Source organism: Myxococcales bacterium, from assembly GCA_016720545.1.
GTDB lineage: Bacteria > Myxococcota_A > Polyangia > Polyangiales > Polyangiaceae > JAAFHV01.
In genome coordinates, this window is record JADKKK010000005.1 from 403,700 (window position 1) to 460,648 (window position 56,949).

Genomic DNA, 56,949 nt, shown 5'->3' on the forward strand with positions numbered 1-56,949 from the left:
TTCGTGTGGAACGCCAAGCCGAGGACGGCCGCGCCGGCCCAGTAGCCCGCGGGGTCGTCACGGCAGGCGTCCTCGGCGTCGCGGAGCCCGGGGCGGGGCCGCGCGAGCCCCACAAACGAAAAAAGGCCCCCGCCTGAACGCAGGGGCCCTTCCCGGGCGTGCCGTAGCGATGAGAGGACTCACGCCACGAGCAGACGACTCACTTCGCGGGCGCGGCAGGCGCGGCGCTCGGAGCGTCGCTCGGCATCCCGCTGGGGGCCGCGGGGGCCTCAGGCATGCCGGCCGAGGCCGAGCTGAGCGCCGAGGGATCCATCGGGGGCTTCGCGTCGCCACAAGCGATCGCCGCCGCCGCCACCGCCACCGTCACCGCAAACAAAAGCGCAATCTTCTTCATGAAAAGTCCTCCTCGGGATGAGCCTCTCGAAACGCTCTCGCTTTTTGCCAAGGTTCACCCCTCCCCGTCAATCTTCTGATGGCGAAATCGGCACCGGCCGGTGGGATGCTTGACCACACGCACCCGTGGGGGGCTGTGCCCCGCGCCGGCGCTGGCGCGAGGCTGCTACGCTCGCGAGCCGCATGCTCCGCCCCCTGTCCGTCGCCATCGCCACCTGCGCCACGCTCCCCGAGCCCGACCACGACGAGGCGCCGCTCCTCGGTGCGCTCGCGCGCGCCGGCCTCGTCGTCTCGCTGCTCCCCTGGGACGGCCCGCCCGTGTGGCGCGCCTGGCCAGACTCGGGGCGCGCCCCGGATCTCGTGGTCGTCCGGTCGACGTGGAGCTACGCCCAGGCGCTCGCCGAGTTCCTCGCGTGGCTCGCGGCCATCGAGGGGGCGACCACCGTCCTGAACCCGCCCGCCGTGCTGCGCGGAAACGTCGACAAGCGCTATTTGGGCGAGCTCGCCGCGCGCGGGGTGCCCATCGTCCCGACCGCGTTCGTCGACCGGGGCCGCGACACGTCCCTCGCCGAAGTGTGCAAGATGCACGGGTTCGACGACGACGTCGTCATCAAGCCCCGCGTGTCGGCGGGCTCGTGGAAGACGTCGCGCTTCACGGCGGCCGAGCGCGCCGCCGGCGACGCCGCGCTGCGGGTGCTCGCGGCCGAGCGCGACGTGATGGTGCAGCCGTACGTTCGCAGCGTCGAGGGGAGGGGAGAGCGCTCGGTCGTGGTGCTCGACGGCGTGGCCTCGCACGCCATCCGCAAGAGCCCGAGGTTCTCGGGGGACGCCGAGGCGGTCACGCGGGTGGAGCTCGCCGACGACGAGCGGGAGTTCGCGACGAAGGTGCTCGCTGCCGTGGACGAACTCCACCCCACGAGCGAGCCACTCCTCTACGCGCGGGTCGACACCGCGCGCGACGAGCAAGGCGCGCTCCTCCTGATGGAGCTCGAGCTGGTCGAGCCGTCGCTCTTCTTCACCGAGGCGCCTGAGGCGCTGCCCGGGTTCGTCGCCGCGATCGCTCGCGGGGCCGCTCGGGCGCGCGACGCGAGGGACCGCGCTACTTCTTCGCTGGAGGCTTCGCGGGGGCCTTCGGCGGCGCCTTGACCGGCTTCACCGGCTTGGCGGGCTTCTTCGGGTCCGGTGGTGGGGCAGCGGGCGCGGGCGCCGGAGGAGGCGGCGGCCCGACCTTGCCCGAGCGGGCGTCGAGGAGGCCGACCGTCCACACCGACTCGGCGGCGCGGGGCACATCGTCGCACGCCTCGGCGACCTTCGCGCCATTGAGGAACGTGCGTACGCAGATGTAGGGGCCCCCCTTGGCGCGCTCGTCGGTGTAGGCCGTCTCCAGCAGGAACTTGTCGCGCGCGCCCTTCAAGTGAAAGAGCACCGTCGGGACCTGCTCGCGCACGTCGCAGAAGTCGGGCTTACGCACGACGTCCTTCGCGCACACCCCGGGGGTGGGCTTGCCGTCCTCGGTGATGCGCAGGTTTACGCGAGGGAACGCCGTGAGGTCGTCGTTCGCCTCGAACTTGGTCCAGGCGATCTGCACGTAGGTGTCGCCGTCCTTCGGGGGCGCCACCTCCACCGTGGCCTGCGCGGTGCCACGCCGCCTCGCCTCGTCGACGACGTCGAAAGACAGGACGTAGCTGCCGAAGAGGTCGACAGGGAACGCGACGTGCGTGTTGTTCTTGGAGAACGCCATCTTCGACGCCGAGCCGTTTGGGACCTGGGCGAAGCGCCAGCTCTGCTCGACCAGCGCGAAAGATCCGGTCACGTGGGGGACGGCCTCGCACTCCACCGCGGCGCCGTTCGGTTGGGCCGAGATGGGGTTCGCCCACGCGCCGGCCCCCTGCCGGCAGGTGATCTGGGCGGTGGGCGCCGCGCCGCAGGAGGTGCCCCGCTCCACCTCGACGTGCACGAGCACGTTCTTGTCGAGGCGATCGGTGATGACGGCGTCGTAAGCGTTGCCCTCGTTCTCGTTCTTGCAGCCCTCGCCCTCGAGCGACTCCCGCACGAAGATGTGCAGCGTGCTGGCCGTGTCGAGCACCTTGGTGACCTTCACGTCGGTGGTCTTTCGGCCGTCGCCGACGGCCAGAATGATCATCTTCTTCGAGAAGTCGACCTCCGCCGGCGACGCGGCCACTTCGCCGCTCGGGAAGAGGCGCTTCCAGTCGTCGCTCGAGTGCACGACGTGGTAGCCCGACTTTGCCTGTCCGTAGCGCTCCTGCGAGGGGTGCTGGAGGCGCATCTGATCGCCCGACACCATGGGGAGGCGCTCGCCCGGCATGCCGCGCACGACGAAGTACGGCGGGGGCGAGGTGCACCCGATGGCGGCGGCGCCGAGCGAGAACAGGCCAAGCGAGAACAGGCCAAGCGAGAACAGGCCAAGCGAGAGACCGGTGGTGGACATCCGGCGGGGTGAGGCGGGGACCGTGGGGACCTTCATGGAAGGCCCCGACTATACCGCGAAGCGCCCCGGCGTGTCCTGTTTGGTGTAGGCTGCACGGGCGTGCTCGAAGACAAGTTCACCGCCAAGGTCCTCGGCGTCACCCTCATGGGGTTTCCGTGCCTCATCGTCGCTTCGACGCTGTACCTGACCAGCTCTTCCCATAGAAATCCTAGTCTTTACATCATCTTGTGCGTCATGGCGCTGCCGGTGATCGCGGCCGGCGCCGCCGTCTTCGCGCGGGCGAAGCACCTCAAGGAAGACGACGACGACTGACGCACGCTCGCCACGGGGGCGCGGGGCGAAGGAGCGAGCCCGAGGCGGCGCGAACCAAGCTCACCGGGGCGTGCCGCCCTCGGTCTTGCACCCGAGGACGACGTCGAGCTTCGACTCGGTGCCGGCCGTGGCCTTCACGTCGTCGCAGGCCGTCTGGCAGAGCGTGATCTTCGTCGGGGCCGTGGCGCTGTCGTAGCGCCAGCCCTTCGCGTTCGAGCAGTCGGCGCTGTAGGGGAGGGTCTGCGGGGTGCCGCCGGCGAGCGTGAACTGCACGTTCACCGCGTTGATGTCGAGCTTCTGCCCGGCAGGAGGCGCCGGCAAGGCGTACTCGCACGCGAGCGAAGCGCCGCGGATCTGGCTCAGCGCCGTCGTGAGGTCCATGCTCGCCTGCGTGGTGTTCGCGTTGCTGACGAGCAGGGCCTTGCTCGTGCCGCCCTTCACCGCCAGATCGTTCAGCGCCGTCAGGTTCGCCCCTACGCCGATGACGTAGCTCTTGATCGTGGAGGACACCACGCCGACCACGTTCCCCGCCGCCTGGATGCTGTTGTTGTTGCAGCCCTGGGGGAGCCCGTCGGTCGCGAACACGATCACCGTCTTGCCTCGGCCCGCGAGCGCGGCGTCGACGGTCTTCGCGTATTGCACGGCGCCGTCGGCGGCCGGCGTCGTGGGCGTCGAGCCGTTTGGCGACAGCCCGTTCATCTTCGCGACGAGCGCGTCGGCGCCGAGCGGGAGCTTCTGCCGCTCGATGGGCGTTCGGTATGTGGCGGCGTTGCACTCGTCGCCGTTCGGGAACGCGATGAGCGAGACCGTGATCTCCGCGGACTCGAAGCTGCGGAAGAAGGTCTCGAGGGCCTTGGTGACGATCTTCCATTTCGAGGCCGCGTTGCCGCAGTTTCGGGGCTCAGTGGCCGTCGTGTACTCGCACATGCTCCCGGACTTATCGAGCACCACGATCATCTCGAGCGGGAGCCGGTCGGCCTTGGCCTTCACGGAGGCGCACTCGGGGGTGACGTTGCCGGCGCCCCCGGAGCTGCCGCCGCCACCGCCAGGGCCGCCGAAAGGCCCCGAGCCGCCTTGGTTGGTGCCCGGGGCCGCTGGCCCCGTGGTCGCGCCGGGCGTTGCGGAGGGAAACGGCGAGGGATCGTCGACCGTCCCGCTGCAGGCCACCACCAGTGTGGTGGACAGTGCGGCGAGCGCGCCGGTGGCGAGTGCGCCGGTGATGGCGCCGAACCGAGACCGACGAGAGGCGAGGGGGGCGGGGAGGGGGCTCACGACATTCGTCAAGTGCAACCGACGTGCCTGGCGTGCGGCCTAGCGCGCAGAATCACCTACATCGGCTCTCTTCGAGGCATCGCGTGGTCTACCATGTGGGGCCCGCGCGACTGGATCGAGGCTGACTCACGGCTGGCCACGAATCGAACCAGGCGCGACCTACGCCGCGGGCGCCGCGGGCGCCGCTTGCTCTCGCGGCGCGAGCTCGACGCCGGCTTGGCGCGTGGCCTCGACGCATCCCAAGAGCAGCGCCTGCCGGTAGCTCGTGAACTCCGCCCACTGGGTCGTCGTGACGGCGCAGCTCGCTTCGATGTCGAGCGAACCGTCACCCACGGCGGAGAACCGCACCGCGATCGTCTCCGGATCGACCTTCTCGTGTGCGCGGAGCACGACTTCGAGGTCGGTCACGAGCGCGGCGAGCTGCGCCGTCGTCGTCGCCGTCGACAGTCGAAGCTTGGTCGCGAAGCGCGTTCGGTCGCGCGCGGTGAGGCACTCCGTGCGCATTTCGGCGAGCTTGCCGTTCGCGATCACCACCAGCGTGCGGTCGAGGGTTCGCACGCGGGTCGAGCGGAGGCCGATGTTCTCGACCGTGCCCTCCACACCGTCGACCCGGATGGCGTCGCCCACACGGAAGGGCTGATCGACGAGGATCGACACCGACCCAAAGAGGTTCTCGACCGTCTTCTGTGCGGCGAGCGCGATGGCGATGCCGCCGATGCCGAGGCCGGTCACGAGGCTGCCCACCGGGTAGCCGAGCTGGCTCAGCACGACGACGCCGCCGACGACCCACACGGTGATGCGGGCGACGCGGAGCGAGAACCACGAGAAATCGCGGAGCGAGGGCCGTACGACGCCCCACTCGCTCGTCAGCACCGTGCCGCCGAACGCCGCGAGCGCGCGGAGCGCGACCCAGAAGAACCCCGCCAGCACCGCGGCTCGGCACAGCCGCTCCACGAGCTCCTCCGCGCGCTGGTAGAGCGCGAGCTGGCTCGTGGCGAGGTAGAAGAGAGGCACGGCGGTGAGCAGGCGCGCCGGGCCCCGCACACCTCGCGCGACCTCGTCGTCCCAGGTGACCTGCGTCCGTCGCGCGAGGCGGGCCATCAGCGCGACGACCAGCCACGCGAGCGGTCGCCCCGCGAAGTGACACCCGAGCATCGCCAGTGGCAAGGCGATGAGCTGCCAATAGATGAAGGGTCCGGGAGCGTCTCGCAGGAGCGGCTCGGGCAGGTGCTCGCGGAACCAGCGCCCCTTGAGGCTCCCGTAGAGCGCGTCGATGCGCGCGACGGTGGCCAGGGAGAAGAGCCACCGGGACTCTTCGTCGGCGGAGCGGGCCTCGCGTCTCACGAGACGCACGGGCTCGGACTTGCCGTCGGTGCCGACGATGCGCCCTATTTCGTCGACCCCCGGTGGGAGCTGGTCGTCACGCTTGCCGGACGACTCGGGCGACAGCAGGTGGGGGTCGAGCCAGAGTCGGTGGTTCAGCACGTCGCTCAGCCTCCGCGCCAGCTCAGGCCCGCGACGCGCGTCCGCGCGGCCTAGCTCGAGGTACGTGGCCGCCTCGGCCCAGCGGCCGCCGTTCGTCGCCGCGACGAAGCGCGCCATGCTCGCGCGGGGCGAGTCGGGCGCGATCTCCTCTTCCACCTTCGCCTCCACGGGGCTCACCGTGGGCACGGCGGGCGCGACGCGCGCGAGCGCCGTCCGCGGGAACCCGACCGAGAGGCCGAGCAGGAGGCCGAGCGTGCCGAGCAACGCCCCAAGTGAAACCAGCAGAAGCCGCCCTCGGGCCGGTCGAAGCATGAACACGTCATACCGGCTCTGCCCGCGCTTCCCAAGGGGGGGGGGCTGGGCGATGCTCTGCCCGTGAGCATCGAGTTCGACGAGACCTTGTCGCCAGAAGACTGGTCGGAGCGCCTGCTCACGCTGCCGATCATGAAGGATCTCGGGGCGACCCTGGTCGAGCACCCGCGCTCGACCATCGAGCCCAAGCGCGACCGCGAGCGCGTCGCGAGCCCGGAGGCGATCGCCACGGCGGGGCTGCTGCACACGGCGCCCGGCGGTTCGCTGCCCGGCTTCGTCGTCCGCGAGACCCTCGGCGAGGGCGGCATGGGCGTCGTTCGCGTCGCCGAGCAGTCCACGTTGGGGCGCCAGGTCGCCATCAAGACCGTGCGAGCCGCGCTCGCGAACGACGCGGAGGCCTCCAACCGCCTGCTCCGCGAGGCCTGGCTCACGGGGCGCGTGGAGCACCCCAACGTCGTGCCGATCTACGATCTCGGCGTCGACGAGGCAGGCCGTCCCCACATCGTCATGCGCAAGGTCGAGGGGACGTCGTGGGACGCCCTCCTCCGCGATCCCGAGGCGGTGCGCCGGCGGCACGGCGCGACCGATCCGCTCGAGTGGCACCTCCGCGTGTTCGTCCAGGTCACGCAGGCGGTCAGCCGCGCGCACGCGAAGCGCATCGTGCACCGCGACATCAAGCCCGAGAACGTCATGATCGGCGAGTTCGGCGAGGTCTACCTGCTCGACTGGGGCATCGCCGTGAGCCTCGAGCCGGATCCGGAGCGCCGCCTGCCGCTCGCCTCCGACGCCACCGACGCGGCCGGCACGCCCTGCTACATGGCCCCGGAAATGTTGGGGTCGCCCACGCCGCGCATCGACGAGCGCACCGACATCTACCTGCTCGGGGCGACGCTGTACGAGATTGTGGTTGGTAGGCCTCCGCACGAGGGGAGCACGTTCGCCACGATGGTGAGCAGCATCCTGTACTCCAGCCCGCTGTTCCCGGAAGACTGCCCTCGCGAGCTCGCCGGGGTGTGCACGCGCGCCATGCGTCGGCTACACGCCGATCGCTACCCGTCGGTGGCCGAGCTCCGGGCGGCGGTCCTCGATTTTCTCACGCACCGCGGCTCGAGCGAGCTCGCCGAGGAGGCCGCGCACAAGCGCGCGCAGCTCACCCGCCTGCTCGCCGGTCCGGTCGACGCCGAGGGGCGCCAGCAGGCGTACAACCTCTTTGGCGCCGCGCGCTTCGGGTACCTGGAGGCCCTCCGCGCGTGGTCCGAGAACGACGAGGCGAGGGCGGGGCTCGAGCTCGTGTGCACGCAGATGATCGATTTCGAGCTCGCGGCCGGCTCCGCGGAGGCCGCGCACGCCGTCTTGGCGGAGATGACGTCGCCCGCCCCGGCGCTGCGGGCGCGTGTCGAAGAGGCGCTGAGGGCGCGCGAGGCCGAGAAGGCCCGACTCGCCAAGCTCGCTCACCTCGAGGCCGAGTACGACCCGAGCGTCGGGCGGCGCACGCGGCTGCTGCTCGCCGCGATCCTCGCCGTCGTCGGCGCGATCACGCCGTTCGTCATCTACGCGCACCGCGAAGCCTCGCCCCCGATGCACCCGCTGCTGCTGCGCACCCTCGTGGCCGTCGCGATCGCGGGCGGCCTCCTGTTCTGGGCGCGCGACTCGATCTCCAAGACGCGCCTGAACCGCAACCTCGCGTTCACCACGCTCTCGGGGCTCGTGATGCAGGTCGTGCTCGTCCCGGGGCTCGACCTCATGGGCGTGTCGCTGCGCCACCACCTCACGCTCAGCATGTTCCTCTGGGCGTTCCTCGCGACCTCGCTCGCCATCACGAGCGAGGTCCGGTTCGCCCTGCCGGCGGCGCTCTACCTCGCGGGCTTCCTGGCGTCGGCGGCCTCCGACTCGATCGTGCCGTTCGTGCTCTTCGCCGTAGGCAACGTCTCGAACTTGGTGGTGGTGATCGCCGCGTGGACGACGAAGGACGACCTGAAGCGACTCGGGGATCGCGCGAAGGTCGCGCTCGGGCGCTGAGGGCGACGGAGCCGCGCGCCGCGCCCTCGTCGCGGCGCGGCGCGGTTCAGCGCTCCGCGGCCTCGACCTCTGGCAGCAGCACGCGGGCGCGAGCGCGGGCCTCCTCACGCTCCGCGGCCGTCGCGCGCGCGACCTGGTCTCGGCACAGGTTGCGGAGCGCGTCGAGCTCGGCCTGGGTGAGCGCGACCCCCACGAGCCTGTCGGCGAGGCGCGCCGAGGCGTCGCGCTCCGTCGACACGAACGCGCGCGCGATCTCCGCGCCGAGGCCGGCGACGTCGGGGATCGGCCTCGCGCGGCGGTCGAGGAGCGGCCCTCGCGCCCACGTCGGGTAATGAATGTAGGCTGCATCGAGCTCGCCGCGCGGCGCGCGGTGTACCTCCAGGTCACCCTCGGCGCCGAGGCTCACGCGGAGGCTGCCGCCGGCCGGCATGACGACGTCGAGCGAGCGTGACCTCGGGTCGCCCGCGCCGCCCACGCCGCGGAGGCGCACGCGGTGCCGACCGCAAGGCACGCCGTAGAGCCCTCGCGCGGCGACCGTCGTAGCGCCGGTGAGCGGGTAGGGGAGCTCATCGATCTCGAGCCGGTCGAGCGGGAGCCCCTCGAGCACGAGCACGCCCCCGCGCGCGCCCTCCGCGCGGCGAGGCGGCTTGGAGCGCAGGGCCACGCGCGGCGCGAGCGCCGGGCTAGGCAGGTGAGTCCGCGGGATTGAGCCCGGGCGCGCGGCGGCGCGGCGCCTGCGGAGAGCGCGGAGAGCGCGAACGAGCCGCCAGCCCGCGGCGATAAGGACCACCAGCGCGGTCGCGAAGAGCAGCCCGTGCATGCCTCGATCGTACCGCACGAGCTGTCGCGCGCCAGGCGCGTCGCGCGTCGCGCGAGCGCCGTGCGGCTACTTGTTGCCTTCGGCGAGGAGCGACCAAGTCTGGCCGGCGGCGCACGTGCCGGACACGTGGAACACCTCGATGGTGACCGTGCGATGGTCGTCGTCGCCGTTCGCGACCGCGCCCTCGCCCCACTCGACCGACGCTACGTCGGGGCCGACGGTCGCGCTGGTCTGGCGGTCGGCGCCGGTGCACTTCTGCGAGCTGGCGTCGGTCGGCACGTACACTCGCATGTCGAAGTTGGCCGAGCTCGGCGACGTGAGGGTGAGCCGGAGCGTGACCTTCTTGCCGATGACCCCGCTGTCGTCCTCGGTCACGCGGATCTTCAGCCACTGCGACGTGGTGCCGGTCGTGCGGCTCGTGGGGGCGCCCGTGTCGCCGCTCACCGCGGTCATCGCGGTGGCGCCGCCGCACGCGTTGGGGCTCGCGCACGCGATGGGCGTGCCCGCGTCGCCCGCGCCGCCGTCGCCCGCGCCGCCGTCGCCCACGCCGCCGTCGCCCACGCCCGCGTCGCCCACGGCGTCGGTGCCTGCGTCCACCGGCGGCGGCGGAGCGGAGTCGAACTGGACGACCGGCGGCAAGGCCGAGTCACGGGTGGGCGTCGGCGCGCTCGCGTCGACCTCCTCCGGCAGGATCACGCCGCCGTCTTCCGTGTCGGCGATACCGCTCGTGCACGCGACCGCCGCGGCACAGCCCAAGGCGAACAAGACGGCGGCGATGTGACGACCCATGATCGCACCGTAGCGTGCCCTCCGCGCGGGGCCACGCATTTCCCGCGCGCGCCGCGGCCCGGAGGAGCGGCGCCTACTTGTTGCCTTCGGCGAGGAGCGACCAGGTCTGGCCGGCGGCGCAGGTGCCCGAGACGTGGAACACCTCGATCGTGACCCAGCGGTCGTCGTCGTCGCCGTTGGCGAGCGCGCCCTCGCCCCACTCGACCGAGGCCACGTCGGGGCCCACGGTTGAGCTGGTCTGGCGGTCGGCGCCGGTGCACTTCTGCGAGCTGCCGTCGTTTGGCACGTACACCCGCATGTCGAAGTTGGCCGAGCTGGGCGAGGTCAGTGTGAGCCGCACCTTGAGCTTGGCGCCGAACACGCCGCTGTCGTTCTCGCTCACCCGTATCTTGAGCCACTGCGACGTGGTGCCGGTCGTGCGGCTCGTGGGCGAGCCCGTGTCGCCGCTGATGGCGGTCATCGTGGTGCCGCCGAGGCAGGTGTTGGGGCTCGCGCACGCGGCGGGCGTGCCCGCGTCGCCGGTGCCGCTGTCGCCGGTGCCGCTGTCCACCACCACCGGGGAGTCGGTGCCCGCGTCCACGGGGGGCGGCGGCGCCGAGTCGACCTGCACGACCGGCGGCAGCGCAACGTCGCGCGGGGGTGTCGCCGAGTCACGGACGGGCGTGCCCGCGTCTTCCTCCTCCACGGGCTCGATCAAGCCGCCGTCGTCGAGGTCGGCGACGCCGTTCGCACACGCGACCGCGGCGGCACAGCCTAGAGCGAACACGACGGCGGTGATGCGACGACCCATGAACGCACCATAGCTTGCCCTTCGCCCGGGGCTACCCTTTTCGGGCGGGACGTGGGCGCGTGTAGGCGAGCGTGGGTGAGCGCTATTTGCGGCTCGCCTCTTGGATGGCCTCGCGGAGCGTGGGCGCGTCCTGGGCCCCTTCGAACCGTCGCTTGCCGACGTACGTGAGCGGGACGCCGCCCGAGCCGGCCTCCGCGTACACGGCGAGATCGCGCCGGAGGCGCTCGTCGGTCGTGGCCGCGTGCAGGCAGGCCTTGAACGCGTCGCGATCGGCGACACCGGCTTCGGCCGCGGCGTCCTCGCAGGCGCCCGCGTTGAGGCCCGCGGAGCCGGCGCTGAAGAGGACGTCGTCCATGCGGTCCATGCGGGCGCCGAGCGTCTCGGCGCAGATGGCCGCGCGCGCGGCGAGGTCGGCGTGAGGGTGGCTGGGGAGGGGCACGTGGTGCCGCACGATGCGCACCGGCGGGCCCCCGAGGATCGCCTTCGTCAGCTCGAGGTGTGTGGAGCGGCAGAAGGGGCACTCGTAGTCGGTGAACGCCACGATCGTGGTCGTGCCGGGGGGGCCACCGGCGAGCTCGGTCACCACCGTGGAGGGCGCCTTCGGGGAGCCGCACGCCGCGGCGGAGAGCGCGAGGCCCGCGCACGCGAGACGGGCGAGACCAGCGAGACCAGCGAGACCAGCGAGGCCAGCGGAGCGGGGAGAAAACCGTGAGCGCATCCGGCGAGCATACCGCAGCGCCGTCGCCCCCGCGCGCGTTCGAGCGTCTCGAGCGCGCGGGGGGCCGACGAGGCGATGTGGCTGGCAGCCGCGCCTACAGCGTGAGCGTGCCGGTTCGAATGAGGTACGCGAGCTTCTTGCGCTGGGCCTCGTCGAGCAGCCCGTGGATTCGCCCGAGCGCCTTGACGACGGCGTCCCGGAGCCTGTCGGCGCTGGACACGCGGAGCGCGCCCCCCTCGGCCGCGCGCGCGTCGTCGAAGGCCTCACGCTCGAGCGCGTCGGCGAACGCCGCGATCGTGCGCTGGTGATCGACCTCGGCCTGGGCGCGCTCGGTCTTGAGCTCGTTCATCACCTTGGCGAGCTCTTCGACCTGCTCCTCGCGGAGCTCGAGCTTCACCGCGAGGAACCTGAGGGGGCGCCGCACGCCGAACGGCCCGCCGCCGAACGGATCGTCTCCCCCGCCGCCGCCGCCCGGGCCCCCGTGGCCTGGGCCGCCGCCGCGCCCGAACCCTCGGCCGCCGAAGCCGCCGGGGCCGCACGCCCGAGGGCCGCACCCGTCCGCGCTCGCGGACTCTTCGCAGCGCGCGCGCTCGCCGCTGCGGACGTTCTTCCACCACCAATAGAATGCAGGATGCATGTTTCTGCTCTCCACTCGCCGGAGCGACAGCTTCCAGCGGGGCTCGTGACCGCGTGGGCGAAATTGCCTCACGCGTGCATGAAAGCGTTGCCCTGGCGCGGCGCTGGGTCAACGGCGCGGCACGTAAAGAATCCCGAAGGAGCCCGCGGTGGCGGCGCGGCGCTACTCGCGCGCGAGGGAGCGCGTCTCGCCGAGGTCGGTGATCCAGAGGCGCTCTTCCGGCAGCGCGCGCCGAGCCCACTCGGCCCGCAGCAGCTCGGGCGGCTCACCGGTGGGCTCGTCGGTGAGCCGGAACGTGCCCCAGTGCATGGCCACGAACGCGCGGGCGCCGAGCAGCGCGAAGGCCTCCACCGCGTCGGCCGGGCCGATGTGCTGCGGCTTCATGAACCACTCGGGGTCGTACGCGCCGATCGGGGTCATCGCCCAGTCGATGCCGGGCTCGCGCTCGCCGATCTCGCGGAACACCCGCTCCGAGAACGCGGTGTCCCCCGCGTGGTAGGCCTTGCCCTCGGGCCCTTCGTAAACGAAGCCGCCCCACAGCCGGGTGTTGCGGTCCCAGGGGGCGCGCATGCACCAGTGGTGTGCGGGCACGAGCCGCACGCGCAGATCGCCGAGCGTCACCTCTTCCCAGCGATCGAGCTCGATGACGTTCGGCAGACCCACGTCGCGGAGGAGCTTCCCGCAGCCGAGCGGGACGACGTACGTCGCGCGCGGGCCGATGCGCCTGAGCGACGGCAGGTCCATGTGGTCGAAATGATCGTGCGACACCGTGACCACGTCGACCTCTCCGAGGTCCGCGAGGGCGAGCCCCGGCGGCGACAGGCGCCGGACGAACCCCTGGATGCGATCGCCCAGCACCGGATCGGTGAGGACCAGCTTTCCGGCGAGGCGCATCGCGAAGGTCGCGTGGCCGACCCAGGTGAGGCTCGCCTCGGGCGCGCGCACCCTCGCGCCGTCGTTGGCGCGTCGTGGCGTCGCGAAGGGGGGGCCGTGCCGCCGGCGCCGCCCGAGCAGCCGATCGCCGACCTGCCACTTGAGGAGGTCGGCGGGGCCTTTGTCCGGCGTCGTGCCGTCGATATTTGTGTATCTTACAGGCATTTCGAGGGACCGCGCGACGGGCTCGCGGCGCCGGCTACGCGCCCGATTTGAGCGGGATGATCTGCACGCGGCGATCGGGGCCCTCGCCGTGGCTCTCCGTGCGGACGCCGGTCACGTCCTTGAGCGCGACGTGGACGATGCGCCGGTCGCGCGCGCTCATGGGGTCGAAGGTGATGACCTTGCCCTCGCTCGCGACGCGCTGCCCGAGCTTCTTCGCCATCTCGGCGAGCTGGTCCTCGTGGCGGGCCCGGTAGCCCTCCGCGTCGACCTGCACGTGCCGGCGCGCGTCGCCTGGGCGATGCACGATGCGGGTCGTCAGGTACTGGATGGCCTCGAGCACGGTGCCGCGCTTGCCGATCACCCGCCCGGCGTCGGGGCCCTCGATGTCGATGCGGATCTCGTCGGCGGAGCCCTCGCCGTCGTCCGGCGCGAGCACGGCCTCGGCCTCGATCTGCATCTTGTCGAGGAGCATGCGCACGAAGCCAACCGCGCGCTGGCTCTGCGCGTCCGCGCCGGAGTTCGTCGTCTCACCGTCAGTCATCTGTTCAGACCTTTCCCTTGCCAAGTTCCACCTTGGTCGCCGGCATTTCCTCGACCACGATCCCGCTCCCCGCGCTCCCCTTCTTGGGCCCGCCGCTCGGCGCGAAGCGCTCCACAGCGAGCTGCTGAACGATGCCGAGCACGCTGTTGGTCAGCATGTAGACGCCGAGCGCGGCGGGGAGAAAGAGCATCATGACGGTGAAGATCGCCGGCATGAGCCACATCATCATTTTCTGTTGCGCCGGGTCCATGCCCGGCTGCTGCGGCACGATGCGCTGCTGGAGGATCATGAAGCCCCCGAGCACGATCGGCAGCACGTAGAACGGATCGGGCGCCGAGAGGTCGCGAAACCACAGGAAGCGCTCGTGGTACATCTCCACGGCGGTCTGCAGCGTGGTGTACATCGCGAACCACACGGGCATCTGCACGAGCTGAGGCAAGCACCCGCCGAACGGGTTCACGCCGTTCTTCTTCCACAGCTCCATCATCGCCAGGTTCTTCGCCTGGGCGTCGTCGGCGAACTTCGAGTTGATGGCGTCGACCTCGGGCTTGAGCTTGCGCATGCCCACCGTCGCGCTGATCGACTTCCACGTGAGCGGGAAGAGCAAGAGGCGCACGCAGAGCGTCATCAAGATGATGGCGAGGCCCCAGTTGCCGAACGTGACCTTCGCGTGGAGGAACACGAGAAACGAGATGAGGACCTTCGCGACCGGCGAGAAGAACCCGAGGTTGATGAGGTCGTTCAGGCCCGGGTTCGTCACGGCCGCCGCGCCGCTGCCGCCGCGGGTGGCGCCGGCGAGCACGTCGCGCTCCTTCGGGCCGAGGAAGGCGAGCTGCGTGTACTTCGCCGTCTCGCCCTTGGCGAGCCTGCGCGGCGGGTAGCTGAGGCGCGCGTGGTAGACCGCGCCGGCCTTGTCGTCGTCTCGCTTCTGGCCATCGGCGACCCAGTCTTCCGCGAGGATCGAGCAGTCGGCGGAGCCACCCTCGACCGTGGGGACGAGCGCCTGGGCGAAGTAGTAGTTCGAGATCGCGGCGAACCGATCGGCGCCCTGCACGGTCTGCCAGCCGTCCTTGAAGTCGTCCTTGGTCTTGCGCGTGACGTCCTTCCCTTGGGCGCACACGAGCTCGCTCTGGAAGGGCGAGACCCGCCCGAGGTGCCCGGAGACCTCCTCGTTGCGGCGGAAGGCGTACATGCCCATCGCGAGCCTGTGGGACTTCGTGTCGTTGGCGAGGTTCTTCACCTCGGTGGTCACCTCGAGCTCGAAGGGGCGCTCCCCGACCCGCACGGTCTTCGTGAGGCTCACGAGCTCGTCGGCGTAGGTGAACGTGCAGGACTTCTTCGCGGCCGCGTCTGCGCCGCGCTCGAGCTTCCAGGGGAAGCGGTCGTACTTGAGCTGATCGTTGGCGCCCTCGGCGCGGAAGAGGGTGCGGAGGCTGCGCCAGCGCTCGTGGTCCGGCGTGGTGGACATGTCGAACGCGCCGCCGCCCGCGTACTGCTGGTCCTTCAGGTTGAAGTGGACGAGCGCCGCGCCACGGCTCGAGAGCTGCGCCTCGAAGCGGTTGCCGACCAGATCGCAGAGCTCACCCTCGGGAGGCGCCTCCGCGGGCTTGCCGTCGGCGCGAGGGTCGAGCAGGTCCGGCGCGAACGCGGGCGCGTTCACGTAGGCCTCCGCCGGCACGCTCTGGGGCTTGTCCTTCCCCTGGATGAGCGGCATCCCGAACTTCATGAACAGGAAGATCGCGGCCGCGATGACCACCCAGCGCACGACGGTATTTCGATCCATGAGTCTGCTTTCGAAGCTCGGTGGCGGTCCGGCGGGCGACCCCCAGCGACGCGGGGGTCATGCTCCGCTGACGCCGGGGCGCGGGAGACGGGGAGGGGGCGGGTCGTAGCCGCCGGGGTGGAAAGGGTGGCACTTACACACGCGCACGACCGAAAGCAAGCTGCCGCGGGCCGCGCCGTGCGCCTCGAGGCACGCGGCGGCGTACCGAGAGCACGACGGCTCGAAGCGGCAGTGGCCGCCGAGGAAGGGCCGCAGGAAGCGCTGGTAGGCGCGCACGAGGCCAAGGAGCAAGCGCAGGATCATCGAGCGCGGGGAACATGAGGCCCCGTGTCGGCTCGCGCCAGGGCCGCGCGCGCTTCTTCGCACCGGCGCGCCAGGAGGCGGGACACCGGCTCAAGCTCGGCGCGCGCCCGCGCGAGGTCGAGCCCCGCCGCGCCGCCCCGCGCGATCACCACGAGATCGAAGCCGGCGGGAACGAGCCCGGGCGCCGGCCACAGGCGAAAACACTCGCGAAAGACGCGCTTCACGCGGTTCCGCACCGGCGCTCCTCCGACCTTCTTGCCCACGGTGAGGCCGAGGCGCGCGGGCTCCCCTCGCACGTCGCCGGCATCGCGTTCGTCCCGAGGTCGGCAGGCGACGAGCAGCACGAAGGAGCGCGTGCTCACGCGGAACGTCGAGGCCTGGACGCGCAAAAAGTCGGCCCTCCGCACGAGACGCCGCTCCTTCCCGAAGGTACTCGGGGGAGCGGGCGTGGGGGCGGAGGCCGACATGTTGCTCGCGCGGGCGGGCCCGCGGTCTCGGGCCCGGGGCGCCTCGCGGCGCCGCGGCGCTTACTTCTTGAAGGTCGTGACGGCGAGGCGGAGGCGGGCCTTGCGGCGCCGGTTGGCGAGGACCTTGCGGCCTCCCGTGGTCGCCATGCGGGCGCGGAACCCGTGCGTGCGGACCCGGCGGAGGTTGTGAGGCTGGTACGTGCGCTTCATGACATTTCTCTCTTCGTGGCCGCGGGGGGCGACAGGCCTCTTCCCGGGGGCCGCGGAAGAAAGCACCGGCGCGGGCTCACGTCAAGGGATAGGTCGCACAATTCCCCCGGTGCGCGGGGGGAGGCCGTCGCGAGCGGGTGCGGGCTCTCCGCCGTTTCGTTCGTCCTCTCGCGGTCGAAGCGGTGTACGGTGCGGCCTCGGCTCGGGTCGTTTGCCCGGCTGAAAAACGGGCGGCCCCCGCTCGCGGGGGTTGGAGGCGATACGCGCATGAGGCGGAGCAGCATGAGGAAGGTCTCGGTTGGGCTCGGGTTGGCGACGTTCTTCGCCGTGGGCGCGCTGGCGAGCGGGGCGGCGGCGCAGCAGCGCACGTTCAAGCTGGACCGGCTCGAGGTGCCCGGCGCGCCCGACGACGGCGTCGCCGTCTTTCGCCCGGTCACGAACCAGCGCGCCATTCTCTACGGCCAGCTCGCGATCGGGTACTCGTACCGGCCGCTGCGCACCTCGACGATCACCACCGACAAGGCCACCAAGAATCGGTCGAGCTCGGGCGCGATCCACAACCAGTTCACCCTATACGGCAGCGTCGGGTTCCAGTTCCTCGACCGCTTCGCCCTCGGGGTGACCTTCCCCTTCACGCCCTTCCAGAACGGCGCGGTGCCCGAGTACGGCGGCGGCGCCATCACGGGCGCCGGCGGCTCCACCACCACCTACACGCCAGGCGGCCCCTCCGTCGGCGATCTGCGCGTCGATCTCCGCGCCGTCGGGCTCCGCTCCGAGAACCGCAAGCACGCCCTCGGGCTGAGCGCGAGCGTGTTCGCGCCTACGGGCACCACGACGAACTTCGGCGCGGACAACAAGCCGGCGGCGATGGTCCTCGTGCTGGCCGAGACCGCGGCGGGCCCCTTCATCTTCACCGGGAACACGGGCGTACACTTTCGCCCGGAGAGCAGCATCAACGACCCGGTCCGGGGCAACGGCCTCGGCGTGGGCACCGAGTGGCGCTGGGCGGTCGGCGGGTTCGTCCCGCTCCAGTCGGGCAAGTACAGGCTCGGCCTCAACGTCTTCGGTCAGACCGGCCTCACCGACACGGCGGTCACCGGGCCGACGACCTTCACCGCGAACAACTCGGTCATCGAGGCGAACTTCGAGGGTCGTATGCGCTTCGGCCCCGCCGACCACTACTGGGCGGGCCTCAGCGCGGGCCGCGGCATCGCGATGGGGTACGGCGCCACCGACCTGCGCGTCGTCGCGATGGTCGGCACGTACGTGCCCATCTTCGACTCGGTCGCTCCTGCGCCCACCCGCAAGGAGAAGTTCAAGGTCGATCCGAAGGCGCCCGATCGCGACAAAGACGGCATCCCCGACGAGATCGACGCGTGCCCGGACGAGCCCGAGGACCACCAGGGCGCCGATCCGAACGACGGCTGCCCCGTCCCGCCCGATCGCGACGGCGACGGCATCCCCGACTCCGCCGACAAGTGCCCCGACGCCCCCGAAGACAAGGACGGCTTCGAGGACGGCGACGGCTGCCCCGACCCCGACAACGACCACGACGGCATCGCCGACGCGACCGACGCGTGCCCCCGCGAGCCCGGCCAACCGAACACCGATCCCGCGAAGAACGGCTGCCCGTCGTTCATCAAGATGGACGGAGGCCAGATCCGCGTCCTCCAGCAGGTGCACTTCGCGACCGCCTCGGCGCGTATCCTCCCGGACAGCTTCCCCATGCTCCAGGAGATCGCCAACGTGCTCATCGCGAACCCGGGCATCACCCGCATGACCATCGACGGCCACACGGACGGCAAGGGCTCGGCCACGATGAACAAGAAGCTCTCGCAAGAGCGCGCCGAGTCCGTCATGAAGTGGCTCACCGAGCACTCGATCGCGGCGGGCCGCCTCGAGGCGCACGGCTACGGCATGGAGAAGCCCATCGACGACAACAACACCGAGCCGGGCCGGGCCGCGAACCGACGCGTCGAGTTCAAGATCGTGAGCGAGAGCAAGCCTTAAACACCTCGTCACCGCGCGGTGAGGTCGGCGCGTCGCGCGAAGCGGCGCGCCGTCTTGCCTTGTAAGTATACGGAAGAACCTGCCTATTTCTGGACGCCCGCGCGGTGAAGCGCGAGCAACATCGCCTTCGCGAGCTCGGTCGCCTTGGTCGAGCAGAGGTGTCCCTGGCCGTCGCCGTCGATGCCCTGGTCGTTGCTCGGGCACGCCGCCGTGGAGCGGTTCGCCTGGCAGATGTGCCACACGCCGCCCCTCTCGCAGCGGACCCCGCGGTCGAGGCTCTCGAGGTCTTGCAGGTCGAAGATCGTGTCGTCTTTGAAGCGCTCGAGCATGAAGGAGCGCATGCGCATCTTGGGCGCGTTCTCCGACACGTCGAACACGAGCGGTGGCGTGACGTGGACGAACCGCACGCCGGCGGCCTTCACCTCCGCGACGAGCTTCACGTACTCCGTCTCGACGGCCTCCAAGTCCTCGCTTCGCACGTCGGCGTAGCCGAACTTGAACGAGAGCACGCGGAGGCTCGCGCGGTGACGGGCGAGCACGCGCCGCACCACGGCCATCTTCTCCATCGGTTTGCCGTTGTCGACCGGGCCCACGTCGCCGAAGAGGCCGCCGTTCAGCCCGGCCTTCAGGTCGGCCTGGTTGGGCCCATAGTACTCGAACTTGAAGCCGACCCGCGCGGCGCCCCCTTGGAGGTCTTGGCCCACGGATTGGTGCAGATACAGCGTGCGGAAGGTGGTGACGTCCGCCTTGCTGCCCAGGGCGTCCCACTCCGCGATGCCGGCGGGCCCCACCACGTTCGGCCCCGCGATCCCGGGCGTTGGCGCGCCACCGGGCGTCGTCGTGGGGCTGGGGGGCCCGCCGCCGATGGGCTCGCTCGAGCAAGCACCAAGGACGAGCGCCGCGCTGAGGAGCGCCACGGGGAGAAGGCTGTGCGGCGGGGTGAGCGAGGCGGGCATGAGGGGTCGGTGCGGAGATTCAGAGGTGGAGGGTGCGGGCGACTCTGCGCGACGGGCCATCGAAGGGCTGCACACGCAGCGCGCGGAGCTTCTCCTCGATGCAGCGCGCGGTGGGCGTGCCGATCCACGGGCCGCCGTCGACGATGGCCGACTGGGCCTCGCCGCTCGCGGCGAACATGACCGTCACGTGCGCGTTCGCGGGGTCGGCCGCGCCGCGGCACGCGGCGAGATCTGCGCGCTCGACCGCCTGGGTCGGATCGGCGGGCGGCGTTGGGGTGCACGCCGCGAGCACGGCGAGCACGGCGAGCACGGCCAGCGCGGCGCCTGAGGAGCGCGTGGGCGCGGCCCGCGTGGCTGAGCGAGTCATCGGAGGCCCCCCGCGAACAGCTCGCAGCCCCACAGCGCGCCGCTCGGGTCGGCCACGACCGCGAACCCCGCGCGATCGAACGCGGGGTTGCGGAGGTTCGCGTGGTGCGAGGGGCTCTCCGCGAGCGCGCGGTGGAGCCCCGAGGTTTCCCGACCGGTCGCGGCGTTCTCACCCACGACGGTCGGCCGGAGCCCTGCGGCCTCGGCCCGCGCGCGCGGATCGCCCGCGCCTGTGTCGTGGGCCAGGCGCCGCCCGGCCACCATCGCGCGCGCGTGGGCGAGCGCGAGCGCGTCGAGGCGCGGATCGCGAGTCAACGGCCGGAGCCCTTCGTTCGCGCGGAGGCGGCCGACGAGCTCGAACAACGCGTCGGCTGGGGAAAGACCTCGGGACACATCTTCGCGTGGTTCGGGGACGTAGCGAGGCGCGACGTCGGCGAAGACGCGCGCCTCGAGCACCGGCCGTGGTCCTGCCTCGGTGGTGCCGACGACCTGCACGGTGAAGGCGCCGCGCGTGTCGGGGGCGAAGGTCGCGCGGACTTTACCTGTAGACTGCACGAAACCGCCGGGGAGGCGCCGTGGCGCGCCGACCGGGCCCCTCACCATCACGTAGGCGTCGCGGAAGTCGCCCTCGAGCGCGGCCTCGACCGTGAGCCACTCGCCGACGCGCGACCGCTCCTTCAGCGGCGCGAGCTCCCCCTGCGCGTCGACGACGACCGCGGCGGCGACCCGTTCGCCGGAAGGGAGCGTGAGCTCGGCCGCGCCGCACACCGCGCGCCCGCCGACCGTCACCCCCGCCCGAAACGCGCTGAAGCTCCGCCCGAGCGCGGCCCCGTCGGACGGCCCGCGTGCCGCCCACGAGCGTGGCCACACGTAGGCGATCCGCTCGGCGCGGAGCGCGAGCGCGAGGTCGGGGAGGTCGAGCGGGGCGTCTCCCTTCGCCTTTCGCTCGGCGAGCGTCGCGGCCACTCGGTCGAGCGCCGCGTTCGGCTGCCCGCACGTCTCACGCAGGCTCGCGGCGAGGGCTCCTTGGGCGGCCTCGCGGGGTTGCGCGCGCACCTCGCTCGGGACGAGCGCCGGGATGAGCGCGAGCGTCAAGCCGAGCGTCGGGGACGGAAGCGTGCGCGCGACTCGCGGCCAGCCAGGCATGGACCCAAGGCTACACCGGCCTCGCGGCAGCGCCACCCGCGTCACGGCCTTCGGCGGGTTACGGCTGCCGTGGACGAGCGCGCGGCGAGCGCGCGCTCCGCGCTCCGCCGCCCGAGGGTGAGCCCCACGCGCAGGCCAAGTAGGAAGCCGCAGGCGATGGCCAGGGCCGAAAAGAGGGAGGTCATGGGAGGTGGAGCCGCGCGGCGCGCTGCCGCGCTGGCTCAGAGCGAGAAGCTCTTGCCGACCTTGACCGGGCTGCCGCCGAACGCAGGGACGTGCGCGCCGCGGTACTTGCCAGCGATGCACCCGCCGACCGGGGTGCCGGGGAAGGGGCCGCCGTCGACGACGGCCGACGACACGGAGCCGTTGGGCGCGAAGGTGACCGTCACGTGCCCCGAGCCGCTGGGGCCGTCGGGCTTCTTGCACGAGGCCACGTTCACGCCGCCGAGAGCGGCCGCCGCCGCGCCGCGGTCGAACGCTGCGCCCGACGCGGCAGCCGGGGCCGCCGCGCCGCCCTTGGCGCAGGTGCCAGTGGCCTCGCACATCGCCTGCTCCATCGACTTCGGCTTGCCCGCGGCGGAAGCGGCGGGCGCGGGCTCGTGCGCGGGCGCTGGGGCGCCGCCGCCGCCGGCCGCGGGCTCGGACTTCTTGGGGGCTGCGCCACCTGCCACGGGCTTCGCCGCGCCGACGGCTCCCGCCCCGGGCTCCTTGGCGCTCGGCTCGGCCGCGGGCGCGTGGCTGGCCGCCGGGGCCGCCGTGGCCGGGTCCTTCGGGGGATCGTTCATGGCCTGCGCGCCGCTGCCGGTCGCGCCGGCGCCGCCCTTCACGGCCACGGGCTCCGTGGGCGTCGTGGGGCGGGTGAACACGATGGCCAGCACGACGGCCACCGTCAGGAAGGCGACGCCGCCGACGATCGCGAAGATGATGCCCTTGTTGCCCCCGCCTCCCGGCTGCGCCGAGGCGTCGGCCGCGGCCGCGATCGCCGGGTCCATCGCGGGTGGCGCCAGGATGGGGGCCGCCAGGGCAGCACCGAACGCGCCGCCGCCGCCGAGGTTCATGATGTCGTCCACCCCGCTCGACTTGGGCCGCTCTGCGCGCGCCGACGAGAGCGCGCGGATGTCGATGAGGCCCGAGGCGTCGCCCTGGGGGCTAGACTTGTTGGCGCCGCCGTTCCCCGACGACGCGCCGTTCTCCTCCTTGGTCAGCGAAGCGAGCGAGAACAGCACGCTCGACTCGTTGCGCTGCCCTGTGAGCTTGGGCTCGTCCTTCGCGGGGGCGGCGACCATGCGGTCGTCCTCGCTGCCCGCCTGCGCCACGCCGCCGAAGAGGTCGGCGCCTGCGTTTCGGCTCCGCTCTCGCCGCGCCGCCGGCGCGCTCTCGCCGCCACCGCCGCCGGCGAAGAGGTTCGGGCTCGCCCCGCCGAACAAAGGCGCCGCCGCGGCCGCGGGGACCACCGGCGCGAAGTCGCTCCCCGCCGAGGCGGGGTGCATGCTGATGCTGGGGGCGGACACCGCGGAGAATAGCGCGTCGATGTCACGGATCGGCAGCCAGCCGTCCATCCCGTCCTTCCAGCAGTAGGTCTCGGAGGTGACCGTGCCGTTTCGGTACTCGTTGACGAGCTCCCCGGTCGTCATCGTGCGCTGGTCGCCGTCCGCGACGTTCACCGTCCATTGGTCGCCGGCCCCGTAGTCGAGCATTTCGCCGCCCGCGCTGACGTCTTCCGCGGCTTGCGCATGACCTTCCGCGCCGTTGATGACGATCGTGGCGCCGCACTTCTTGCAGCGGATCTTGACGACCTTGCCGAGGACCTTCTCGTCCGCGATGGTGTACTTGGCTTGACACGATTGGCACGAAATCTTCATCGCGGAACCGTCCTTTTGACGCGCACATCAACAAACGAATGGCGCCGACCCGAGCACCATCACTCGCACCATCACTCGCACCATCACTCGCACCAACGCATCGCCGAAACTTCGCCGTCCGTAGCTCGTCGCTCAGGCCACAGTTAGTATAGCTGTCATCGTTTTCCCCGATCAAGTGAAGGGCCGAACTTCGTCGGACCCCGCCGGCCTCGGGGGGCGAGGCGCGGTCCCGTGAACGCCCGGGTTGGACAGCCGGAGGCCCCGTCGTATTGGATCGAGGCGAGCCCTCTGGCGCGAGCCGCTCGTCTGGCTGCCTGTCCGCGTTGGGCCTCGGCATGCGCTCCAGTACGTGGCACGGACCGGGTTCGATCTACCTACCCACCACACCGAGGCGTTGATCCTCGCTCAGTTGAGCAGCACGAGCGACGTCCCGTCCCTTCCGCAGAAAACGGCGGCGCCATCGTACCGCGACCCGCAGGTGGGGCAGATCTTTCCCTTCGGGCCGGCCTTGACCGGGGCCGGCCGCCCGTGCGCGGGGAGCGGCACGAGCTCCTCGCGGTGATCCGGGCAGATGGTGGTGCCTTCGCCAAAACCGCGCTTGCACGTGGGGCATAGCAGGGGCACGGACGCCTCGTGGACGCTCTTCGGCACGAGCCTGCTCCCGTCGTGTGGGCAAAAGGTCGTGTCTCGCAGCGTGCGCTGGCAGGTCGGGCACACGAGCTCGGGCTCGGCTGCCGGCGTCGCCGCCGCGGCCACCGCGGCCGCCGCCTCCTGCTCTCCGTCTCGCGCGCGCGCGCGCGCTCTCTCTCGCTCTCTCTCGGCGAGCTTCGCCTTCGCCTTCTCGGCGCGGCGGACGCTCGCCTCGTGCGCCTCCAGCTCCTCCCGATAAGTGGCCTCCTTGGCGTCTTGGCGGGCCTGGATCTCGCGGACCAGGTCTTCGTGTTGGGTGATGCGCTCGGTCTCGAGGGCGAGGGCGCGTTTCTGCCGCCGCCGCAGCACGAGGTAAGCTGCCCCCAGCGCCGCCACCGCCGCGGAGATGATGCCCATGAACGTGGCGCGGCGCGCCTTCCGCCCGTCCTCGGCGGCGACCTCAGCGCTGCCGATCGACTCGCTCGGGAGCGAGACGCTCGCCGACTCGGCTTCGCCCGCGGCGTTGAGGCCCTGCTTCGCGAGGAGGGCGTCGTAGTTGGCCGCCGTCGAGATCTCGACCGTGACGCGCGCGGTCTTGCCCTCTGCGCTCGCCTCGAGCTCGTAGCTGCCCTCGGCGGCGCCCTCTGCGACGCTCACGAGCCCTTGCCCGTCGACGGTGATCTTCGGGCCCTTCGGCCGCGCGACCCACTTCACCGTGGCCGGGAGCGGACAGCCGGCTTCGTCGACGATCTTCGCGCGGAAGGAGAACGTCTCGCCCGCGCGGAGGAGCTTCTTCGAGGGCCTCACCTCCAGGCGGGCGGGCGGCCCGGGGTTGGCGCAGGCGCTCGGCGGCGGCTCCGGCGGTGGGGGTGGCGCAGACGGCGGCGGGGGCGTCGACGCGCTCGGAGGCGCGCTCGGCGCGGGCGCGGAGGCCGTCGCCGAGGCCGCGGGGGCGTCGGGGACGACGAGGTCGAAGCTCCGCGAGCGGCGCACGTCGGCGACACACAGCCCACCCTCGTGCGCGATTTCGTAGCGACCCGTCTCCGTCACGTTGATGTGGGTGTCGCTCGTCGCGACCACCAGGGTCTGCATGACCGTCTTACGGGGATCGCCCGCTGGCGTTGCGCAGCGCGTGCGCCACTGCCGGCTCCCGGCGGCGTGCGAGTAGCTCTCTCGAGCGAGGCCAGGGAGCTGATCGTAACACTGGTTCGAGCGGTAGACGCGGCCGCCGCCCACGAACGCGAGCACGTCACCCTCGGACTTCACCGTGATCGACTCGCCGCCGCCGGTGCTCGACGATCGCGGCGGTGGGCCGCAGCCCTCCTGCCAACGCTGCACCGTGAAGTCCTCGCGCAGGGCGCTCTGTCGCCACTTGCCATCGAGGGCGACGTCGGCGCGCGCGCTCGTGAGCGGTACGAGCGCGACCAGCGTGGCCAGCGCGGTGAGCGCGAGGACCACCGGTGAGGGACGATGCGTCTTCACGGCGACGGTCAGAGGATAGCAGGACCTGGGGCGCCGCTGGGCAGCCTCCCGCCCGCGGCATCGGGCGTGGGCAAATCGTCGGCAAAAAGTGCACTTTTCGCTGCGGGATGCTATGTCGCGAGGGTAGATGCGACCCGTACGACGCCCCGCCTTGCCGATCGCAGCGCGAGCGGTCCTCACCGTGCTTGCCGCCGTGGGGGTCAGCGCACCCGCGCTGACCGCGAACGCGCAGCCCATCCCCGAAGCGAACGGTCAGGGTTTCGACACCCACCTGTTTCGCCCCGCGATGGACTCGAAGGGGTTCTTCTCCACGAACGGCACCGACATCCTCGGCGCGGGGGACTTCAGCCTCGGTCTCGTCATCGACTACGGCCGCAACCTCCTCCGAGTGCGCGATCTCGGCCAGGACAGCCCACAGCTCATCAACCACCAGTTCCAGGGCACGTTTCATTTCGACTACGGCATCGCGAACCGGCTCGTGCTCGGTGTCTCGGCGCCCGTGAACCTGTCGTCCGGCGACGCTCAGTTCGACAAGCAGAACCCCCCTCAGCCCACGGTGAACCCCGGGCAGTGGTCGCCGAACGCCTTCGATTCGCAGACCCTCGGCTACCTCGCGCTCCACGGGAAGCTCCGCCTGCTCCGGCAGGAGCGAGGCTTCGGCCTCGCCATTTCGGCCCAGGTCGGCGTCCCCGTCACCGACGCGCCCCGCTCGGCGGGCGCAGACCCGGGGTACTTCGTGTGGCCGCAGGTCATCGCCGAGAAGCGCTTCATCGGCGCGGGGCTGCTCCGCGTCGGCGTCAACGCAGGGTTCCGCGCGCACCAGCAGAGCACCACCGCGCTCGATCTTCGCGACGGCCGCTTCGTCGACGGCCAGCGCGTCACGTACGGCCTCGGCGTCTCGATGCGCGTGGCGGAGCCCGTCGACCTCGTCGCGGACACGTACGGCACGTTCCTCCTCGGCAACGCCGACAGCGCGGTCAAGCCCTCCAACGAGGTCACCGGCGGGCTCAAGATCTTCATCGAGCGGAACAGCTACCTCATGCTTGGCGCCGGTCCGCGGTACACGAAGGGCTTCGAGGCGGCCGACGTGCGCGCGTTCGTCGGCTTCATCTTCGAGCCCTCCATCGGAGATCGCGACGGCGACGGCATCAAAGACGATCTCGATAAGTGCCCGGATGAAAAGGAAGATTTCGACGACTTCGAGGACGAAGACGGCTGCCCCGAGCCAGACAACGACCACGACGGTATCCCGGACGTCAAGGACCGCTGCCCGAATGTCCCCGAGGACAAGGACGGCGACGAGGACGAGGACGGCTGCCCCGAGCCGCCGAAAGACGGCGATCGCGATCGCGACGGTATCCCCGACTCGCGCGACAAGTGCCCCGACGATCCGGAGGACAAGGACGGCTTCGAAGACCAGGACGGCTGCCCCGAGCTCGACAACGACAACGACGGCATCCCCGACGTGAAGGACCTCTGCCCGAACGAGCCGGAGACCTTCAACAAGTTCAAGGACGAAGACGGCTGCCCCGATCGACCGGATCTGCTGATCGAAGACAACAACATCGTCATCCTCAAGAAGATCCAGTTCAAGACGGGCTCTGCCGAGATCCTCACCGAGTCGAACACGATCATCGATACGGTGGCTGGCGCGATCAAAGACCACCCGGAGTTCCAGCTCATCGAGGTCGCCGGACACGCCGACGAGCGCGCGACCGACGCCTACAACCTGAACCTCACCCAGGCGCGCGTGAACGCGGTCGTCGCGGCGCTCATCGCGCGCGGCGTGGCCGCCGAGAAGCTGCGTGGGAAGGGCTACGGCGAGTTCTGCCCCGAGGATCCTGCGCACAACGAAGAGGCGTGGGAGAAGAACCGGCGCGTCGAGTTCAAGATCGTGAAGGGCGCGGACGGCCCGACGGGCGTCGCGCTCGGGTGCGAGAACGCGGCCTCGAAGGGCGTCCGGCCCGATCCGATCCCCTGAGCGTCGTCGGGGCGTATCTCCCTAGCCCGAGCCTTCGCGCAGGTCCCGTGCGTGCGCCCGTCGCCGGCTCGCGCGGGCCAGCGTTGCCGCGCGTCGCACATCGAAACACCGACCGAGCTCGCCGCGCGAAGGCCCTCGCCCGCGGAAGCGGGCGAGCCTCGGCGCGAGCGGTCGGACCGCTACGCGCGCCCTATTGGCACTTCCTGGACACGCGGAGGTCGCCGGCGGCTTTCGCGCACGCGGTATCCCCGGTGGCCCGGCAGGCTTGCTTGAGCGTCTGGAGGCCGCCGCAGTCGAGCTGGTCCTTGCGCGGCAAGAGCTGGCTCTTCACCGCGCCCCAATCACCGGCCTTGATGGCCGCCTCGAGGGGGTTCGAGGGGGCGGGTTTGGCGCTCGGCTTGGGAGGCGCCGTGGTCCCAGGCGTGGCCGGGGCGGTCGCCGGCGGCGGCGCGGCTGTCGGCGTCAGCGCCGCGGTAGGGCCCGTCGGTGTCGGAGGGGTGGTGGGAGGCGGCGCGGCGGTCGCCGGAGGCTCGACGGTAGCGGGCGGCGCCGCGGAGGCCGACGGCGGCGGAGCGGTCTCCGTGGCCGTCGCCGAGGGCTGACCCGCGGCGAGGAGCGCCGCGGCCTTGGCTCGGAGCGAGGGGTCGAGGGAGGTCGTCGCCTCCACTCGGGTGAGCAGGCCGCGCTTCGTGGCGGCGTCGGCGGAGTCGGCTCGCGTCAGCATGCCCTCGGCCCACTGGGCCTCGAACGCGCGGTACTCGGGCGTCACGCGGACGGCCGAGGCCTCACGGATCTCGCGGTTGGTCGTGCTGTGGGCGTCGTCGCACGCGGGGGCAGCGGGGCCCTTCGCGCAGACGGCCTGCGCCTCTTTGAGCTTGCCGAGCTCGTATTCCATGACGGCGTCCGCGGCGGCGACGGGCTTCACGGGCGGCGCCTGTTCGCGCGACAAAGCGATGTATCCGCCCACGACGAGGGCCGTGGCCACGATGGCGCCCAGCACCATCGAGGGGACGACGCTGCCCTTGGCGGCGGCGGGTCGCTTGGACGCGAACTCGACCTGACGATCGCTGATCGCCGTCAGCTGCTGGCTCTCGTTGGCGCCGGGGATGAAGACCTGGCCAGCGCCGACGAACTTGAAGCGCACGTCGCCGAGCTCGATGAGGTCGCCGGCCTCGATGATGCCGCGCCGCAGATCGGCGCCGTTCACCCGGACTCCGTTCGAGGAGCCCTTGTCCATGATCTCGTAGCGGCCCTCGCCCAGCGTGTGGATCTCGCAGTGCAGGCGCGACACCGAGTTGTGGTCGACGGAGACGTGGCAGTCTTCCGCGCGACCGACGGTGGTGAGCTCCGGATCGAGGGGGAACTCGACCCCGGGCGTGGGTCCCACCAGCATGACCAGCCGCGTGGGGCGCTCCATGAGCAGCGAGCCTCTGAAGGCGCTCGCCATGGGCATCGTCTTGCGTGACGCCTCGACCTCGGTCACCGGGACGTAGGGCGCGGTCGCCTCCGTCATCGACTCGTCTTGATAGACGATGCGGTAGTCACCCAGCTGGATGAGATCACCGTGCTGCAGCTCGGTGGGCTCGGCCACGCGCAGCCCGTTCACGTGGACGCCGTTGTAGCTTTCCTTGTCCTCGAGGACGTACGTGTCGCCGCCGCCCGTCGACGCGGCCTTGCGGACGAGCCGCGCGTGGTCTCGCGAGATGTTCCGCTCGGTGAGGCGGATGGTGTTCCCCTCTTTGCGGCCGACGGAGTAGTCGTCGCGCGACAGCGGGACGACCGTGCGCTTTCCCTCGTCGTCTTCGATGACAAGCTTCCACATGGGGGGTACGGGCTTCTCTCGTTCCTGGGCGCGACGTCGCGGGTACGGGGACAGGAGCGTGGGGGGTCGCTCCCAGCGGCAGTCTAGCGAGCCAAGCCCCACGAAGGCAATGGGAACGCTTACTTCCCCGGGGCTCCGGGGCGCTGGCGCAACATACACGCTTTCCGGGCGAGGGGACCCGATCCCGCACCCGCCGCTCGAGGCGCGGCGCGCGGCGAGACGGCGCGGGTCGCGCTCGCCACGGGCGACGCGCGCGCGCAATACTGGCGCCATGCCCGCTCCCCCGACGACGGCCAGGGTCCTTTATCTCCACGGTTTCGCCTCGGGCCCAGGCTCCGCCAAGGCCAAAGCTTTCGCCCAGTTCGCCGCCGCGCGCGGGATCCCCATCGAGCGGCTGGACCTGCGACGGCCCAACTTCGAGCACCTGCGGCTCTCCGCCATGATCGACCACGTGCGGGAGCGCATTGGCGGCGCCCGCGAGCGGGTCGTGCTGGTGGGGTCTAGCCTCGGCGGGCTGACGGCGTGCCGCGTAGCCGAGCGCGATCCGCGCGTCGCAGCGCTGGTGCTCATGGCGCCGGCGTTCCGGCTGATGGACCTCTGGGCCTCCCGGCTCGGGCCCGAGGGCCTCGCGGCGTGGTCGGCGACCGGCTGGCTGGAAGTGGACGACTACCAGGCTCGCGCCAAAGCCCGCGTCGACTACGGCTTCTTCGAGGACATGACCCGGGCCGATCCCGAGGAACCGCCCGACGTCCGCGTGCCGGTGCTGCTCTTCCACGGTGTGGGCGACGACGTGGTCCCCATCGCTCGCGCGCGCGATTTCGCCGCGGGGCGCCGCAACGTGAGGCTCGTCGAGGTCGACGACGGCCACGAGCTCGTCCGCTCGCTACCCGACATCGTCGCCGAGAGCGCCCGGTTCCTCGCCGGCTGGGGTTGGGACGCGGCCTGAACCGTGCCCTGGAGTTGACAGTAAGGCCTATTTCAGCTTCCATTGGTGAATGGGCGTCCCGGGGGTGGTGCCATCTTGGTTGGCGGATCCCCCCGCGTTGGGGGGCGAACGTCCCTTCGAGGCCCTGGAATGCGCCGGCGAGGGAGCGCGGAGTCGGGTCTACCGGGGCGTCTGGCGAGCCACCGGCGCTCCGATCGCGCTCAAGGTCTCGACCTCCAACGACGGAGGCGCGGAGCTCGCGGCGGAGGGCGCGCTCCTCGCGCGCCTCGATCTCCGTTGGGGCCCGCGGGCCTTGGGGGCGGGGGCCTGCGCGGGCGAGGTGGGAGCCGACGCGAAGGCTGAGCTTGAGGGGCCGGGGGCCCGGTGGCTCGCGCTTGGCTGGTCGGACGGGCACACGCTCTCGGAGGCCTTGAGGGGCGCGCCGGACGTGGCCTCCCGCGTGACGCTCGCGGCGCGGGTCGCCCACGGCGTCGGGCGGGCGCTCGAAGAACTGCACGCGCTCGGGCTGCGTCATGGAGACGTGAAGCCCGCGAACATCCTCGTCACGTCGGGCCCCATCGCTCGCGACGCCGCGGAGGAGCGCGGCGTGAGCCTGGTCGACTATGGGTTCGCGGGCGGCGCGCGGCTCGTTGGGGCGACGCCTCGGTACCTCGCGCCGGAGGTGTCGCGCGGCGGCGCGCCGCTGGTGGAGGCCGACCTCTTTGCGCTCGGCGTGGTGCTCCTCGAGGTGCTGGAGCCCGATGCGCGCGGCGGCGCGCCGCTGGGCGCGCTGGGCGCGCTGGACGCGCTGACCTCGCCTTCCGCTCGCCCGGCCGAGGCCGAGGTCGCGGGGTGGGCGCGAGCGCTCACCTGCGCGGAGCCCGCGGGGCGCCCGAGCGCGCGGTGGGTGGCCGACCGCGCGGCGCGCTTGCTGGGGCTCCTGCCCGACCCGGTCGAGCTTCGTGGGCGTCGCATGCGGGCCATCGTGCGGGGCGTGGTCGCTCCGCGCGCGTCGGCGCTGGGCGCGGGGACCACCCTCGACCCCACGATCGGCGAGCCCGTGCGCGGCTGGCTCCTCGAGGCGAGCGCCCGCCTCGCCTCGGTGGGGGTCGCAGGGAGCCACGTGGCGCCGCTCTCCGCGCTGGAGAAGACCCGCTGGCTGCTGGGCCTCGTCGGACCTCAGGCGGCGGCGTGGCCGTCGCCCGTGGAGGACGAGGCCGCGCTCGCGCGGAGCCTGCTCGCGCTGGCGGAGCGGTGGGAGCTCGGGGCGATCTCGTCGCGCGAGCTGTCGCGCGCTGAGGAGGCGCGCGTGCACGAGCGCGAGCGCGAGCCCGCGACCGAGCCGCTCGACCTCGAGCGCGTCGCGTGGCTGGCGCGCGAGTGCGCGGCGGCCGAACCCGCCCCGGAGGCGCGCGCCGAGCTCGAGGCGCGCGTGGAAGGCGAGGCCGACGCGTGTCCGCTCGCGCTCCGCGTGGGTTTCGGGCGAGTGCTGCTGCGTCGCGGCGAGCTTGGGCGCGCGCACGCCACGCTCGCCCCCCACTACGAACCGCTGGTCGAAGCCTGCGAGGGCAGCCGGCCGCCGCGGTCGGCCGCGGACGCGTGCCTCCTCGGCGCCGAGATCGCGCGGCGACGAGGCGACCGCACGGAGGCGCGCCGCCTCGCTCGCGCTGCGGCGCGCTGCGTGTCCTTGGGCGAGCGCGCTGGCGCCGTGCTGGGGCGCCTCGCGTGGGACGAGGGCGATCTGGCGGGCGCCGTGGCTGAGGTCGAGGGGGCAGCGGGGGGCTCGTCCGCCGAGGTCCTCGGCCTCGTCCGCTACTCGCGTGGCGAGTACGCGGCGGGGTGCGTCGAGGTGCGTCGCGCCCTCGCCGCGGAGCGCGACGCGGTGCTCTCGGCGCGCCTCGCAGGGGTGCTGGGAATGCTGGAGCACGCGCGGGGCGACGCTGCGGCGAGCCTCGCTGCGTTCGCGCGCGCCTCCGAGCTCGCGGGCCGAGAGGGGGCCCTCGTGGAGGAGGCGTCGTACGGCACGGGCGTCGCCGCGGCCGCGGCAGATCTCGGCGACGTGGCGACCGCCCTCGCCACGGCGCAGCGGGTCGCGCTGCTCTGGGAGCGCTTCGGCCAGCCGGCGCGAGCCGCGCGCGCGTGGTTGTCGCGGTCATCGGCGTTCGCCCTCGTGGGAGCATCGCATGGAGCGCGCGAGGCCGCGACCGAGGCCCTGGTGCTGGCGGGCCGCGCCGGTGATCCGCTCGCCGAGGCGTACGCGCGCTGGGCGCTGGCCGAGCTCTCCGCGCCGGTGGAGACCTACGAGGGGCTCCGCCGCGTGGACGAGGCGCTCGCCGCCCTCGCGCCGCGCGATCCCCTCCGAGTGCGGGCCGCAGCCGCGCTCCTCCGGGCGTCGCCCGACGCGCTCGCCTCGGAGCGACTGGTCGCGTGTGACGCAGCCGCCGCCACCGCGGAGGCGACGGCGCGGTGGGAGTGGTGGGGCGCGCGGGCGCTCCACGCGGCGACGGTGTCGGCGTCGGTCCCTCGTGCGCACGCGCCGGACGAGGTGCTCGCCGAGCTGCTCGCTCTTGCCTCTTCGGAAGCTCGGGGCGAAGCGGCGGCGTCCGAGGGGCGCGCCCTCGAGGCCGGCGTTTCCCTCGCGGAGCGCCTAGGCCACGGCGACGCCGCGAAGCTGCTCACGGCGCGCCTCGCGCGCCTCGCGTCGCGCGTCCGCGCCCACTGCCCGCCCGAGCTGCTCGCGGCGATGCCCCTCGGTCACTGGGCGCGCGCTCGATCGACCGAGGTGCCAGGCGCCGAGCTCGCGCCGGCGCAGATCGAGCAGCTCGAGGGCATCGTCAAGGGCCTCGCGTCGCGCGAGGGCCTGCGCCCTCTGCTCGACCAGGTCCTGGATGCCTTGGTGCTGTGGACCGGCGTGGAGCGGGGGCTCTTGCTCCTCTGCGCGCCGAACGGGCGCCTCGTCCCCCGCGCGGCCCGAAACCTCGCGCGGGGCGATCTCGTGGGCGAGCAGCTCTCGTTGTCCATGGGCCTCGCCAAGCGCGCGCTCGAGAGCGGCGAGGCGGTGGTCGCGCTCGACGCGCTCACGAGCCACGGCGACGCGCACGCGTCCGTACACGCGCTCCGTCTCCGCAGCGTGCTCGCCGTTCCGCTCCGCGCGCGGGGCGACGTGCTCGGCGTCGTCTACCTCGACGACCGCCTGAAGACCGGCGCGTTCGGCCCGCGGGAGCTCGCGTGGGTGCGCCTGCTCGCGACCCAGGCCGCGATGGCCGTGGCCGACGCGCGCGACAAGCTGCTGCTCCGGCGCGCCGTGCGCCGCGAGGCGCGCGCGGCGGAGCGCGCGACCCGTTCGCTCGGGCGGGCCGAGGCCGAGCTCGTCGCCGCGCGCGCGACCCTCGCCGCGAGCTCGCCGCTCTCCGGCCTCGGCCTCATCGGAACGAGCGAGCCGCTCGTCGCGATGCTGCGGGTCGCCGCGCGCGTCGCGGCGAGCGACGTGCCGGTCCTCGTGCTCGGCGAGTCGGGCACCGGCAAGGAGCTTGTGGCGCGTGCCATCCACGCGCGGGGCGCGCGCAAGGAGCGGCTCTTCGTCGGCGAGAACTGTGCGAGCGTCCCCGAGGCGCTGCTCGAGTCGACGCTCTTCGGCCACGTGAAGGGCGCATTCACCGGCGCCTCGGCCACGCGGGTGGGCCTCTTCGAGCTCGCGCACAAGGGCACGCTCTTCCTCGACGAGATCGGCGAGATGTCCCCGGGCATGCAGGCGAAGCTGCTCCGCGTGCTGCAGGACGGCGAGGTGCGTCCGGTGGGCTCCGAGCGCTCGCGCCGGGTAGACGTGCGAGTCATCGGCGCGACCCACCGAGATCTCGCCGCGATGGTGCGCAGCGGCGCGTTCCGCGAAGATCTCTACTACCGGCTCGACGTGGTCACGCTGCGCGTGCCGCCGCTCCGCGAGCGCCGCGCCGACATCCCGCTCCTCTTCGCGCACTTCCTCGAGAAGCACGCGGGTACCGCGGCGCCCCTGGTCACGCGCGCCGCGCTCGCGAAGCTCACGGACTACGCCTGGCCGGGCAACGTGCGACAGCTCGAGAACGAGGCGCGCCGGTCCATCGTCCTCGCCGACGGGCGCGTCGACGTGGCCGAGCTGTCGCCCGAGATAGCCGCCTCGATCCACGCGGGCGATCTCGGCGCGCAGAGCCTCCGCCAGCGACTCGACGCGCTCGAAGCGGAGCTCGTCCGTGAAGCGCTCGAGGCCTCCGGTGGCAACCAGACCCGCGCCGCGACAGCCCTCGGTGTGTCGCGTTTCGGACTCCAGAAGATGATGAAAAGACTAAGTATTCGCTGATCCGTCGCCGCGGCGTGCTGTCCTTTTCTTGGGGCTTGGCGCACACTCCCCCGCCATGCCGCAACCGGTGGACGTGTTCTTCTCCGCGGACATCGAGAGCGACGGTCCCGTGCCTGGGGCCTATTCGATGCTCTCCTTCGCGCTCGTGGTCGCCGGCCGCTTCGACGGCGTCCGGTTCGAGCCGCCAGCCTCGTACGACGACGCGCTGGAGCTCGAGCTGCGGCCCGTGACCGCGCGCTTCGACGCCAAGGCCCTCGCTGTGTCGGGGCTCTCGCGCGAGCGCCTCCTTCGCGAGGGCCGCGAGCCGGGCGAGGCCATGCGGGAGGCCGCCGGCTGGGTTCGGGAGCGCGTGCGTGCCGACGGCGCGACGCCCGTGCTCGTGGGGTACCCCCTTGGGTTCGACTGGGCGTTCCTCTCGTATTACTTCGATGTCTACGGGGGGGGCTCGCCGTTCGGGCACTCGCGCGGCTTCGACCTGAAGACCGCCGTCGCCCTCACGCTGGGCATCCCGATCGCGCAGGCGGGGAGGGCCGGCCTGCCCGCGACGCTCCGCGGCGACCAGCCCCACACACACACCGCGCTCGACGACGCGATCGAGCAAGCGCAGGTGCTCGGCAAGCTGTTCGCGGCGCGAGGCGCCTCGCGCGTGGGGGCCGCGTGACCGCCGAGGCGTTCACTCCGGGCGCCGTCGCGGTAGCCCTAGAGGCGCGCCGCGCGGCCTCCGACGCGCGCCTCGAGTCGTTCCGCGAGGGCTTCGCGAGGCACCTCGATCGCGCCCTCGATCTGCTCGGCGAGCACACCACCGTGTATGCCACGGGCTCCGGTGGGCGGGGCGAGCTCTCGGCCCACAGCGATCTCGACGTGTTCCTCCTTCGGCGAGGGCGGCCCGCGTCGACCCTCGACTCGGTCGAGCTCCAGGCCGCCGTCGTGCGCGCGCTCCGCGAGGCTGGGTTCCCTCCGCCCTCGCGCGACGGGGAGTTTCTGCGCATGCACACGGCCGAGCGCCTCGTCGCGAACATCGGCAAGCCGGAGGACGACGCCGAGAACACCTTCACGGCCCGCATGCTGCTCCTGCTCGAGAGCCGCGCGCTCGCGGGACGAGCCGCGCACGCCGCGGCGGTCTCGGACGTCATCGCCGCGTACTGGCGCAACGCCGACTACCACCCTCGCGACTACCTCCCCATCGTGCTCGTGAACGACATCGTTCGGTACTGGCGCATCTTGCTCCTGAACTACGAGTCGAAGAACACCGAGCGCCTGCGCGAGCTACCGCACGACCGCGTGAAGGCGGACCTGCGGCTCCGCAGCTACAAGCTCCGCTTCAGTCGGTGCATGACCTGCTACTCGTTCCTCCTCGCGCTGCTCGCGGCGTCGAAGCGCCACGGCCACGTGGGGGTCGGCGACGTGAGCGAGCTCGTCCGCTCGTCACCCATGGAGCGCCTCGCGCACATCGCGCAGAGCGTCGACGACCAGGAGGTGACACGGCTCGTCGACACGCTGCGCGAGCGGTACGCCGAGTTCCTCGCGCGCACGGCGCAGAGCAAGGACACCCTCGACGGGCTCTTTGCCGATCCTGCCTACCGGCGCGCGCGGCTCGCCGAGGGCGACGCCTTCGGGGACGTCGTCTTCGCGCTCGTCCTGCGCCTTGGCGCCGACAACAAGCTCTTTCGCTACATGGTCGTGTGAATGGCGGCCAACCGGCGCGCCGCGCATGCGGCCCGCGGCCGCCGCGGTGTCTCTTGTGGAGTCGAGGGGGATCGAACCCCTGACCTCATCCATGCCATGGATGCGCTCTCCCAGCTGAGCTACGACCCCGGGAAGGTGCTGCGCGAGCGGCGAACCGTCGCGAGCGCGCTGGCTACATACTTCGCGTGGCGCGGCTTGTCTCGAAATTTTTTTGCGATTCGGCGGCGCGAAAAATTTTCGTGCGCCGCGAGGTGCGAACCGCCATCCTAGCTGCTCGACGCGGGCGGTGCTCGTCTCTGCCCACGGGCGAGCGCGGAACCGGTCCACCAGAGAAGAGGAGAGTTCATGGTTCTTCGCGCGACAGGCATCGGGGTGTTTTTCGTGTCCATCGGGTTGCTCTTCTCGGCGTGCTCCGACGATCCCGTCGCGAGCGACGCGGGCGCCGCGCCCACGACGACCACGACGACGACCGTCCCCACCACCACGAGCACCACCACCACCCCGCCGACGCCGACCGGGACCGGCACCGTGCCGCCTCCCGTCGACGCGGGCGGCGACACGGCCGTGCCCCCGCCCGACGCGTCGGACGGCGGCGGCCCCGCGGCGCCCACCTTCACGATGGTCTACTCGACCATCATCTCCCAGAAGTGCGGCAACAACTGCCACCTGAAGGCCAACAACCCGAGCGGCGGGCTCGCGATGGATACGAAGGCCAAGGCGCACACGAGCCTCGTGGGGGTCGACGTCACCAACGCGTGCACCGGCGCGACCAAGCGCGTGGTCGCCGGCGACGCGGCCAAGAGCAAGATCTACGTGAAGGTCTCCGCGGCAGCGGCGGCGATCCCCGGCTGCGGCAACCGCATGCCCAACCCCGGCACGACGCCGCTCGCGGCGGCGGAAATCAAGGCCATCGGCGACTGGATCAACGCCGGCGCGAAGAACGACTGAGCTCCGCCGCGACGCTCACGACAACGACCACAGAGCAGAGGGCGCCCGCGCACACGCGAGGGCGCCCTTGCCGTTTCTTCTGGTGCCCGCGCGCCGGAGCGGCCGCGCGTGACTCACCTCGCGGCGGCCGCCTACTTCGCCTTCTTGTCCTTCTTCTTCTGCTGCTTCTCCTTCGTGGAGAGCTTCGGCTTGTTGTCCTTCTTCGCCTTCTCGATACCCTTGGCCATGGCAGACGCCTCCTCCCTCGGAGGGTATCGCCGAACCGCGCGCGAGTCGAAGCGGGAACCTCGAAGTGAGGCCCGAAGGGGCGAACGGAGGTCGATGGCGAGCCCGCGCCGAAGGCGAGGTGTCGCGATGCACGACCTTCGCGGCACCATGGAACGGAACCGGCGGGTTGAAGAGCGGGGCACATCTTGCGATGCTCCGCGCATGAGAACCCGCCTTCACGCCCTCGCCGCGCTCGCCGTCCTTCCCTTCATGACCGCCTCGTACGTCGCCTGCTCGAGCGACCCGGCGGCCACGGGCGACGCCGGCACCGCCCCCACCACGACGACGACCACGACGGCCACGACGACGACCACGACGCCGCCCGTCCCCACGGGGACCAACAACCCGCCCACGGACGGCGGGGTTCCGGTCGACGCGGCGCCTCCTGCGGACTCCGGGTGCACCTACCCCAAGCCCGGCCTGGACGGCGGCGAGGCGTGCGGCGCGTACGCGTTCGGCGCGGCCGCGGTGACGTTCACCGCCACGGACGCGGGCGGCGGGTTCAACGGGGGGACAATCCCGCCGGGCATCTACGACGCGATCCTCGCCGAGCGCGCGTCGGCCAGCGCAGGGACCTGGCGCGAGACCCTCGTGGTCGACGGCATGCGCTTCACCCGCACTCGCCAGCTGAACCTGACCGGCACGAGCGCCGGACCGGTCACCCGCCGCTCGGGCACCTACACGATCACCGGGGGCGAAGCGAAGTTCACCTACGACTGCGCGTTCAGCGACGACGCGGGCGCCGACGCGGGCTCCGACACGTTCATGTTGAACGTCGCTGGGGCGACCTGCGACAAATCCCTCCGCCTCGGCATCGCGGGCGTCGGCGTGACGTTCAAGCGTCGCCCCTAGAGCTCCGAACCGCTTGATTCGGTCGGCTTTTCGCCGATTTGCGTCGCCGCGCTTCGTTGCTGGTTCGGCGCTCTAGCTAGAGCTCCGAACCGCTTGATTCGGTCGGCTTCTCGCCGATTTACGTCGCCGTACTTCGTTGCTCCTCCTCGCCTAGTCCCCTGGAAGCGTGATCCCTTCCAGAAGTCGCGCGGCTCGGCCTTTCGCCACAAGGGAGCGAGGGGGTGTCCCGTTTTCGGCGGCGGTGGGAGGATACTCATGTTCGAGGGTCGGCGTTCTCGCGCGGTCACACCCGAAACCACTGTCTCCTGAGCGCAAAGCGCCGCCTCCACCGCGCGGAACGACGTCCGAGTTGAGGACGGGCCCGCCGCCGCCGAAAACGGGGCACCCCCTCGCTCCTCGGAATGACACCGAAGACCCGACTTCTGATACGAACCACACGACTCCAGGGGACTAGCTAGCAGCCGTAGGACTCGTCGTCGCGCCTCGCACGGCTCGCAACTCGGCGAAAATCCTCGGTCATCAAGCGGTTCGGCGCTCTAGTCACGCCCGCCGCGTGCGCGGGCGACTCGGTCCCGCGGCGAGCTCGCCCCTGGTGTGCCGTCAGCGTCGCCCGGGGGCGCACTTGCCGTTCATGAAGGCCCACTCGTCGCAGCTCGAGCCGTCGGGGAAGAGGCACACGCCGCTCTCGTTTCCTTGGGCATCGGCGCGGATCTCGAGCTTGCCACCCTTGTCGACGCAGTTCTTCGACGCGGGGTTGGCCATCGAGAGGTTGCCGCCGGGGTTCGCGCCCGAGGGCCCACCGGACGGGGGTGGCTGCGGGGGCGGAGGAGCAGGAGGCGGAGGGCTCCCGCACGCGAAGAGCACGAGCGGGAGGACGGCCAGGGCGGCTTTCAGCGGGGAGGAGCTCATCGGGACGAAGCGTATCACCGCCGAGGGCGCCGTCGCGCCCGTGTTGTGCGCGCCGTGGCGAATGGACACCGCCCCGCGAATTCGCGATGATGACCGCATGTCGGACCCCAAGGACTCGAAGGCGCGTGAGGCGCTGCCGCTCCCGTCGGAGGACGGCTTCATGTCGACGCAGGCGAAGATGTCCCTCGCCGACATCGCGCTCGCGCTGCGCGACGAGCAACTCGAGGCGAACGTCATCCACTACAAGGCCGATCTCGAGACCAGCCCGGAGCTCGATGAGATCACCGCGCAAGTGGTCCGCGAGCTCCAGTCGCTGAAGAGCGTGCGGCGGCCGGGCGGCCAGCCGGTGCCGCTCGATCGCGGACAGCTCGAGATCGATCTCATCCAGTCGCTGAAGGAAATGCTCGTGCGTCTCTTCCGTGCGGGCAAGCTCGCCACCGTGTTCGAGCGCAAGCTCGGAGAGGTCGGCAAGCGCTTCGCGCGGGTGTTCTTCGAGAGCGAGCTGCACGACAAGATCCGCGGCTCCGCGGGCGAAACGAAGATCATGCGCTTCTCGGAGCAGGCGCTCTACCAGCTCTTCACGAAGAACCAAGACGCGCTGCTCAAGCAGCTCGCGGCCTTCGAGTACGCGAGCGAGTCCGTCGCGGCGCGGGCGCGAGAGGAGCTCATCGACCACATCAAGGAGCTCCGCAACGGCTTCCTCTCTCGCACCACCCCCGAGCTGAACAAGCTCGTGAAGTTCCTGGACGAGGTGCTCACGCTGTTCTTCACGCGTGAGCTGCCCGCGATGCTCGGCGAGCTGTCGTGGGAGGTGGTGAAGGAGGCGCGACTGGCCGACTCGGCGCCTCGCGAGGGCTACAAGATCCCTGCGGAGGCCTTCCCGCGCTTCCGGCAGACGTTCGAGCGCCGGTTCCTCCAGCGACTCGTCCCGTTCGCCGAGGACGAGATGCTCAAGCGCGTGCGCGAGAGCCAGGTCGGTTTCCGGGCCGAGACCATCCGGTTCGTGGCCGATCCGCTCATCTTCAGCGACGTGTGCGAGATCATCTGCGACGCCGTGTACGACAGCCTCTACAACGACGGCTTCCTCGATCTCCCGACCGACTGGCGAGCCAGGCTCCTTGCTTCCGCCTGAGAGCCTTCGCGCCTTGGTTTGAGCCGCGAGCGGGCGCTCAGCGCGACGCGGGGGCCGACGAAGCCACCGCCGCGGGGGGCGCCGCCTGGCGTTCGGCGCGGTCGCGCATGCCCTCGATGGCGGTCGCGGCGGCGTCGCGCAGCTCCTCGTCCACGACCGACTGAGGCGCGGTCATGTTGGGCAGCACGAGCAGGTCCATTCGCAAGATCGTGCGCCGCGCGTCGACCGAAGTGAGCGTGTAGATGACGTTGGAGGCCTTGAGGTTGCCGCGCACGTACGAGCCCTCGACGCGCTCCGCGCCGGGCCCGGCCGACGTGACCGGGCCGAAGCGCATGACCTGCCACAGCACGAGCATGCCGCCGAGGATGGGCACCTGCATGTACACGTCGGTCAGACCGTTCTCTTTCGCGATGATCCGCGAGCGGTTGAACTTGTCGGGCGCGAGCTCGCGGTACCGGTTGTAGGCCGTGACCTCGTGTCGCACGAGCTCGAGCGGCGCCGTGACGAGGACCTCGGCGCGCCCGTAGCGCGTGTCCTTGCCGGGCGGGACGACGTTGCTCTTCAGCGCCCTGCCGCTCGAGAACCTCGTGAGATCCGCGGTCACCGCCGCCGTTTCGGTGGCGTGCGCGGCCCGCTCCAGCGGCGAGCCCGGGGCCCAGGCCGCGCAGAAGGCGAGCGCGAGCCCGGCGACCCTCGCGATCCGGGGAGCGCGGGCGCGGGAGTGGTCAGGAGCGGGAGCGGATGTCGTCATGGGGCACCTCGTCAGGACCGCCAAGCAGAGTGCGTGCCACACAGGAACGGGCGTCGGGCGGCCTGCCGCGCCCCCTTGTTCTTGCAGGGTCGCGCGATTCGTCAAGGCCGCCGTGATCCTGAGGTCACAACGCGTGTCCACGATCGGCCACGCCCACGGCCGCACGGCGCGTGGTCGTGGCTGCGGGGTGGCGCGAGTCGGCGTGTGCCAACTTGCGCGTGGCGCGATCAGCGCCCGAAGCGCGCGCGGCCCTCGACCGCCCACCAGTCCCGGAAGCGCTGGAGCATGCGGTCGCGGTCGCGTTTGGACATCTCATCCTGGTAGCCGAACGTGTTCTTCGTGAGCTTCTGGAGCTCCTCGAGCGCTGCCGCGCGGTTTCCGGACGCGGGATGAGCGAGGGCATCGATGAGCCACTCGACCCGTTGGCGCGCCGCGTTGGCGCTGAGCCACGCGCTCCAGTGAGCGATGTGGAGGCCGAAATCCTGGCGCGTGACGAGGATGAGGCTCGAGCGCGCGGCGGCCGCCACTTCGGGCTGCGGATCGGCCAGGCACGGCACGAGGTGCTCCACGGCGCCGGCCTCGCGCAGCTCACCAAGCAGCTGAATCGCCACGACCTTGCGCACGGCGTCGTGGCGGGCGTCGGCGACGACGCGGACCAGGCGCTCTACGGTGAACGTGGGGTAGAGCTCGCCGAGGACGCGCACCGCGACGCGCGCGGCGCCGCGCACGCGCGGCTCGGGGTCGAACAGGGCGCGCACCGCCGGCTCGATGCTCTCGATGTACGGGAGCTCCGAGAGGAGGTAGGTCGCCCAGAAGCGACGATCGATGTCGCGCTCGTCGACCACCGTCAGCAGGTACGGGAGCGCCACCCGCCGCTGCCGCGCCACGAGGCGGAGGAGGTTCCCGCACTCGCTCGCGCGCGGGAGGCCGGTGGGTGGCGGCGCGGCGACGTCGACCTTGAGCGTGCCGGGGAACCTCACGAGGATGGCGGGCATCGCGTGCTGACCCGCGTGAAGCAGCTTCGTCTCGGCATCCTCGTCGCCGGCGAGCACCCGGTCGATCAGCGCGGCGTACTCGCTGCCAACGTCGACGATGACGCTCGGGAGCGCGGTCGGGAGGTCGCTCCGGCTGGGCGGCAAGCGCGCGCTTGCGGCGAAGCGCTCGCTGGGGAGGGGCGCCGGCACGGCGCTGAGCGGCGGGATGACCACCTCGGGGATGGCGTGGCTGGGGCGCGCCGGCTCGGAGAGTGAGAAGCCTCCCGGCTCGGTCGGGTGCGAGTCGCGGGTGCGCCGCATCGTGGGAGGCGGCGAGGAGTCGAGCTCGCGCGGACGGCTCGCTGGCGCGAGCGCGCCGGCATCGACCGCGGGCGCGTCGAGCATGGGGCGGGGAGAGATCGCCAGACGCTGGGCGCCGAAGGACGGCGGATCGACGAGCGTCGCACGGTCACCCGACACTTCGGCGGAGCTCGGGTCGGCCGCCGTCTCGGGCTCGCGCTGCGTGGTGGGCGCCGGCTCCAGGGCGGCCGCCTCCTGCGCGGGCTCGGGGGCGGGAGCGAGCGTGGGGACGGGCTCCTGCGCGGTCGGGGGCTCCGGGGCGGGCTCGACCTCGGTCGCGAGGGCTGGTGTGACGCCTGGAGGCTCCTTGGGGGGCGCGGGTGGCTCGTCTGCCGGGGCGGCCACACGCTCCACCATGGGGGCTCGGGGCTCCGCGTTGCTCGCGAAGGTGGGGACCGGATTGGGCGGCGGCTTGAGCGCAAAAGGCGGGGACGACCCGGCGCCTGGGGCGCGCGACGGCGCCCCGGTGGGGGCGCCCGTGGGCCTCCCATCGCGCTTGCGGCGCACGATGAGACGCTCGAAGGCGGCGCCCGCGAGCGCCGCGAAGGACGTCACCTCCTGCACGCCCGTGGCCTCGACGTTCGTCTCGCCGTCGTCGCCCAAGAAGAGCGCGACGAGGCGGCGACGGACGACGATGGGGATGACGGCGACGGCCGATCGCCCGGTGCGCTCGAGGTCTGCGACGAGCACGGCGTCGAGCCCCGCGGGGTCGGGGACCGCGAACACCGGCAGGAGCGTGGTGCGCGCCATCGCGAGGATCGAGCTCGGCTCGAGCGGGACGCCGAGGCTCGCGACCTTGTCGCGGGAGGCGCCGTTGCCGGCGGCGTCGCGGCCCTCGGCGAGGTCGCCGTGGACGACAAAAATGGCTGAAAATTCAAAGAATTGGCGTGCGAACTCGAACACGAGATCGAGCACCGCGTCCCGGCCGTCGGCCTCGTCCATTTCCTTCTTCGCCACGGCGAAGGTGAGCGGGCCGCGTCGTCGCTGCCCTACCCGGTTGTGGGCGCGCGCTTCGCCGGCGATGAACGACGTGGGGAAGCCGGACGCGCGCACGGTGGGGGCGGGCGGGGCGGCCTCGGCGGGGGCCGGGGCCTCGGCGGGCGTAGGCGCTTCGACTGAGGCCGCCTGAGACTGCGCGGCGGCCTCGCGAGCGGAGGCCGCAGGCGGCGTCACGACGGTCGGGGCGGCGCTCGTGAGGGCGGGCTCCCCGCCAGGCGACGTCGGCGGGCCGTCGGTGCCCATGCTGGACGGGATCGGGTCGACGAAGATTTCCGGGACCGACGGGGCCAGCTCGGGGAGGCCAGCGGAGGGTTCCGCGGGCTTCTTGGTGGTCGCCTCGGGGAACTCGAGGAGAGTCGCCTTCCTCGGCCCGTCCTTGATCGGGGCGGGGACGCTCTCGCCGAGGCGCTTCAGCAAGCGCGCGTAGCGCCGCGGCAAGGTCGCGCCGTAGTCGCGCGAGATGGCCTGGTAGATCCGAAAGATCGGCGCGATTCGCACGACGAGCGAGGGAGACGACCCGCCGAGCGCGGCGACGACATCCGGCGCGAGCGGCGCGGAGCTCGCGAGCACGAGTGCGCCTCCCTCGACGCCGAGCGCGAACACGCCGTGCTCGGCGGCCTGCTCTCGCGTCATGAGGTCGCGGGCCTCGGGCGGCGCTACGGGCAGCTCGCGGAACGGCGCGGCGGGCAGCCCGCAGGACTCCGCGAGTGTGCCCGAGAGCGCTGCCTCGTCGACCGCGGTGACCTCGAGCAAGTTCGTCGCGAGATCGCCTCCGTAGAGGACCTGGCGCGCGAGCGCCTCTTCGACGTCGCGGATCGTCGCGAGCTCGCGCTGGACGAGGAGTGAACTCAAGGACGACATGGGCGGTTCACACAGAACGCACGGTGCGTCACTACGCCAGAGGTGGATAGAGCCGCCGAAAACTCGGCGAATGCAGCATCGCTTCTCGGCCCGCCGCTTGTCAATTAGCCGGCGGTCGGTCGCGAAGCGCGAAATGCGCGCGGAGCGCCGCCACGAGCCCCCCGGTCGTGTGCTCGGAGGCGGTCGCGTCGACGCGCAGTCCGATCGACTCGGCCGTCGCGGTCGTGCGCGGCCCGATGCTCACGAGCGCCGCGCGGGCCAGCGCCTCCCGCGCGCGGACCTCCCCCACGGCATCGACCAGCGCGTCGAGCAGGCTCGAGGCCGTACTGCCCGACGTGAGCGTGATGGCGTCGATGTGGCCGGCGAGCAGCTCGTCGACGAGCGCTCCCATCGCGACGGGGTGCGCGCGGCGCGTGACGTAAGCGGTGACGATGTCGACCGGGAAGTCGAGCGCCGCGAGCGCGGCGGGCAGCTCTCCCCGCGCGGTCTCGGCGCGCGGGAGCAGGACGCGCGGGCGCGCCTCGCCGAGATCGGCGAGCACGACCGGCGCGAGCGCGTCGCCAAGGAACTCGCGCGCCACTCCATCGACCACGACGCCGGCGCCCGTCAGCCCGCGCGCCGTCGCCGGGCCGACCGCGAACACCCGCGCGCGCTGCATGGCCGTCGGCGCGAGGCCTTGCGAGGCCATCGCCGCGAGCACCGCGCCCACCGCGTTCTGGCTCGTGAAGACCACCACGCCGTACTCCCCCGCGGCGAGCGCCGCCACCGCGCGCCCGAGCGGCCCAGGGTCGGGCGGCGGCTCGATCCGTACGATCGGCAGCGAGCGCGGAACGGCGCCCTCGGCGAGGAGGGCCTCCATGAGCGGCTCGGCCTGCGTCGCCGCGCGCGTGACGATCACGCAGCGTCCGCGGAGCGCGCCCGCTATTGGCTCGGGGCGCACGTCGACACGCCCGCGCCGACGACGAGCGTGCCCAGGTTCGCGACGATCGTCGTGGAGTTGTCGCTCGGTCGGTAGCGTGTGACCCGCGACGCGGGGCTGTCCGGCGCGGTGAAGAGGTAGAAGTCGCCGCCCCAGGAGGCGAACGCCCAGCCGGAGCCCTGATCGACCGTGCGCAGCTGGGTCTCGCCCACCACGCGGGCGTTCGCCTTGTCGATCTCACCGATGAACGAGCCCTCGCGTCCAGCCTTCGTGTAGAAGCCGTAGAGGCGCCCGTCGCCGGTGCCCGTGAGCTCGGCGCGGTCGATGCTGGGCGTGAACGCGCCGAGCGAGGTGAGCCTGAAGGTGGTCGTGTCGATCACGCCGAGGCCTCGGGGCGGTCCGGACTGGTTGTCCGCCGCGACGAAGAGCGACTCGGCCGGGCCGAGATCTTTCGTCGCGAAGCCCATTCCAAATGTCGAGAACCCTTGCTGATTTGGCGCGAACGTGGTCTTCGTGCAGGCGGCCGTCAGGGTGCTGATGCGGTAGAGGTTTCCGTCGTTGAACGCCACGAAGGCGACGCCGTTGCGGTCGACCGCCATGGAGAAGGGCGTGGTTCCGGCGGGCGCGGGGCACGCGATGCGGCCGATGAGGCGGAAGCTCGCGTCGGGCGGGTAGAACGAGAAGAGCTCGTTGTCGGTCGTGATGACGTAGACGAGCGTGCTCGCCGCGTCGGGGCAGTCGCTCTGGACGACGTCGGGGATGACCCTGGCGTCGAGCGGAGGGAGCGCGTCTTCGGGCACGGCTCGGTCGACGGCGGCGTCGCGCGAGGCGTCCGGGAGGGCCGACGGGTTGGGCGGAGGGAAGGGGCCACCTTCGGCGAGCTCGTCGGAGAACAGGCCCGTGCGGCTTCCGCACGCGACCGCGAGGGCCATCAACGAGGCGGCCAAGATGCCCGCCGAGAGGAGCCGAGCCGCTCGAGGGGCGTTCATGCCTTCCTCCGCTCGGTCGGGCGGGATGGACCCACCGCTCGCCGGCGGCTCGCTTGCGTGTTCATGGCGACACCTCGCCCACGGCTTGGGGCCGCCATCGACCTTGGTTCACCCCTTCGGGGCTCACGTGCAGGTTCCGCATGGCGCACACTGTTGGCGCGAAGGCCGCGCAGAGCAAGCGGAAACCGCGCAGGGCGCCCCTTCAAGACGCCGGGAGGTGAGCTCTCGGGGAGGCTACTGGCTCGGGGCGCAGGTCGACACGCCCGCGCCCACGATGGTCTCGGGGAACGTGAGCGGGGTGGTCGTCGTGCCGTCGGCGAGGCGGTACCGGGAGACGTCGGACGTCGTGCCGTCGGGCGAGTTGAACATCCAGAAGTCGCCGCCGTAGAAGGCGAACGCGAACGCGTCGTTCGAGGTGCCCACCGGGACGTCCGTGCGCGCGCGCACGGCGGCCGTCCCGGGATCGACCTCGGCGATCGAGCCGCGTGGGACCGCGGCCGTCCCGTTTGGCCAGTAGGCGAAGAGGCGGCCGTCCGCGGTGCCCGTGAGCTCGGCGCGAGGCAGCGTGGGCACGAACGGGCCGATGAGCGACAGCGCGAAGCCCGTCGTGTCGATCGCGCCGAGGCGCGAGCCTGTCGGGATGCCGAAGCCCCCGCTCGAGTCGGCCACGAAGAGCCGCTCGAGGCCTGGCACCGTGGAGTCGGCCGCGAAGCCCATCCCGAACGTGGTGAATCCCGACTGCCCTGGCCGGAAAGGCGTGGCGACGCACGCGGCGGTCTGGGTGCTGACCTGGAAGAGGTTGCCGTCGGTGAAGAGCACGTAGGCCACGCCTCGGCGGTCGACGGCCATGGAGAACGGCGTCGCGTCGCCGGCGGGGCACGCGAGCGTCCCGATGAGGCGGAAGCCCAGATCGGGCGGGTAGAAGGCGTAGAGCTCGTTGCGCGATGTCACCACGTACACGAGCGTGCCCGAGGCGTCGGGGCAGTCGGTGCGGTTCACGACGTCGGGCCTCTGCGCGGAGTCGATGGGGGGCAGGGCGTCGAGGCTGCCTCCGTCCGGGCGGGCGTCGGTCGCGCTGTCGGTCGGAGCGTCATTGCGTGCATCTTGCACTGAACCGTCGGGGACGGGAGCGGCGGCGTCTTCGGGGCCGAAGAGGCCGGTGCGGCTGCCGCACGCCGCGCTGACCAACACCAGGAAGAGGAGGCCGAGCCGAGCCCGTCGGATTCGCATCCCCTCGTTTTGGTCGAGAAGCGGGCGAGACACAACTTTCCTCACGCGGCTCGCGCGAACCTCCGCGAAAACGGCGCCCTCCGTCGCGCGCGGGCGCGCAGCGGGCGCGGTGCGGTGTATCGTGCCGGCCATGGGCTTTCCCGAGATGAGACCTCGCAGGCTCCGGCGAACTCCTGAGCTCCGCCGGCTGGTGCGCGAGACCACGCTCACCCCCGGCGATCTGATCTACCCGATGTTCTTCCATGCGGGGCTCGACGCGCCGCGGCCCATCGGCTCGATGCCGGGCGTCTCGCAGCTGCCCGTTGGGCAGGCGCGCGCGTGGGCCAAGGACCTGCTGGCGCGCGGTATCCCCGGCGTCATCCTGTTTGGTCTCCCCGAGAAGAAGGACGCGTGCGGCACGACGGGCCTCGACCCCGACGGGCCCGTGCCCCGCGTCGTACGCGAGATGAAGGACGCGGTCCCCGAGCTGCTCGTCATGACCGACGTGTGCGTCGACGAGTACACCGAGCACGGTCACTGCGGCGTGTTGAAGGACGGCCCTCGGGGCAAGGAGGTCGACAACGACGCCACCGTGGAGATCCTCGCGAAGATGGCCGTCGTCCACGCGCGCGCGGGCGCAGACATCATCGCGCCGAGCGACATGATGGACGGCCGCGTGGGCGCGATCCGCCGCGCGCTCGACGGCGAGGGCTTCGCCGACGTGTCGGTGCTGTCGTACGCCGTGAAGTACGCGAGCGCCTTCTACGGGCCGTTCCGCGACGCGGCCGACTGCGCGCCGAAGTTCGGCGATCGAGCCGGCTACCAGATGGACCCCGGCAACGCGCGCGAGGCGCTGCGCGAGGCCGCGCTCGACGAGGAGGAGGGGGCCGACATGCTCATGGTGAAGCCCGCGCTGCCGTACCTCGACGTCCTCCGAGACGTGCGCAAGGGAACCACGCTGCCCGTCGCCGCCTACAACGTCTCGGGGGAGTACTCGATGCTGCACGCCGCGGCCGAGCGCGGCATGATCGATCTCGACCGCGCGACGCTCGAGGTGCTCACCTCCATTCGCCGCGCCGGCGCCGACTTCATCCTGACCTACCATGCGCTCCGTGCCGCCGAGCTCCTCCAAAGCTGACCGCGCTGACCGCGCTGCCCCCGCACCGCGCCGCGGGCGGCTCGCGCTCGCGGCGGTCGGGTTCGCGACGACGTCGGCGTTGGCGTGCGCGCTCGCCACTGTGGCGGCCACCCCCGCGTGCCTCACGCGCGCGTGCGATCCCTCGCAGGAGCTCTACGGCCTCAAGGAGGGGGAGGGGCGCCTCCTCGACGAGGACACGTGGGAGTCGTCTCCGCTCGATGGCAACTGGCTGCCGTACCCCCACCAGCGCACGTGGGTGCTCTTCTACGGCGGCTACATGAAGGGGCGCACGCCCACCTCGGTGCAGGTGTTCCTGTCGGCCGACGAGCGCCCGAACCAGTCGGGCTCGAACTTCACGCAGGGCGGCGGCGACGTCGTGAAGATGTACAACGTCACCTCCGACAGCATGGGGCTCGTCAACGGCACGTGCGCAGACTACTTCGTGCGTGTCGTGGTGCACGCGCCCCGGGCGGTGGCCCCTGCTCCCGCGCTGGGAGACGCCGGCGGCGACGGGGCCGCCGAGGCTGGCCTCGACGCCTCGCCCGCCGAGGGAGGCAGCCCGGGGGACGCGTCCGACGCCGGCGCGGACTGAGCGCGAGCCTCACGCCCCCGGCGTAGGATCGTCGAGGCGCACGCGCGTGAGGCGGAGCGGGCGGGTGATCCCCTTGAGGCGCGCCTCGAAGGCCTCGAGCGGCGCCTCCGCGGGGAGCCACCCACGCGCGCGCGCGGCGTCGGCGAGCTCTTCTGTGAGCACGAGCTCTCCCGCGGCGGCCTCGCCCTGCAGGCGCGCCGCGAGGTTCGCGCTCTGGCCGAAGTAGTCGAGCGTGTGGTTGGCGGTCACGACGTAGCAGGCGCCCGCGTAGACGCCGATCTTGAGGGCGACGCCCGTCGCCTCGGGGCGGCTCGCGCGGAGCGTGGCGAAGCTCGCGTGCATCGCCGCCGCCGCGCGCACGGCCTGCTCTTCGCTGCCGAACGCCGCCATCACCGCGTCTCCGATGGTCTTGACGACCGCGCCGCCGTGGGCCCCCACCGCCGCGCCGAGCGCGTCGAAGTGGTCCTGAACCAGCGCGAAGGCGAGCGCGTCGCCCACCTCGCTGTACAGCGCTGTCGAGCCCGTGAGATCACTGAAGAGCAGCGCGACCCGCCCGATGCGCAGCGTGAGGCCGGGGCGCAGCACTTCGCGCGCGAACTGCCGGCGAAAGGTCGGCATCATGCTGAGGTCGTGCGCGGTCGCCGCCTCGTCGGCGAAGTCGACCCGCTCGATCTTCAGGTGGAGCTCCCCCGCGTGCGCGCTCGTCACGCGGATGGGAGCGCCCACGGCGAGATCGGCTTGCGGTGGCTCGAGCGAGCCCGGGCCGGTCCGCGCGTGAAGGCTCGGCTGCGCGCCAGGGGCCGCGGCCGGCGCGACGCGCAGGATCGCTGCGGGTCCTCCGCGTACGAAGAGCCTGTAACGACCGGGCTGCGTCGGCGCGCGGAGCTCGATCTCGCCGCCGGCAGGGAGGAGCGCCTGCGTGAGGACGTGGGGCGTCCGGGCGGGCCCGCCGATGCAGTACGGGCCCTCGTCGATGAGGCGCACCGAGGCCGGGGGTCGGAACGTCGCCTCGACCGCGCGATCGAGGTCAAGATCGTAAGAAATATCGCACACTTGGCAGTGTGCGTGCGCGTCGAGCACCGACAGCGCGCGGAGCCGCTCCGAGGCGGTGCGGCAGCTCGGGCAGACGAGATCCCAGGTGAGCTCGAGGACGCCGGCGCTCACGGCGGCGAGGCACGCGCCCAGCACCGCTCGTCGCGGAAGGCCCCACTCGCGCGCGAGGGCGTAGGGGCGGAGGCGGTCGAGCGACTGATCGGCCCCGGTCCGCACGAGCGTGAGCAGGCGGTCGGCGGCGGCGCGCTCGTCGCCCTCGACCGCGGCGAGCAGCGTCGCGGCCGCGCGGTCGAGCGTGTCCGCGTGGACGTGGGCCTCTGCGGGCGCGCTCGCAGCGCCCGCCACCTCCCGATCGACCGACGCGACGAACGCCGCGAGCTTGGCGACGAACCTCACGGTCTGGAGGCGCGCGATGGGCGTAATCAGCGCGCTCTTGGGCGTGATCACGACGCGCACCCGCACGGTCGTGCCCTCGCCGCCCGGCCCCGGCTCCAGCGCGAAGCTGTGCGCGAGGGCGCTGACGAGGCCCCGACGCACGATCCGCCGTACGCTGAACCGCTCGGGCGCGCTCCACTCGTACGGGCGCTCCTCGTACTCCAGCGGGAAACCTCCGGAGACCGTCTTGACGAGGTAGCGCGCCGCCGTCGCGTCGTCGTTGGGCGTCAGCGCGATCGGCCCGAGACCGATCGCGCGGTTCAGACGCTCGGTGTCGGTGAGCAGCGGCCAGAGCGCCGCGGCGCTCGCCGTGCACTCGACGGTGCGCTCGACCACGATGTCTGACACGAGCTGGAGCCTATCATGAGGTGCAGCGCCGCCCGCGAGGAGCGCGGAGGCGCGCCGCCCTCGCTCACACTACGGTCGCCCAGCCGTGGGTGTCCTCGGCGGTGCCGTATTGGACGCCGGTGATGGCTGCGCGCAGGCGATCGGCGATCGCGGACTCTTTGCCGACGGAGATCCGCTCGGCGCCCCACATGAGCTCCCCCACCGGAGCCACGACCGCGGCGGTGCCTGTGCCGAACACCTCGTGGAGCTGCCCGCCCCGGCCGGCATCGACGAGCTCGTCCATCGACACGCGGCGCTCCGATACCCTCACGCCCCACGCGCGAAGCAACGTGAGCGCGCTCGCTCGCGTGATGCCGGCGAGGATGCTCCCGCCGTCCAGCGGGGGCGTGATGACCTCGTCGCCGATGCGCACGAAGAGGTTCATCGTGCCGACCTCCTCCACGTACTTGCGCTCGATCGCGTCGAGCCAGAGCACCTGATCGTAGCCCTCGGCTTTGGCGCGGTGGGCCGCGAGCAGGCTCGCCGCGTAGTTCGCGCCGGTCTTCACGGCTCCGAGCCCGCCGGGAGCCGCGCGGACGTGCTCCCGCTCGACCCAGATGCGCAGCGGCCGCATGCCACCCTCGTAGTAGTCGCCGACGGGCGAGAGCAGGATGATGAACGTATATTCCTTGGAGGGACGGACGCCCAAGAAGCCCTCGTGCGCGATCACGAGCGGCCGAATGTACATCGCCTCCCCGCGGCCCTTGGGGATGGTGCTCCTGGTGCGTCCCAGCAGCTCGAGGAGGACCTCGCGGACGCGCGCCACATCGAGGCTCGGCATGGCGAGCCTAGCCGTACCCCCCTGCATGCGGGCGAGGTGCGCGTCCAAGCGGAACACGCGCACCTTGCCGTCCGCGCCGTGAAACGCCTTGAGGCCCTCGAACAGCGTCTGGCCGTAGTGGAGCACGGCCGCCGCCGGATCGAGCGAGAGCGCGCGCCGAGGCTGACACTCGAAGTCGTGCCAGCCGCGCCCCTCGGTGTACCGGCCCAGGACCATCGTGTCGGAGAACACCCTCCCGAAGCCCAGCGGCTGCGAGGTTGCCTGCGGTGCTTGAGGGGGGGTGGATGCGGCGGTCGTGGGGGTGGTCTCGTGCATCATCGGGGCCTCGCGGAGGGTGCCCCGAGGTGAACGAGGCAGGTGGGTCACGTAAACCCCACCCTTGGACAGATCGACGCGAAACGCAACCGCGCGTTGACTCCAAACGCGAACGATCGTCATGCCGCTCTGCGGCATTTCGCAGAGGCGTCAGCTGACGCGTCGACGGCGCGCGGCCCAAGCCGCCAGCGCGAGCGCGGTGAGGCCCGCCGCGGCGAGCGCCGGGCGCGTTGCTCTGGGCCCGCTCACCGCGCAGCCGCCCTCGTCGACCGCCGGCCCCGGCTCACCCGGCGAAGTAATGCACGCGGGCACGTCGACCGTGAGCACGGGGAGGGGGGCCGCGCCGAACACACCTCCCGACAGCTCGGCGCGCTGGATCAGCGCGAGGCACTTGAGCTTGACGTCGAACTCGAGCGGGCTCGTGCCCGATCCAAGCTCCACCTTGAGCGAATCGTTCCCGGAGCCGTTGTTGCCCGCGTAGAAGTCGGGCGCGCCGTTCTTCGTCACGAGCAGCATCGGGCTGAACGCGGCCAGCGAGGGATCCGGCGTCCACCGGACGCGGGCGATCTTGGCGCGCCGCAGCCCCTGGCAGTCGGCCTCGCCGGGGGTGGACACCGCCTCGTCGCGCGCCTCGAGGAGCTTCAGCCGCCCCAGGGACGTGGGGAGCGGCGTGGGCGCGCCCGCCGTGATCTTCTTGACGCTCGCCTCGGCGCCGCCGTCGAGGCCGCCGACCCCGCCGTCGGTGTTGCAGCCCACCGTAAGTGTGTAGGTTGCATTCTCTTTGAGCGGGGAGGTCGGGCGCAAGAAGGTCGATCCGTCGACGGCCTCGCGCGTGGCGGGGACCTGAGCGCCGGTCTCGTCGACGAGGAGGAGAAAGGGCACGTTGGTGCCGTGCTTGCCCACGCCGATCGCAGGGGTGTTCGATGGCACGCGCGTGCTGGCCTGCGGGAGCGTGAACCCACAAGCGAGCGGCACCGAGCACGCGTGCGCCGGGCCCGCGGCCGTGAGCGTGAGCGCGAGCGTGACGGCCACCGGTCCGAGGAGCCCGAGCGCCGCCAGGGCCCGCTCGTGGGCGCGTATCTTCCAGTGCCGCATGCCACCAGGAGAGCACGAATCGCCTTCGTTGGCGCGCCTCGTCGCGAGCCGCTGCGTCACGCCCTTGACACGAGGGAGACCGCCGCCGGTACGTTCGGACTCATGGCGCCCCCGTTCATCTTCGAGCGACCGGACGGCACCCAACGAACCCTCTGTGGCTACCACGCACCGACGCCAGGAGGTGGGGCGGCAAGAAGCTCGGCTCCCCGCGGGTCGCCGCGAGCAGGCTCCCTCCGCAGGTCGACCTGCGGGAGAAAATGACCGCCGTGGAGAACCAGGCCGGCACGAACAGCTGCGTCGCCAACGCCAGACGACGAAGACGACGAAGACGACGAAGACGACGAAGATGAAGCGGAGTAAATAGGATTAAATTCGGATAGTTATCCTCGCCGATCTCGCCTCGCGGTGTCGAACTGGGTCGGCGCGTCGACGCGCACCTCGCCCCCGGAGGCGAGGCGACCCACGTCGGGCGCGAGCACCTCGCCGTGGCCGCGGAGGGCCTCCTCGGCGACGCGTTGATACGTGCGGAGAGACGCCTCGTCCCAGAGCACGACGTCGACCTGGCGTAGCCGCGAGGCGCCGAGCGCGACGTGGTGGCGGAGCGCCGTCATCATGGCGCTCGCCGAGGCCTCCATGCTCACGCGCGCGGCGCCCGTACCGAGCGCGGCGACCGCGAGGTGCCCGTGCCCCAGCTCGTCGGCGAGGAGCAGCGCCCGCTGCGTGGCCCGGCCCACGCAAGACACCTCGTTCCAGGCGCTCACCGCGTGGAGCACGTGCCGCGCCGCGAGCGCGCCCGCGCCGGTGGCCACGCAGCTGCCGAGCGGGCGTTGCCCGAGGGCGAGCACCTCGGCCTCGATCGCGTCCCCCCCGGCTCGGCGGAGCGCGTCGGCGACCCCGCTCCTCATGCGCAGCGTGTCGTTCGCCGACGACACGAGCGCGTCCGCCTTGGTGTCCGCGAGATCGCCGACTCGCAGCGTGACGACGCACTCGTCGACGACGAGGGAAGTGGGGCCCAGCGCGCGCACCTGACCGCGCCGAGCCTTCGCGCGGAGGAGTCGCCCCAGCGTCGCGAAGTGGTCGAGTGGCTCGAGCGCCGCGTCGGTGCGCGCGCCCGGGTCCTTCTCGAGCATCCCGCCCACGACGTGCTGGAAATAGGCCTCCGCCGGGCTCTCCGCGCGCGGAAAGGGGGGCCGCAGCGCGGGATCGAGGATCTCGGCCGGCGTGAGAAATGGCGGCTGTCCGTAGCGAAGATCGAAGGCGGTCGCGCCCGCGCCCCACACGTCCACGAGGGCCGTGGGCTCCTCCCCGCGGAGCTGCTCGGGCGCCATGAAGCGAAGCGTCCCGCTCACCTCGCCCTGGGCCGGATCCCGCGCGATCGCCGCGATCCCGAAGTCCCCGAGGCGGAGGCCCGTGTGCGGAGACCCAAAGAGGTTCGACGGCTTCACGTCCCGATGAACCACCCCCGTCTGGTGGGCGGCGTGCAGCGCCTCGCACGCGGCATGCATCGCCTCGCACACCGCCCAGAGCGGCAGGCCCACGCCGAGCGCGTCGCGGCGGCGGCGATCGAGCTCGGCGAGATCGATCCCGTCGACATACTCCTCGACGAGGTACGGCCGGTGCTCGTGCACCCCCGCGTCGATGGCGCGCACCACGCGGGAGCTGGCGATGCGCGCCATGAGCTTCGCCTCGAGCAGCACCCTGGCCTCGCCCTTCGCGTCGGTCTCGAACTGGCGGCGCACGGTCTTCAGGACGACGGGGAGCGCGAGCAGGCGATGGCGCGCGAGCCACGCCTGGCCCATGCCCCCCTCGCCGAGCAGCCCCCAGACCTCGTAGTCGCGCACGCGCGCGCCGAGCCCCGCCTCTGAGCGCTCGCTCATCGGCCCCCTCCCTCGCGCCTCTTCGTTCATCACAGGAAGATACGCGCGCCGAGCGAGGAGAGGAGGCTCGTCGCGAGCGTCGCCGGGCAGACTTCTGTGGCCGAACGCGCGACATCCCAAGAGTTGAATGCGTGGTAAGGTGGACTTTGGAGGACTCATGCCAGCTCGCCCCTCGCTCCGCTCCGCGCTGCCCCTGCTCCTCGTGCCTACGCTCGCCTGGGCGTGCTCCACCGCGGTCGATCCTGCGCCCACCGACGGCGGCGCTCCCGACGCCACCACCGCCGCGGATGCGACGCCGACGACCACGGGGACCACCCCGCCGCCCCCGCCCGACAGCGGCCCGGTCAAGCCCGACTGCACCAAGGCGGCCGACTGCCCCTCGAAGGTGTGTGACATCCCGAAAGGCAAGTGCGTCGACGCGACCTGCAAGGACGGTGTCCGCAATGGCACGGAGACCGACACGGACTGCGGCGGCGGCGTGTGCGACCAGTGCGAGCCCCTGAAGAGCTGCGCGAACCCCAACGACTGCACGTCGGGCGTCTGCCGTGCCTTGCAGTGCAGAGCGCCCGCCTGCGACGACTCGGTGAAGAACGGCCCCGAGACCGACACGGACTGCGGCGGCCCGTGCGCCAAGTGCGGTATCGCGAAGCGGTGCAACGTCGCGGCCGACTGCGAGACCGACGTGTGCGTGGGCGGCCGCTGCGCGCGCCCGTTCTGCACCGACGGCGTCAAGAACAACGCCGAGACCGACGTGGACTGCGGCGGCGGCTCGTGTCCTCGCTGCTCCGACGCGAAGTCCTGCCTCACCCCCGCCGACTGCGCGAGCAACGTGTGCGCCGACAGGGGCGCCGGCCTCAAGTGCCAACCCCCGAGCTGCACCGACGGCATCAAGAACGGCACCGAGAGCGACGTCGACTGCGGCGGCGCCGGGTGCCCCGGGTGCGCCGTGGGGAAGGTGTGTCGCGCGGGCACCGACTGCGCGAGCCAGGGCTGCAACTACAAGGGCGTCTGCGCGCAGGGGCGGAGCTGCACGACCCGGTTCGGCGGCGACACCTGCGGTCTCGGGGGCGACGGGAGCGTCGGCCCAGAGGCGTGGGAAGACTGCTGCGCCAAGGCGACCATCGCGAGCGTCGACGGCCCCGTGAGGCTCGACAAGTACCAGGTCACCGCGGGGCGCATGCGGGTGTTCCTCGAGGCAGTCGGCTACAACGTGCGCGGCTTCGTCCAGGCGGCGCGCGCGGCGAACAAGGTCCCCGACAACCCGTCGCTGGCGGGTCGCAGCGTGCTCGACCCGGCGTGGGACGGCTACCTCCCCGTGAGCTGGAACGGCCAGGCCGTGCTCGGCGAGCTGTCGGGCTGCGCTCGCGACGACTACGCGGGCGGCTGCGTCCAGAACGTGATCCCGGGCGTATACACCGCCGCGTCGCGGCACGTGGGCGGCTTCCTCTTCCAGCAGACGACGACGCCGGGGGCGTGCATGATAAACCCCGCGGACCCGGGCTCGCACGCCTTCCGGTTCCCCGCGGCCGCGCAGGACGGCGCGCCGCCGGAGCACTCCCAAGACCTGTACGACACCAAGGCGATGCAGTGCGTCGACTATCTGCTCGCGCAGGCCTTCTGCGTGTGGGAAGGCGGCCGACTCGAGACCCTGAACGAGTGGCAAGTTGCCGTCGGCGGAGTGCCCTATCCGTGGAGCCACGCGGTCGCGATCGCGCCGCGCGCGCTCTCGCCAGGATTCGACTGGATGTGCCACTTCCCGTGGGTCACCGACGCCGCCCAGGGCGCCTGCAGCGCGCCCTGGCCCGCGACCCAGTCCACCGAGTACGCGGCATACCGCTCGACGTACGAGTATCCGAAGTTTGGCGCGGCCGACGCCATCGTCTACCTCTCCGCGCCGGGACGCACGCGCGGTCGTGGCCCCGAGGGCCACGCGGATCTCCTTGGGAACGTGTACGAGATCACCTCCGACCTCGCGGCGTTCAACGCGAGCCCGCTCTCCGCGCGCACGCGCTGGTCGGGCAACGGCTCGTGGGAGACCAACGCCTACTCGTACGCCGGCGGTCCGACGCTGAACCTCATGGAGAAGACCTCGCGCGCAGGCCTGCGCTGCGCGTTCCCCGGCCCGTAGCGGCCGTCGGGGACCGAGGTTGGTCGAGGCGAGCCCGCTCACCCACGCAGGGCGAGCGGGCGGCAGCGCCGCGTCCGGCGGGGCGAGGGCCTACTGCGGGAACACGCAGCGGAGCCCGAGCTTGCCGTACTTGTTCAGCAACATCGTGTTGCCGCCGCCGCTCCGGCTGTAGCCGTGGCCTTCCCACGAGCCGTTGCCCGACCAGCGGTGCCGCGCTTCGAACGGATCGTCGTCGTACGTGACGGTCGAGGTGAGCTCGAACACGTTGGCGCGCATGTCGGCGTGGCCCCCCGGACCTCGACCGCGTGTACGGCCGGGCGCGGAGATGAACGAGATGTAGTCAGTGCCGCTGAGGCGTGGGTACTCGTAGCTGTACTGGAA

At 72.0% G+C, this 56,949-nt stretch carries 49 protein-coding genes and 1 tRNA gene (2 of these 50 only partly in view); 16 read left to right on the forward strand and 34 right to left on the reverse strand.

The window, feature by feature from the left end:
- Positions 1-45, forward strand: the 3' portion of a protein-coding gene (locus IPQ09_13395) for an MFS transporter (protein MBL0195201.1). 1,365 nt of this gene lie to the left of the window's left edge; 45 of the gene's 1,410 nt are visible here — the last part of the coding sequence; its start codon lies off the left edge, out of view; its stop codon occupies positions 43-45.
- Positions 46-199: 154 nt separating this feature from the next.
- Here the strand turns inward: IPQ09_13395 and IPQ09_13400 are convergent, their stop codons facing one another.
- Complete coding sequence (locus tag IPQ09_13400; protein MBL0195202.1) at positions 200-394, reverse strand: hypothetical protein; 195 nt, start codon at positions 392-394, stop codon at positions 200-202.
- Between the two features lie 182 nt (positions 395-576).
- Between IPQ09_13400 and IPQ09_13405 the strand changes: the two genes are divergently transcribed.
- Positions 577-1,539 (forward strand): hypothetical protein, encoded by a 963-nt coding sequence (locus IPQ09_13405; GenBank protein ID MBL0195203.1) that lies wholly within the window; start codon positions 577-579, stop codon positions 1,537-1,539.
- Here the strand turns inward: IPQ09_13405 and IPQ09_13410 are convergent.
- Positions 1,493-2,878 (reverse strand): hypothetical protein, encoded by a 1,386-nt coding sequence (locus IPQ09_13410; GenBank protein ID MBL0195204.1) that lies wholly within the window; start codon positions 2,876-2,878, stop codon positions 1,493-1,495. The genes IPQ09_13405 and IPQ09_13410 overlap by 47 nt on opposite strands.
- 63 nt (positions 2,879-2,941) lie before the next feature.
- Between IPQ09_13410 and IPQ09_13415 the strand changes: the two genes are divergently transcribed.
- Complete coding sequence (locus IPQ09_13415) at positions 2,942-3,154, forward strand: hypothetical protein (GenBank protein MBL0195205.1); 213 nt, start codon at positions 2,942-2,944, stop codon at positions 3,152-3,154.
- A 60-nt stretch (positions 3,155-3,214) separates the two neighbouring features.
- Here the strand turns inward: IPQ09_13415 and IPQ09_13420 are convergent, their stop codons facing one another.
- Entirely contained in the window at positions 3,215-4,426 is a 1,212-nt protein-coding gene (locus IPQ09_13420; GenBank protein ID MBL0195206.1) for a VWA domain-containing protein, read from the reverse strand.
- 159 nt (positions 4,427-4,585) lie between these two features.
- Positions 4,586-6,223 (reverse strand): mechanosensitive ion channel family protein, encoded by a 1,638-nt coding sequence (locus IPQ09_13425; GenBank protein ID MBL0195207.1) that lies wholly within the window; start codon positions 6,221-6,223, stop codon positions 4,586-4,588.
- Between the two features lie 63 nt (positions 6,224-6,286).
- On the opposite strand from IPQ09_13425, the gene IPQ09_13430 reads away from it, so the two are divergent.
- Complete coding sequence (locus IPQ09_13430) at positions 6,287-8,242, forward strand: serine/threonine protein kinase (protein MBL0195208.1); 1,956 nt, start codon at positions 6,287-6,289, stop codon at positions 8,240-8,242.
- A 46-nt stretch (positions 8,243-8,288) separates the two neighbouring features.
- Here IPQ09_13430 and IPQ09_13435 read toward each other — a convergent pair whose 3' ends face one another.
- The 11 genes from IPQ09_13435 to rpmH all read right to left on the reverse strand — a co-directional run bounded on the left by IPQ09_13435 (position 8,289) and on the right by rpmH (position 16,398).
- Positions 8,289-9,062 carry a hypothetical protein gene (locus IPQ09_13435; protein MBL0195209.1) on the reverse strand — a complete coding sequence of 258 codons (774 nt, stop codon included), beginning with the start codon at positions 9,060-9,062 and terminating at the stop codon, positions 8,289-8,291.
- 66 nt (positions 9,063-9,128) lie between these two features.
- Complete coding sequence (locus IPQ09_13440) at positions 9,129-9,851, reverse strand: hypothetical protein (GenBank protein ID MBL0195210.1); 723 nt, start codon at positions 9,849-9,851, stop codon at positions 9,129-9,131.
- A 73-nt stretch (positions 9,852-9,924) separates the two neighbouring features.
- Positions 9,925-10,641: a hypothetical protein gene (locus IPQ09_13445; GenBank protein ID MBL0195211.1), complete on the reverse strand. Its 717-nt coding sequence runs from the start codon at positions 10,639-10,641 to the stop codon at positions 9,925-9,927.
- 82 nt (positions 10,642-10,723) lie between these two features.
- A complete protein-coding gene (locus tag IPQ09_13450) occupies positions 10,724-11,359 on the reverse strand; it encodes a thioredoxin domain-containing protein (protein ID MBL0195212.1) in 636 nt (211 codons plus the stop codon).
- Positions 11,360-11,453: 94 nt separating this feature from the next.
- Positions 11,454-11,996 (reverse strand): Spy/CpxP family protein refolding chaperone, encoded by a 543-nt coding sequence (locus tag IPQ09_13455; GenBank protein MBL0195213.1) that lies wholly within the window; start codon positions 11,994-11,996, stop codon positions 11,454-11,456.
- Between the two features lie 162 nt (positions 11,997-12,158).
- Positions 12,159-13,094 (reverse strand): MBL fold metallo-hydrolase, encoded by a 936-nt coding sequence (locus tag IPQ09_13460; protein ID MBL0195214.1) that lies wholly within the window; start codon positions 13,092-13,094, stop codon positions 12,159-12,161.
- 34 nt (positions 13,095-13,128) lie between these two features.
- On the reverse strand, positions 13,129-13,635 hold the full coding sequence (locus tag IPQ09_13465; protein ID MBL0195215.1) for a KH domain-containing protein: 507 nt from the start codon (positions 13,633-13,635) through the stop codon (positions 13,129-13,131).
- 4 nt (positions 13,636-13,639) lie between these two features.
- Entirely contained in the window at positions 13,640-15,418 is a 1,779-nt protein-coding gene (gene yidC, locus IPQ09_13470; GenBank protein MBL0195216.1) for a membrane protein insertase YidC, read from the reverse strand.
- A gap of 57 nt (positions 15,419-15,475) precedes the next feature.
- Positions 15,476-15,721, reverse strand: coding sequence for a membrane protein insertion efficiency factor YidD (yidD, locus tag IPQ09_13475; protein MBL0195217.1), 246 nt, complete (start codon positions 15,719-15,721; stop codon positions 15,476-15,478).
- Entirely contained in the window at positions 15,718-16,128 is a 411-nt protein-coding gene (rnpA, locus tag IPQ09_13480; protein ID MBL0195218.1) for a ribonuclease P protein component, read from the reverse strand. The genes yidD and rnpA overlap by 4 nt, the downstream gene beginning before the upstream one ends.
- A 120-nt stretch (positions 16,129-16,248) precedes the next feature.
- Positions 16,249-16,398, reverse strand: a complete 150-nt coding sequence (rpmH, locus tag IPQ09_13485) for a 50S ribosomal protein L34 (GenBank protein ID MBL0195219.1) — start codon at positions 16,396-16,398, stop codon at positions 16,249-16,251.
- Between the two features lie 282 nt (positions 16,399-16,680).
- On the opposite strand from rpmH, the gene IPQ09_13490 reads away from it, so the two are divergent.
- Positions 16,681-18,408, forward strand: a complete 1,728-nt coding sequence (locus IPQ09_13490) for an OmpA family protein (GenBank protein ID MBL0195220.1) — start codon at positions 16,681-16,683, stop codon at positions 18,406-18,408.
- Between the two features lie 83 nt (positions 18,409-18,491).
- Here the strand turns inward: IPQ09_13490 and IPQ09_13495 are convergent, their stop codons facing one another.
- The 6 genes from IPQ09_13495 to IPQ09_13520 all read right to left on the reverse strand — a co-directional run bounded on the left by IPQ09_13495 (position 18,492) and on the right by IPQ09_13520 (position 24,850).
- Complete coding sequence (locus IPQ09_13495) at positions 18,492-19,364, reverse strand: hypothetical protein (protein ID MBL0195221.1); 873 nt, start codon at positions 19,362-19,364, stop codon at positions 18,492-18,494.
- A 19-nt stretch (positions 19,365-19,383) separates the two neighbouring features.
- Positions 19,384-19,731, reverse strand: coding sequence for a hypothetical protein (locus IPQ09_13500; protein ID MBL0195222.1), 348 nt, complete (start codon positions 19,729-19,731; stop codon positions 19,384-19,386).
- Positions 19,728-20,876, reverse strand: coding sequence for a CAP domain-containing protein (locus IPQ09_13505; GenBank protein ID MBL0195223.1), 1,149 nt, complete (start codon positions 20,874-20,876; stop codon positions 19,728-19,730). Before IPQ09_13505 ends, IPQ09_13500 begins: the two co-directional genes overlap by 4 nt.
- Before the next feature lie 41 nt (positions 20,877-20,917).
- Positions 20,918-21,061, reverse strand: coding sequence for a hypothetical protein (locus IPQ09_13510; protein ID MBL0195224.1), 144 nt, complete (start codon positions 21,059-21,061; stop codon positions 20,918-20,920).
- A gap of 36 nt (positions 21,062-21,097) precedes the next feature.
- A complete protein-coding gene (locus IPQ09_13515) occupies positions 21,098-22,738 on the reverse strand; it encodes a zinc-ribbon domain-containing protein (GenBank protein ID MBL0195225.1) in 1,641 nt (546 codons plus the stop codon).
- Positions 22,739-23,143: 405 nt separating this feature from the next.
- Complete coding sequence (locus IPQ09_13520; protein ID MBL0195226.1) at positions 23,144-24,850, reverse strand: hypothetical protein; 1,707 nt, start codon at positions 24,848-24,850, stop codon at positions 23,144-23,146.
- Positions 24,851-24,977: 127 nt separating this feature from the next.
- Between IPQ09_13520 and IPQ09_13525 the strand changes: the two genes are divergently transcribed.
- Positions 24,978-26,831 (forward strand): OmpA family protein, encoded by a 1,854-nt coding sequence (locus IPQ09_13525; GenBank protein ID MBL0195227.1) that lies wholly within the window; start codon positions 24,978-24,980, stop codon positions 26,829-26,831.
- Positions 26,832-27,021: 190 nt separating this feature from the next.
- Here IPQ09_13525 and IPQ09_13530 read toward each other — a convergent pair whose 3' ends face one another.
- Positions 27,022-28,653 carry an FHA domain-containing protein gene (locus tag IPQ09_13530; protein MBL0195228.1) on the reverse strand — a complete coding sequence of 544 codons (1,632 nt, stop codon included), beginning with the start codon at positions 28,651-28,653 and terminating at the stop codon, positions 27,022-27,024.
- 271 nt (positions 28,654-28,924) lie between these two features.
- On the opposite strand from IPQ09_13530, the gene IPQ09_13535 reads away from it, so the two are divergent.
- The 4 genes from IPQ09_13535 (at position 28,925) to IPQ09_13550 (ending at position 35,597) form a co-directional block, all read left to right on the forward strand.
- Positions 28,925-29,599 carry an alpha/beta fold hydrolase gene (locus IPQ09_13535; GenBank protein ID MBL0195229.1) on the forward strand — a complete coding sequence of 225 codons (675 nt, stop codon included), beginning with the start codon at positions 28,925-28,927 and terminating at the stop codon, positions 29,597-29,599.
- A gap of 97 nt (positions 29,600-29,696) precedes the next feature.
- Complete coding sequence (locus IPQ09_13540) at positions 29,697-33,911, forward strand: sigma 54-interacting transcriptional regulator (GenBank protein ID MBL0195230.1); 4,215 nt, start codon at positions 29,697-29,699, stop codon at positions 33,909-33,911.
- Between the two features lie 55 nt (positions 33,912-33,966).
- Positions 33,967-34,572, forward strand: coding sequence for an exonuclease (locus tag IPQ09_13545; protein ID MBL0195231.1), 606 nt, complete (start codon positions 33,967-33,969; stop codon positions 34,570-34,572).
- Positions 34,569-35,597: a hypothetical protein gene (locus tag IPQ09_13550; GenBank protein ID MBL0195232.1), complete on the forward strand. Its 1,029-nt coding sequence runs from the start codon at positions 34,569-34,571 to the stop codon at positions 35,595-35,597. Before IPQ09_13545 ends, IPQ09_13550 begins: the two co-directional genes overlap by 4 nt.
- A gap of 56 nt (positions 35,598-35,653) precedes the next feature.
- Here IPQ09_13550 and IPQ09_13555 read toward each other — a convergent pair.
- A tRNA-Ala gene (locus IPQ09_13555) sits at positions 35,654-35,726 on the reverse strand.
- A gap of 216 nt (positions 35,727-35,942) precedes the next feature.
- Here IPQ09_13555 and IPQ09_13560 point away from each other — a divergent pair.
- Both IPQ09_13560 and IPQ09_13565 read left to right on the forward strand, forming a co-directional pair.
- Positions 35,943-36,545, forward strand: coding sequence for a hypothetical protein (locus IPQ09_13560; GenBank protein MBL0195233.1), 603 nt, complete (start codon positions 35,943-35,945; stop codon positions 36,543-36,545).
- Positions 36,546-36,974: 429 nt separating this feature from the next.
- Positions 36,975-37,664: a hypothetical protein gene (locus IPQ09_13565; GenBank protein ID MBL0195234.1), complete on the forward strand. Its 690-nt coding sequence runs from the start codon at positions 36,975-36,977 to the stop codon at positions 37,662-37,664.
- Between the two features lie 600 nt (positions 37,665-38,264).
- Here IPQ09_13565 and IPQ09_13570 read toward each other — a convergent pair.
- Positions 38,265-38,573, reverse strand: coding sequence for a DUF333 domain-containing protein (locus IPQ09_13570; GenBank protein ID MBL0195235.1), 309 nt, complete (start codon positions 38,571-38,573; stop codon positions 38,265-38,267).
- Between the two features lie 97 nt (positions 38,574-38,670).
- Here IPQ09_13570 and IPQ09_13575 point away from each other — a divergent pair, with 97 nt between their 5' ends.
- Positions 38,671-39,705 (forward strand): hypothetical protein, encoded by a 1,035-nt coding sequence (locus IPQ09_13575; GenBank protein MBL0195236.1) that lies wholly within the window; start codon positions 38,671-38,673, stop codon positions 39,703-39,705.
- A 37-nt stretch (positions 39,706-39,742) separates the two neighbouring features.
- Here the strand turns inward: IPQ09_13575 and IPQ09_13580 are convergent, their stop codons facing one another.
- From IPQ09_13580 to IPQ09_13600, 5 genes are all read right to left on the reverse strand, one after another.
- Entirely contained in the window at positions 39,743-40,456 is a 714-nt protein-coding gene (locus IPQ09_13580) for a hypothetical protein (GenBank protein ID MBL0195237.1), read from the reverse strand.
- A gap of 227 nt (positions 40,457-40,683) precedes the next feature.
- A complete protein-coding gene (locus tag IPQ09_13585) occupies positions 40,684-43,650 on the reverse strand; it encodes a hypothetical protein (GenBank protein MBL0195238.1) in 2,967 nt (988 codons plus the stop codon).
- Positions 43,651-43,750: 100 nt separating this feature from the next.
- Entirely contained in the window at positions 43,751-44,548 is a 798-nt protein-coding gene (locus IPQ09_13590) for a uroporphyrinogen-III synthase (GenBank protein ID MBL0195239.1), read from the reverse strand.
- 23 nt (positions 44,549-44,571) lie between these two features.
- Positions 44,572-45,558 (reverse strand): hypothetical protein, encoded by a 987-nt coding sequence (locus IPQ09_13595; GenBank protein MBL0195240.1) that lies wholly within the window; start codon positions 45,556-45,558, stop codon positions 44,572-44,574.
- Between the two features lie 234 nt (positions 45,559-45,792).
- Entirely contained in the window at positions 45,793-46,788 is a 996-nt protein-coding gene (locus IPQ09_13600; GenBank protein MBL0195241.1) for a hypothetical protein, read from the reverse strand.
- Positions 46,789-46,918: 130 nt separating this feature from the next.
- Here IPQ09_13600 and hemB point away from each other — a divergent pair, with 130 nt between their 5' ends.
- Both hemB and IPQ09_13610 read left to right on the forward strand, forming a co-directional pair.
- Positions 46,919-47,905, forward strand: coding sequence for a porphobilinogen synthase (gene hemB / locus IPQ09_13605; protein MBL0195242.1), 987 nt, complete (start codon positions 46,919-46,921; stop codon positions 47,903-47,905).
- Positions 47,880-48,497 (forward strand): hypothetical protein, encoded by a 618-nt coding sequence (locus IPQ09_13610; GenBank protein ID MBL0195243.1) that lies wholly within the window; start codon positions 47,880-47,882, stop codon positions 48,495-48,497. The genes hemB and IPQ09_13610 overlap by 26 nt, the downstream gene beginning before the upstream one ends.
- A 9-nt stretch (positions 48,498-48,506) precedes the next feature.
- On the opposite strand, the gene IPQ09_13615 is transcribed toward IPQ09_13610, so the two are convergent.
- The 4 genes from IPQ09_13615 to IPQ09_13630 all read right to left on the reverse strand — a co-directional run bounded on the left by IPQ09_13615 (position 48,507) and on the right by IPQ09_13630 (position 54,440).
- Positions 48,507-50,333: an adenylate/guanylate cyclase domain-containing protein gene (locus IPQ09_13615; protein MBL0195244.1), complete on the reverse strand. Its 1,827-nt coding sequence runs from the start codon at positions 50,331-50,333 to the stop codon at positions 48,507-48,509.
- Between the two features lie 64 nt (positions 50,334-50,397).
- On the reverse strand, positions 50,398-51,468 hold the full coding sequence (locus tag IPQ09_13620) for a branched-chain amino acid aminotransferase (protein ID MBL0195245.1): 1,071 nt from the start codon (positions 51,466-51,468) through the stop codon (positions 50,398-50,400).
- A gap of 150 nt (positions 51,469-51,618) precedes the next feature.
- Positions 51,619-52,563, reverse strand: coding sequence for a hypothetical protein (locus IPQ09_13625; protein ID MBL0195246.1), 945 nt, complete (start codon positions 52,561-52,563; stop codon positions 51,619-51,621).
- A gap of 380 nt (positions 52,564-52,943) precedes the next feature.
- Positions 52,944-54,440, reverse strand: coding sequence for a serine/threonine-protein kinase (locus IPQ09_13630; GenBank protein ID MBL0195247.1), 1,497 nt, complete (start codon positions 54,438-54,440; stop codon positions 52,944-52,946).
- Positions 54,441-54,597: 157 nt separating this feature from the next.
- Here IPQ09_13630 and IPQ09_13635 point away from each other — a divergent pair, with 157 nt between their 5' ends.
- Complete coding sequence (locus tag IPQ09_13635) at positions 54,598-56,568, forward strand: SUMF1/EgtB/PvdO family nonheme iron enzyme (GenBank protein MBL0195248.1); 1,971 nt, start codon at positions 54,598-54,600, stop codon at positions 56,566-56,568.
- Between the two features lie 90 nt (positions 56,569-56,658).
- Here IPQ09_13635 and IPQ09_13640 read toward each other — a convergent pair whose 3' ends face one another.
- Positions 56,659-56,949, reverse strand: partial view of a hypothetical protein gene (locus IPQ09_13640; protein MBL0195249.1) — the 3' end only. It continues 1,671 nt past the right edge of the window; 291 of the gene's 1,962 nt are visible here — the last part of the coding sequence; its start codon lies off the right edge, out of view; the stop codon is at positions 56,659-56,661.

Bases quoted from the DNA above. Each gene is read 5' to 3' on its own strand.
- IPQ09_13400 (MBL0195202.1), bottom strand. From the start codon at position 394: ATGAAGAAGATTGCGCTTTTGTTTGCGGTGACGGTGGCGGTGGCGGCG.
- IPQ09_13405 (MBL0195203.1), top strand. From the start codon at position 577: ATGCTCCGCCCCCTGTCCGTCGCCATCGCCACCTGCGCCACGCTCCCC.
- IPQ09_13410 (MBL0195204.1), bottom strand. From the start codon at position 2,878: ATGAAGGTCCCCACGGTCCCCGCCTCACCCCGCCGGATGTCCACCACC.
- IPQ09_13425 (MBL0195207.1), bottom strand. From the start codon at position 6,223: ATGCTTCGACCGGCCCGAGGGCGGCTTCTGCTGGTTTCACTTGGGGCG.
- IPQ09_13435 (MBL0195209.1), bottom strand. From the start codon at position 9,062: ATGCACGGGCTGCTCTTCGCGACCGCGCTGGTGGTCCTTATCGCCGCG.
- IPQ09_13440 (MBL0195210.1), bottom strand. From the start codon at position 9,851: ATGGGTCGTCACATCGCCGCCGTCTTGTTCGCCTTGGGCTGTGCCGCG.
- IPQ09_13445 (MBL0195211.1), bottom strand. From the start codon at position 10,641: ATGGGTCGTCGCATCACCGCCGTCGTGTTCGCTCTAGGCTGTGCCGCC.
- IPQ09_13450 (MBL0195212.1), bottom strand. From the start codon at position 11,359: ATGCGCTCACGGTTTTCTCCCCGCTCCGCTGGCCTCGCTGGTCTCGCT.
- IPQ09_13455 (MBL0195213.1), bottom strand. From the start codon at position 11,996: ATGCATCCTGCATTCTATTGGTGGTGGAAGAACGTCCGCAGCGGCGAG.
- IPQ09_13460 (MBL0195214.1), bottom strand. From the start codon at position 13,094: ATGCCTGTAAGATACACAAATATCGACGGCACGACGCCGGACAAAGGC.
- IPQ09_13465 (MBL0195215.1), bottom strand. From the start codon at position 13,635: ATGACTGACGGTGAGACGACGAACTCCGGCGCGGACGCGCAGAGCCAG.
- yidC (MBL0195216.1), bottom strand. From the start codon at position 15,418: ATGGATCGAAATACCGTCGTGCGCTGGGTGGTCATCGCGGCCGCGATC.
- yidD (MBL0195217.1), bottom strand. From the start codon at position 15,721: ATGATCCTGCGCTTGCTCCTTGGCCTCGTGCGCGCCTACCAGCGCTTC.
- rpmH (MBL0195219.1), bottom strand. From the start codon at position 16,398: ATGAAGCGCACGTACCAGCCTCACAACCTCCGCCGGGTCCGCACGCAC.
- IPQ09_13490 (MBL0195220.1), top strand. From the start codon at position 16,681: ATGAGGAAGGTCTCGGTTGGGCTCGGGTTGGCGACGTTCTTCGCCGTG.
- IPQ09_13495 (MBL0195221.1), bottom strand. From the start codon at position 19,364: ATGCCCGCCTCGCTCACCCCGCCGCACAGCCTTCTCCCCGTGGCGCTC.
- IPQ09_13500 (MBL0195222.1), bottom strand. From the start codon at position 19,731: ATGACTCGCTCAGCCACGCGGGCCGCGCCCACGCGCTCCTCAGGCGCC.
- IPQ09_13505 (MBL0195223.1), bottom strand. From the start codon at position 20,876: ATGCCTGGCTGGCCGCGAGTCGCGCGCACGCTTCCGTCCCCGACGCTC.
- IPQ09_13510 (MBL0195224.1), bottom strand. From the start codon at position 21,061: ATGACCTCCCTCTTTTCGGCCCTGGCCATCGCCTGCGGCTTCCTACTT.
- IPQ09_13515 (MBL0195225.1), bottom strand. From the start codon at position 22,738: ATGAAGATTTCGTGCCAATCGTGTCAAGCCAAGTACACCATCGCGGAC.
- IPQ09_13525 (MBL0195227.1), top strand. From the start codon at position 24,978: ATGCGACCCGTACGACGCCCCGCCTTGCCGATCGCAGCGCGAGCGGTC.
- IPQ09_13530 (MBL0195228.1), bottom strand. From the start codon at position 28,653: ATGTGGAAGCTTGTCATCGAAGACGACGAGGGAAAGCGCACGGTCGTC.
- IPQ09_13535 (MBL0195229.1), top strand. From the start codon at position 28,925: ATGCCCGCTCCCCCGACGACGGCCAGGGTCCTTTATCTCCACGGTTTC.
- IPQ09_13545 (MBL0195231.1), top strand. From the start codon at position 33,967: ATGCCGCAACCGGTGGACGTGTTCTTCTCCGCGGACATCGAGAGCGAC.
- IPQ09_13560 (MBL0195233.1), top strand. From the start codon at position 35,943: ATGGTTCTTCGCGCGACAGGCATCGGGGTGTTTTTCGTGTCCATCGGG.
- IPQ09_13565 (MBL0195234.1), top strand. From the start codon at position 36,975: ATGAGAACCCGCCTTCACGCCCTCGCCGCGCTCGCCGTCCTTCCCTTC.
- IPQ09_13570 (MBL0195235.1), bottom strand. From the start codon at position 38,573: ATGAGCTCCTCCCCGCTGAAAGCCGCCCTGGCCGTCCTCCCGCTCGTG.
- IPQ09_13575 (MBL0195236.1), top strand. From the start codon at position 38,671: ATGTCGGACCCCAAGGACTCGAAGGCGCGTGAGGCGCTGCCGCTCCCG.
- IPQ09_13580 (MBL0195237.1), bottom strand. From the start codon at position 40,456: ATGACGACATCCGCTCCCGCTCCTGACCACTCCCGCGCCCGCGCTCCC.
- IPQ09_13585 (MBL0195238.1), bottom strand. From the start codon at position 43,650: ATGTCGTCCTTGAGTTCACTCCTCGTCCAGCGCGAGCTCGCGACGATC.
- IPQ09_13595 (MBL0195240.1), bottom strand. From the start codon at position 45,558: ATGAACGCCCCTCGAGCGGCTCGGCTCCTCTCGGCGGGCATCTTGGCC.
- IPQ09_13600 (MBL0195241.1), bottom strand. From the start codon at position 46,788: ATGCGAATCCGACGGGCTCGGCTCGGCCTCCTCTTCCTGGTGTTGGTC.
- hemB (MBL0195242.1), top strand. From the start codon at position 46,919: ATGGGCTTTCCCGAGATGAGACCTCGCAGGCTCCGGCGAACTCCTGAG.
- IPQ09_13620 (MBL0195245.1), bottom strand. From the start codon at position 51,468: ATGCACGAGACCACCCCCACGACCGCCGCATCCACCCCCCCTCAAGCA.
- IPQ09_13625 (MBL0195246.1), bottom strand. From the start codon at position 52,563: ATGCGGCACTGGAAGATACGCGCCCACGAGCGGGCCCTGGCGGCGCTC.
- IPQ09_13630 (MBL0195247.1), bottom strand. From the start codon at position 54,440: ATGAGCGAGCGCTCAGAGGCGGGGCTCGGCGCGCGCGTGCGCGACTAC.
- IPQ09_13635 (MBL0195248.1), top strand. From the start codon at position 54,598: ATGCCAGCTCGCCCCTCGCTCCGCTCCGCGCTGCCCCTGCTCCTCGTG.